General features: G+C 70.3%; 39 protein-coding genes. 25 read left to right on the top strand and 14 right to left on the bottom strand.

Going from position 1 to position 45,001, the window contains the following annotated elements; translation table 11 throughout:
* Window positions 1–37 precede the first annotated feature (37 nt).
* On the top strand, window positions 38–1,324 hold the full coding sequence (locus VF665_RS10670; RefSeq protein ID WP_331053412.1) for an amidohydrolase: 1,287 nt from the start codon (window positions 38–40) through the stop codon (window positions 1,322–1,324).
* A gap of 83 nt (window positions 1,325–1,407) precedes the next feature.
* Here VF665_RS10670 and VF665_RS10665 read toward each other — a convergent pair whose 3' ends face one another.
* The 3 genes from VF665_RS10665 to VF665_RS10655 all read right to left on the bottom strand — a co-directional run bounded on the left by VF665_RS10665 (window position 1,408) and on the right by VF665_RS10655 (window position 4,927).
* A complete protein-coding gene (locus VF665_RS10665) occupies window positions 1,408–2,550 on the bottom strand; it encodes a hypothetical protein (protein WP_331053411.1) in 1,143 nt (380 codons plus the stop codon).
* 133 nt (window positions 2,551–2,683) lie between these two features.
* Window positions 2,684–3,946, bottom strand: coding sequence for a competence/damage-inducible protein A (locus VF665_RS10660; protein ID WP_331053410.1), 1,263 nt, complete (start codon window positions 3,944–3,946; stop codon window positions 2,684–2,686).
* A 138-nt stretch (window positions 3,947–4,084) separates the two neighbouring features.
* Entirely contained in the window at window positions 4,085–4,927 is an 843-nt protein-coding gene (locus tag VF665_RS10655) for an SDR family oxidoreductase (RefSeq protein ID WP_331053409.1), read from the bottom strand.
* 330 nt (window positions 4,928–5,257) lie between these two features.
* On the opposite strand from VF665_RS10655, the gene VF665_RS10650 reads away from it, so the two are divergent.
* From VF665_RS10650 to zapE, 8 genes are all read left to right on the top strand, one after another.
* Window positions 5,258–6,034, top strand: a complete 777-nt coding sequence (locus VF665_RS10650; protein ID WP_331053408.1) for a GAF domain-containing protein — start codon at window positions 5,258–5,260, stop codon at window positions 6,032–6,034.
* Window positions 6,031–6,249: a hypothetical protein gene (locus tag VF665_RS10645; protein WP_331053407.1), complete on the top strand. Its 219-nt coding sequence runs from the start codon at window positions 6,031–6,033 to the stop codon at window positions 6,247–6,249. The genes VF665_RS10650 and VF665_RS10645 overlap by 4 nt, the downstream gene beginning before the upstream one ends.
* A 207-nt stretch (window positions 6,250–6,456) precedes the next feature.
* Window positions 6,457–7,800, top strand: coding sequence for a DUF4105 domain-containing protein (locus VF665_RS10640; RefSeq protein ID WP_331053406.1), 1,344 nt, complete (start codon window positions 6,457–6,459; stop codon window positions 7,798–7,800).
* Between the two features lie 565 nt (window positions 7,801–8,365).
* Window positions 8,366–8,713 (top strand): arsenate reductase family protein, encoded by a 348-nt coding sequence (locus VF665_RS10635; protein WP_331053405.1) that lies wholly within the window; start codon window positions 8,366–8,368, stop codon window positions 8,711–8,713.
* Window positions 8,714–8,720: 7 nt separating this feature from the next.
* On the top strand, window positions 8,721–9,305 hold the full coding sequence (locus VF665_RS10630; RefSeq protein WP_331053404.1) for an RsmD family RNA methyltransferase: 585 nt from the start codon (window positions 8,721–8,723) through the stop codon (window positions 9,303–9,305).
* Window positions 9,302–9,784 carry a GNAT family N-acetyltransferase gene (locus VF665_RS10625; RefSeq protein WP_331053403.1) on the top strand — a complete coding sequence of 161 codons (483 nt, stop codon included), beginning with the start codon at window positions 9,302–9,304 and terminating at the stop codon, window positions 9,782–9,784. The genes VF665_RS10630 and VF665_RS10625 overlap by 4 nt, the downstream gene beginning before the upstream one ends.
* Window positions 9,785–10,070: 286 nt before the next feature.
* A complete protein-coding gene (locus tag VF665_RS10620) occupies window positions 10,071–10,469 on the top strand; it encodes a hypothetical protein (protein ID WP_331053402.1) in 399 nt (132 codons plus the stop codon).
* A gap of 92 nt (window positions 10,470–10,561) precedes the next feature.
* The gene (zapE, locus tag VF665_RS10615) at window positions 10,562–11,626 is read left to right on the top strand and encodes a cell division protein ZapE (protein WP_331053401.1); all 1,065 of its coding nucleotides are present in this window, start codon (window positions 10,562–10,564) and stop codon (window positions 11,624–11,626) included.
* Between the two features lie 568 nt (window positions 11,627–12,194).
* Here zapE and VF665_RS10610 read toward each other — a convergent pair.
* The 4 genes from VF665_RS10610 to VF665_RS10595 form a co-directional block, all read right to left on the bottom strand.
* Complete coding sequence (locus VF665_RS10610) at window positions 12,195–12,812, bottom strand: DUF1802 family protein (RefSeq protein ID WP_331053400.1); 618 nt, start codon at window positions 12,810–12,812, stop codon at window positions 12,195–12,197.
* Complete coding sequence (locus tag VF665_RS10605) at window positions 12,812–13,945, bottom strand: aminomethyltransferase family protein (protein ID WP_331053399.1); 1,134 nt, start codon at window positions 13,943–13,945, stop codon at window positions 12,812–12,814. The genes VF665_RS10610 and VF665_RS10605 overlap by 1 nt, the downstream gene beginning before the upstream one ends.
* Before the next feature lie 40 nt (window positions 13,946–13,985).
* On the bottom strand, window positions 13,986–14,264 hold the full coding sequence (locus VF665_RS10600) for a hypothetical protein (protein ID WP_331053398.1): 279 nt from the start codon (window positions 14,262–14,264) through the stop codon (window positions 13,986–13,988).
* Window positions 14,265–14,861: 597 nt separating this feature from the next.
* Window positions 14,862–16,247, bottom strand: coding sequence for a M28 family peptidase (locus tag VF665_RS10595; protein ID WP_331053397.1), 1,386 nt, complete (start codon window positions 16,245–16,247; stop codon window positions 14,862–14,864).
* A 191-nt stretch (window positions 16,248–16,438) separates the two neighbouring features.
* Between VF665_RS10595 and VF665_RS10590 the strand changes: the two genes are divergently transcribed.
* Window positions 16,439–17,371 (top strand): NAD(P)/FAD-dependent oxidoreductase, encoded by a 933-nt coding sequence (locus VF665_RS10590; protein ID WP_331053396.1) that lies wholly within the window; start codon window positions 16,439–16,441, stop codon window positions 17,369–17,371.
* 355 nt (window positions 17,372–17,726) lie between these two features.
* On the opposite strand, the gene VF665_RS10585 is transcribed toward VF665_RS10590, so the two are convergent.
* Window positions 17,727–18,806 carry a serine/threonine-protein kinase gene (locus VF665_RS10585; protein ID WP_331053395.1) on the bottom strand — a complete coding sequence of 360 codons (1,080 nt, stop codon included), beginning with the start codon at window positions 18,804–18,806 and terminating at the stop codon, window positions 17,727–17,729.
* Window positions 18,807–19,047: 241 nt separating this feature from the next.
* Here VF665_RS10585 and VF665_RS10580 point away from each other — a divergent pair, with 241 nt between their 5' ends.
* From VF665_RS10580 to VF665_RS10545, 8 genes are all read left to right on the top strand, one after another.
* On the top strand, window positions 19,048–19,473 hold the full coding sequence (locus tag VF665_RS10580) for a hypothetical protein (protein WP_331053394.1): 426 nt from the start codon (window positions 19,048–19,050) through the stop codon (window positions 19,471–19,473).
* A 24-nt stretch (window positions 19,474–19,497) separates the two neighbouring features.
* Window positions 19,498–19,938, top strand: a complete 441-nt coding sequence (locus VF665_RS10575) for a DUF3293 domain-containing protein (RefSeq protein WP_331053393.1) — start codon at window positions 19,498–19,500, stop codon at window positions 19,936–19,938.
* Between the two features lie 74 nt (window positions 19,939–20,012).
* Window positions 20,013–20,684, top strand: coding sequence for a CBS and ACT domain-containing protein (locus tag VF665_RS10570; protein WP_331053392.1), 672 nt, complete (start codon window positions 20,013–20,015; stop codon window positions 20,682–20,684).
* Window positions 20,681–21,859: an acetoin utilization protein AcuC gene (locus VF665_RS10565; protein ID WP_331053391.1), complete on the top strand. Its 1,179-nt coding sequence runs from the start codon at window positions 20,681–20,683 to the stop codon at window positions 21,857–21,859. Before VF665_RS10570 ends, VF665_RS10565 begins: the two co-directional genes overlap by 4 nt.
* On the top strand, window positions 21,856–22,413 hold the full coding sequence (locus VF665_RS10560; protein WP_331053390.1) for a GNAT family N-acetyltransferase: 558 nt from the start codon (window positions 21,856–21,858) through the stop codon (window positions 22,411–22,413). The genes VF665_RS10565 and VF665_RS10560 overlap by 4 nt, the downstream gene beginning before the upstream one ends.
* Before the next feature lie 335 nt (window positions 22,414–22,748).
* Window positions 22,749–24,755, top strand: a complete 2,007-nt coding sequence (locus VF665_RS10555; RefSeq protein WP_331053389.1) for a M1 family metallopeptidase — start codon at window positions 22,749–22,751, stop codon at window positions 24,753–24,755.
* 717 nt (window positions 24,756–25,472) lie between these two features.
* Complete coding sequence (locus VF665_RS10550; RefSeq protein WP_331053388.1) at window positions 25,473–26,960, top strand: putative glycoside hydrolase; 1,488 nt, start codon at window positions 25,473–25,475, stop codon at window positions 26,958–26,960.
* A 59-nt stretch (window positions 26,961–27,019) separates the two neighbouring features.
* Entirely contained in the window at window positions 27,020–27,550 is a 531-nt protein-coding gene (locus tag VF665_RS10545) for a dihydrofolate reductase family protein (protein WP_331053387.1), read from the top strand.
* Window positions 27,551–27,675: 125 nt separating this feature from the next.
* On the opposite strand, the gene VF665_RS10540 is transcribed toward VF665_RS10545, so the two are convergent.
* The 3 genes from VF665_RS10540 to lon form a co-directional block, all read right to left on the bottom strand.
* Window positions 27,676–27,906, bottom strand: coding sequence for a hypothetical protein (locus VF665_RS10540; RefSeq protein ID WP_331053386.1), 231 nt, complete (start codon window positions 27,904–27,906; stop codon window positions 27,676–27,678).
* A 111-nt stretch (window positions 27,907–28,017) separates the two neighbouring features.
* Window positions 28,018–29,211, bottom strand: coding sequence for a serine hydrolase domain-containing protein (locus VF665_RS10535; RefSeq protein ID WP_331053385.1), 1,194 nt, complete (start codon window positions 29,209–29,211; stop codon window positions 28,018–28,020).
* A gap of 1,148 nt (window positions 29,212–30,359) precedes the next feature.
* A complete protein-coding gene (gene lon / locus VF665_RS10530; protein WP_331053384.1) occupies window positions 30,360–32,936 on the bottom strand; it encodes an endopeptidase La in 2,577 nt (858 codons plus the stop codon).
* Window positions 32,937–33,728: 792 nt separating this feature from the next.
* On the opposite strand from lon, the gene VF665_RS10525 reads away from it, so the two are divergent.
* From VF665_RS10525 to VF665_RS10510, 4 genes are all read left to right on the top strand, one after another.
* A complete protein-coding gene (locus VF665_RS10525) occupies window positions 33,729–34,262 on the top strand; it encodes a hypothetical protein (protein WP_331053383.1) in 534 nt (177 codons plus the stop codon).
* A 105-nt stretch (window positions 34,263–34,367) separates the two neighbouring features.
* A complete protein-coding gene (locus tag VF665_RS10520; RefSeq protein ID WP_331053382.1) occupies window positions 34,368–35,267 on the top strand; it encodes an NUDIX hydrolase in 900 nt (299 codons plus the stop codon).
* Between the two features lie 124 nt (window positions 35,268–35,391).
* Window positions 35,392–36,864 (top strand): sigma 54-interacting transcriptional regulator, encoded by a 1,473-nt coding sequence (locus VF665_RS10515; protein ID WP_331053381.1) that lies wholly within the window; start codon window positions 35,392–35,394, stop codon window positions 36,862–36,864.
* Window positions 36,865–37,188: 324 nt separating this feature from the next.
* Window positions 37,189–38,043: an EAL domain-containing protein gene (locus tag VF665_RS10510; RefSeq protein ID WP_331053380.1), complete on the top strand. Its 855-nt coding sequence runs from the start codon at window positions 37,189–37,191 to the stop codon at window positions 38,041–38,043.
* A 58-nt stretch (window positions 38,044–38,101) separates the two neighbouring features.
* On the opposite strand, the gene VF665_RS10505 is transcribed toward VF665_RS10510, so the two are convergent.
* The gene (locus tag VF665_RS10505) at window positions 38,102–39,028 is read right to left on the bottom strand and encodes a PIG-L family deacetylase (RefSeq protein ID WP_331053379.1); all 927 of its coding nucleotides are present in this window, start codon (window positions 39,026–39,028) and stop codon (window positions 38,102–38,104) included.
* Between the two features lie 157 nt (window positions 39,029–39,185).
* Between VF665_RS10505 and VF665_RS10500 the strand changes: the two genes are divergently transcribed.
* Entirely contained in the window at window positions 39,186–40,496 is a 1,311-nt protein-coding gene (locus tag VF665_RS10500) for a DUF1343 domain-containing protein (protein ID WP_331053378.1), read from the top strand.
* A 141-nt stretch (window positions 40,497–40,637) separates the two neighbouring features.
* On the opposite strand, the gene VF665_RS10495 is transcribed toward VF665_RS10500, so the two are convergent.
* On the bottom strand, window positions 40,638–41,687 hold the full coding sequence (locus VF665_RS10495) for a hypothetical protein (protein WP_331053377.1): 1,050 nt from the start codon (window positions 41,685–41,687) through the stop codon (window positions 40,638–40,640).
* A 631-nt stretch (window positions 41,688–42,318) separates the two neighbouring features.
* Between VF665_RS10495 and VF665_RS10490 the strand changes: the two genes are divergently transcribed.
* Window positions 42,319–42,693, top strand: coding sequence for a hypothetical protein (locus tag VF665_RS10490; protein ID WP_331053376.1), 375 nt, complete (start codon window positions 42,319–42,321; stop codon window positions 42,691–42,693).
* A gap of 84 nt (window positions 42,694–42,777) precedes the next feature.
* On the opposite strand, the gene VF665_RS10485 is transcribed toward VF665_RS10490, so the two are convergent.
* A complete protein-coding gene (locus VF665_RS10485) occupies window positions 42,778–43,272 on the bottom strand; it encodes a hypothetical protein (protein WP_331053375.1) in 495 nt (164 codons plus the stop codon).
* 216 nt (window positions 43,273–43,488) lie between these two features.
* On the opposite strand from VF665_RS10485, the gene VF665_RS10480 reads away from it, so the two are divergent.
* Window positions 43,489–45,001 (top strand): dynamin family protein (locus tag VF665_RS10480; RefSeq protein ID WP_331053374.1); only part of this gene is annotated, 1,513 nt, incomplete at its 3' end.

Here is a 45,001-nt window from a genome sequence, read left to right as displayed (position 1 = left end):
CCACCCGGCACCGCTGATCTCCATCCATCGAGGACCCATGAGGCATCGCTCGCTGCTCTGGCTGGGCGCGCTCGCCCTGGCGCCCGCCGCGGCCCGCGCGCAGGACGCCGACGCGCGCGTCGCCGCCGAAGTGCAGCGCCTGACCCCGCGCATCACCGAAATCCGCCACGACCTGCACCGCAATCCCGAACTCAGCAACCGCGAGGTGCGCACGGCCGGCCTCGTGGCCGCGCACCTGCGGGCGCTGGGGATGGAGGTGCGCACGGGGATCGCGCACACCGGCGTCGTGGGCGTGCTGCGCGGCGGGCGTCCCGGCCCGGTGATCGCCGTCCGCGCCGACATGGACGCGCTCCCCGTGACGGAGGACACGCCGTACCCGTTCCGCTCCGTCGCCAAAGGGGAGTACCTGGGGCAGCAGGTGGGAGTGGCGCACGCCTGCGGGCACGACGTGCACACCGCTGTGCAGATGGGCGTGGCCACGCTGCTGGCGGGGATGCGCGCGGAGCTTCCCGGCACGGTCATCTTCGTGTTTCAGCCCGCGGAAGAGGGCGCGCCTCCGGGGGAGGAGGGCGGCGCGGCGCTGATGCTCAAGGAGGGACTGTTCGCCGACCTGCGGCCGCAGGCGGTGTTCGGGCTGCACACCCTGGCGCAGATGGAAGTCGGGCGGGTGGGGTACACGCCAGGCCCGGCGATGGCGGCTTCGGACCGGTTCATCGTCACCATCCGCGGCCGGCAGTCGCACGGGGCGTCGCCGCAGCTGGCCATCGACCCGGTGGTCATGGCGGCCGAAGCGGTGACCGCGCTGCAGACCATCCGCTCGCGCACCCTGTCGCCCATGGAGCCGGGGGTGATCACCGTAGGCGTGATTCGGGGCGGCGAGCGCTTCAACATCATCCCCGATTCGGTGGTGCTGATGGGTACGGTGCGCACCTTCAGCCCGGCCGTGCAGGACCGGGTGGAGGAGCGGATGCGGCAGATTCTGGACGGCGTCACGCGCGCGGGCGGCGGCAGCTTTACCCTGCAGTACCAGCGCACCACGCCGGTGACGGTAAACGATTCGGCGCTGGCCGTGCGGATGGAGCCCACGCTCACGCGGCTGCTGGGGGCGGGGAACGTGGTGCGGCTGCAGCCCACTACGGTGGCGGAGGACTTTGCCTATTACGGCCGCACGGCGCCGTCCTTCTTCTACCGCCTGGGCACCACGGCGCCCGGCACCACGTCGGGCGACCATCACACGCCCACCTTCATGGCCGACGACGCCTCCATTCCCATCGGCATGCGGGTGATGACCGGCCTGCTGCTGGACTACCTCCGCGGCGCCTGAGCCGGACGTCCACGGGGGACAGCAGCGAAACAGGACGGGCGCCTCGCGAGAGGCGCCCGTCCTGTTCATCCGTCCCGCAATGGTCAGCGGCGGTTGCGGTCCCGGCCCCGGTCAAAGGAAGCGCCGGCGTTGTGGCGGTCGCCTTCGGGGACGTCGAACTCGCGGCTGGAGGTCTGCCCCAGCACTCCGCCCTCGTTGTAAATGCCGCTGTACATGCTGCGGAGCCCCTGGCCGAACTCGTCCAGGTTGGGGCCCGTGTGCGGGCGCGGACCGGCGTTGTAGCCACGGTCGTAGCGGGCGCGGCCGCCCTGCGGCCCGAACTCGGCGGCGTAGCCCCGGCCCGTCCGCATGCCGCCCCGTGCGCCGCCCTGCCCGAACCCGCCGCCGCGCGGGCCCTCGAATTCGCCACGCGGACCCTCGTACCCGCCCTGGGTCTGAAACCCGCCGCGCGGCCCCTCGAAGCCGTTGCCGCGCAGCCCCATGTCGCGCTCGTAGCGGCCGGCCTGGTACCCGGTGCCGCCCGGGTGGCGGTCCGCGTACGGGCCCTGCCGGCCGCCGCGGTCCATTCGCTGCGACCCGCCGGAGTAGCCGTTGCGGACGTCGTCTTCGTCGCCCCAGCCGCGGTTCTCCACAATCCCGCCCATCCCGCCGGACCCGCTCATCCGCGCCGGATCAAAGCCGCGGTCGCCCAGGTCGTCCCATCCGCGGTCGCGGTAATCCATCCGCCCGCCCTGCCCGCCGCGGCTCATCGCGCCGGAGTGGTTGTCGGACAGCCCGCCGCGATTCATCCCGGCGGAATATCCGTCGGACATGCCGCCGCGGTTCATCCCGCCCGCGTAGCCGTCCGGCGTGCCGCGGTTCATCCCGCCGGAGTAGCCGTCGGACATGGAGCCGCGGATGGGGCCGCTGTGGTACGGCTGAATGTGCTGCGGCGAACTGGTGAAGCCGCCCTGCACGCCGCGGCCCTGCTGCATGCCGCGGTTCTGGCCGCCCTGGTCGCCGAACTCCGTGCGGAAGCTCTGCGTCTGCCGCGCGCCGGGGCCGGCCGGGCCTGTGGCGCCGGCGTTGTGCTGATCGCGGAAGGCCGCCCGGCTGCCGCCGAAGCCGTGGTTCAGAGTGCCGGGTGAATCCTGGTGCTGAATGTAGCCCTGATCGCCGCCGCCGCCCGCGACCCGGTCCCAGAGTCCCCGCGCCCGGTCGATGATTTCGCGTCCGCCACGTGGCATCGTTTCGATCTCCTGCGTACCTGGTCCCCCGCGCCGGGGCCCGTCCCCGAACGAAAATTGGGGGACGGAACAGTCGCAAACGGCGCGCCGTGGCCCACTCACGCGCCGTTGCCGCAGGTCGATGGCGGACTCGTCAGGTCAGCGAGTCCGGATCCAGGAGCCAGCGGCGCAGCGTGTCCAGCGCCATCTGCGCGGTCATTCCCTTGATCCACTCGCGCCCGCGGTCGCCGATGTCGAAGCGCCGCGACCAGGCGCCGCCCTCCCACGCCAGCCCGATGCAGACGGTGCCGACGGGCTTGTCCGGCGTGCCGCCGCCCGGCCCCGCGATCCCCGTGGTAGACAGGCCCAGGTCCGCGCCTGCGAGGCGGCGCGCGCCGACGGCCATTTCCCGCGCGGTCTGCGGACTCACGGCGCCGAACTCCGCCAGCGTCTCCTCATCCACCCCCAGCACGCCGGCCTTGGCCCCGTTGCTGTACGTCGCAACGCCCAGCAGAAAGTAGGCGCTGCTCCCGGGCACGTCCGTCACCCGGTCGCCGATGCGCCCGCCGGTGCACGATTCCGCGAGGGCGAGGGTAAGGCCGCGCTCCCGCAGCATGCGCCCGACCGTTTCCTCCATCCCCTCGTCACCCACGGCGTAGATGGAAGCGCCGAGCCGCTCGCGCACCGTGGCCTCCAGCGCGTCCAGGCGCGATTCCAGATCGTCGTCGGGCGCGCCATCCACGGTCACGCGCACCTGCACGCGGGGGAACGCGGCGCGAAAGGCGAGCCGCGCCTCGGCCGGATCGATGGCGCCCACGAGCAGTTCGTCCAACTTGCTTTCCGCCAGGCCGAAGGTGCTGAAGGTGCGCGAGGCGAAGCGCTTGCCCGGATTCCTCGCCGCCACCCAGGGCAGCAGCGACTCCCGCACCATCCGCTTGGTCTCGCGCGGCACGCCGGGAAAGCACGCCACGTGGCGCGTCTCGCCATCTACCTCTACCGGACATACGAAGCCCGGCGCCGTCCCTGTGGGATTGGGAAACACGGTGGCGCCTTGCGGAAAGTCCGCCTGCTTGAGGTTGTTGGGCGGCATCTCCACGCCGCGGTCGCGAAAGATCTGCTGGATGTGTGCGGCGGACGCCTCGTCGCGCACCATGGGCCGCCCGGCCAGGCGGGCGACGCAGGCCGTCGTCAGGTCGTCCGCGGTGGGCCCCAGGCCGCCGGTGCAGACCACGAGGTCCGCCTCCTCCAGCGCGCGGCGGAGGGTGCGGACGATTGCGTCTTCGTCATCCGGAACGGAGAAGCCGGCCACCGGCTGTACGCCGAGCGCGCGGAGTTCGCCCGCCAAAAAGCCGGAGTTGGTGTCGGTCGTGAGCCCGCCGACGATCTCGTCGCCGATGGCAAGGAAGGCGGATTTCAAGGGCAGGGAATAGGGAATAGGGAATAGGAACAGACACGCCGGGCTCAATCAGCGAATCTGGTATCCGTCGCACTTTCGTACTCTCGTACTCTCGTACTTTCGTACTGCTGTTCCGCACTCCGCACTCACGCACTCCCGTCACTTCCCCCGCATCGCCTTCAACGCCGACTTCACCGCGTCGCGGGGAATGCGCGTCAGCCCGTTGAACTCGCCGCCAGAACCGATCCATTCGCCGCCATCGATGGTCACCACTTCGCCGTTGATGTACGGCGCGCCGTCGGAGATCAGGAACGAGGCCAGGTTGGTCAGTTCGTCGTGCTTGCCGAAGCGGCCCATGGGGATGCGCGCCCTGGCCTCCGCCTCCAGCTCCGGCGTGGGCATCAGCGCGTTCCAGGCGCCCTCCGTGGGGAACGGGCCGGGGGCGATGGCGTTGGTGCGGATGCCGTACGTGGCCCACTCCACCGCCAGCGAGCGCGTCATGGCCAGCACGCCGGCCTTGGCCGCCGCGCTGGGGATGACGAACGCCGAACCCGTCCACGCGTACGTGGTGACGATGTTGAGGATGCAGCCCCCGCTGCCGGACGCGATCATCGCCCGGCCGACGGCGAGAGTGGCGTGAAACGTCCCGTTGAGCACCGTCGACACCACGGCGTTGAAGCCGTTGGGCGACAGGTCTTCGGTGGGCGAAAGGAAGTTGCCGGCGGCGTTGTTCACCAGCACGTCCACCGGGCCCAGGCGCTCGGCGACGGCGGCGGCCATCGCTTCCACCTGGGCGAAGTCGCGCACGTCGCAGGGGTACGTGAACACCCGGTCCGCCGGGCCGACGCCTTCCGCGGCCTTGGCCAGGCGCTCTTCGCTTCGCCCCGTGATGGCGACGCGCGCGCCCAGCGCCGCGAAGGCCTTGGACATGGAAAGCCCCAGGCCGGAGCCCCCGCCGGTCACCAGCACCGTCTTGTTCGCCAGCAGATCGTCCCGGAACACGTTTGCCTCCGTCGCGCGCGATTGGGTGTGATGCCCGTGGTCTGGCGTGACACTACGCGCGCGCGCCCCGCGGCGAAAGGCCGGGGGGAGCAAAATGACCCTCTGCGACGGGGTTCGGGCACTGAAACTCTGGCGCAAACAGCACGCTCCTGCCATAATGCCCGTGTGAGGTCTCGCCTGCCGACCATTCCCCAGCCGCTCATTTTGGCCACCTCGAAGCCAGGTCGCTCCAGTCTGCCTCCCGCTCCCCCAGTATCTTCTCCCGAGTTGCCCGTGTGGAGGCGCGGCCGGTTCGGCCATTGGGCGGGTTATCCCCTGAGCTGGTGGCACATGGGCGTCCGCAGCCGGTTCGCGCGCTGGCTGCCACCTCTCATCACGTTTATCGGCTATGTCTATGCTGCAGCACCGGATTTTGGCGTTCAGAGACTGCAGACGCGGTGGGGCTTGCTCGGCCTTGTGGTGCTCTGGCTACTCGGCCACTACGTGTCGCAACTGGTGACGGGTTCTGAGCTGCTTGCGTACGGGAATGCATTCAAGCAGGTGGGGGACATCATCAGTGGCCTGGCTGCTGATCCGGAAGGCTCAGGCTCGCCGCAGCTGCTGAGCGAACCTTCCCGTGCGATCAACGCCCTGCTTCGCCGAGTCCAGGAGATCGCAACCGCGTCACTCCGTCCTCACGCAGACTGCGAGATCACGGCGCATCTGCTGCTCCCGGAGTGGAAGCATCGTCGCAGCACCAAGGTGATTGTCGGGCTGCGCGCGACGTTCCACGATGACTACCGACCTGACCGGTCACACGCGTTGATTGACCTTGATTCACCCGGTGCCGGGGTCGCGTTCACGACAGGCCAGCCGTCCTACGTCCGCAATACCGACGAGGAAGGGGATCGTATGAGAGGCCGTCCCTACAAATCTATCGGAGCCTTTCCCGTCGTCGTGGGTACACGTGGTGAGGGAGGGCGAGTTCGCGCAGTCCTTACGCTGGACGCGACAGTCCCTTTCGTGTTCAACAAGAAATCCGTACGGGACTTGGCACCGTTTGTGAATCCCATTGCGCAGTTGATTGGGCTGGCGCTGGTCACCCAGGATCGGAGGCCGACTACATGAGCCATACGCTGGATGAATCCGCAGTCACGAACGAGTTGGAAGACGCGTTCGAGATTGACTATGCCCTTCTGCCGGAAGCCAAGAGCGAGCCCAGGCCCAGACGCTCTCTTTGGGAAATCTTCCTCATTGGGTGGGAGGCGTTCACGCCGCGAGTCCCAGTCAGCGCAAGGGTTACGCTCGTTCGTAAGCGCACGATGGACCAGCATTCGGTTTGACCCGTCCTCGGTCCATCCGAAAGTGAGAGAAGGGGCACCTGATCAGGGGTGCCCCTTCTCTCATCTGCAGCTTGTGGCCACCGATCACGCGCATGAGGCGCGACGCGCAGGCACACCCGCCGCCGGGCAGTGGCGCGGGGGCGGAGCGCGGCGCTAACTTGCAGGCGAATCAACCATTTCCGCCGCGTCACAAACGCTCCTCATCGCATGCGCATTCCCTTCCTCCACCGCACGCTCGCGGCCCTCGCGCTGGCCCTGGGGCTGGCCGCCGCGCCGGCGCGCGCGCAGTACGCCGCGCAGCCGGCCGCGGGCCCGCCATCCTCCGCGCCGGACACGACGCTGACCATCGTGCTGCTCACGATGGGGCAGGGCGACATGGTGTGGGAGAAGTTCGGGCACAATGCGGTGTGGATCCACGACCCCGCGGCCGGGACGGACGACGTGTACAACTACGGCGCGTTCGACTTCAAGTCGCCCGGGTACTGGAGCCGCTTCATCGCCGGGAACTGGCTGTACCAGCTGGCGCGCAGCGACATCAACCGTACGCTGTTCGAGTACGACTACTTCAAGCGCGCGGTGTGGGGGCAGGAGCTGAACCTTACGCAGGCCCAGGCGCGGCAGGTGCAGCAGATGCTGCGCATCAACGAGATGCCGCAGAACCGCGAGTACCTGTACGACTACTTTCGCGACAACTGCACCACCCGGGTGCGCGACCTGCTGGACCGCGTGCTGGGCGGCGTCATGCTGGCCCGCACGGGGAGCGTGATGACGAATACGTCGTACCGCTGGCACAGCGAGCGGCTGATTGCGGACGACCGGCTGTCGTACTTCGGGCTGGCGGGGGGATTGGGTCCGTCGGCGGACCGTCGGATCACGGCGTGGGAAGAGATGTTCCTGCCGTTCAAGCTGCAGGAGCAGGTGCGCGCCACCCGCATTCGCGCGGCGGACGGCTCGGAGCAGCCGCTGGTGCGGCGCGAGTGGACGCTGCTGGAGACCCCCGGCCGCGGCCCCGTACGCGACGCGCCCCCGCCCTACACCATCGGCTTCGCCATCGCGGGGCTGCTGATCGCGGGTCTGCTGGCCTTTCTGGGACGCCGGGCGCGGCGTTCCGCGCTGGCGCGGTTCGGCTTTGCGGCGGTGAGCACGCTCTGGCTGCTGGTGGCGGGAATCGGCGGGTTCGTGCTCGTGTACCTGTGGACCAGCACCAACCACCGTATCGCGTACCGCAACGAGAACATTCTGCAGCTTTCGCCGCTGGCGCTGCTGCTGATCGTGCTGGTTCCGTGCGCGGCGTACGGCGCGCGCTGGGCGCTGCGGTCCGCGTGGATGGTGGCGGCCACGGTGGCGGCGCTCTCGGTGCTGGGCGTGGTGATGCAGGTGCTGCCCGGGCTGGACCAGCGCAACGCGCAGATGATCTGCCTGGCGCTGCCGATCAACCTGGCGATCGCGTACGCGGTGCACGGGTTCATGCAGGCCGCGCCGCTCCCGGCGGATGTCGTGGCGCGCGACCGCAAGCGGCGGATGGGGCGCGCGGCCGCACCGGCGCGGTAGGCCGGGACCGGCGCGACAGCGATCCGCTCATATCAGGGCCAGAGACACACGCCGCGCGAGCACGCAGAAAGTCGGGGCGGCTGAGCGAATGAATTCGCCGCAACAACGGCGAAAGTCCCCCCAAACAGACGGGGGGACTTCACCTGCACGGGGGTGGCGGGTTTGATCCGGGTGGGGGATTGTCGTGTTGCTGACGGTTTCCTGAGCGGATGAATCCGCCGCTCAGAAAGCGGTAAGCCCCGACTCGCGGCCGCTGACGCGTCCACGCTCGGGGCTTCAACTGCACGAGCCCGGAGCCCCCGGTGCGAAACCTCCCCTCTCCGTGCGGCTGTTTGCACGGGGAGGGGCCGGGGGAGGGGCGCCGTTGGTGGGCCCCCTCTCCCACATCCGTTCGTGGGAGAGGGGGGACGCGTCTCAGCGCGGCCGGGTGAGGGCCGCGGCCGGGTAAGGGCCACACCGTCCGCGCGGACCGACCCTTCGGAACCGGGCACTTTCGGACTTTCGTACTTTCGTACCGCCGTTCCGCACTCACGCACCCAGCCCTCACGCACTCCTTCTTCCGTCCATGGAAGTCCAGATTTTCGGCACAAAAAGCTGCAACGAGAGCAAGAAGGCGCTGCGCTTCTTCAAGGAGCGGCGCATCAAGACGCACTTCGTGGATCTCAAGGACCGCCCCGCCTCGCCGGGCGAGCTCAAGCGCTTCGCCGACCGGTTCGGCGCCGAGGCGCTGCTGGACCGCAACGGCAAGCAGTTCCGCGAGCGCGGCCTGCACGTGGCGCACGTGCCCGAAGCACGCATTCTGCCCCTGCTGGCGGACGACCCGCTGCTGCTCACCACGCCGCTGGTGCGCTCCGGAAACCATCTCACCATCGGCTGGGACGAAGCCAAGTGGAAAACCTGGATCACGCCGTGAACCGCCGATGAGGATCGTAAAAGGAAAGCTCGCCGGCCGCCACCTCACCTCGCCCAAGCAGGGCCGCGTGCGCCCCACGTCGGAAACCGTGCGCGACGCATGGCTCTCCGCCCTGGAGCCGCGGCTCAAGGGCGCGCGCGTCCTGGACCTGTTCGCCGGCACCGGCGCGCTGGGGCTGGAGGCGCTGTCGCGCGGCGCCCGGTACGCGGACTTCGTGGAAAGCGGGCCCGACAGCCTGCACGCCCTCAAGGCCAACGTCACCGCGCTCCGCGTCCGCGACAAGGCGCGCATCTTCAAGAAGGACGCGCTCCCGTTCGCCGCGGCGCTCCCGGCGCGCAAGTACGACATCGCGTTCGCCGATCCGCCGTACGAGTCGCGCATGCTGGACCGGCTGATCGAGATGTGGATGGAGACGCCGTTCGCGTCGCTGCTGGCCGTGGAGCACGCCGCCTCGCACGAGCTTCCGCCGGGCGGCAAGCGGCGGCAGATGGACGAGACCACCGCCGTCACCTTCTACCTGGCCCCGCCGCCCCCGCCGGAAGAAGCCGCGCCGTCCAGCGAGCAGCCGGGCGCGGCGGAGGAGGAGGGATGAGCGTCGTCATTCGCCCCGCCACCGCGGCGGACGGGGACACCTTTCTGGGCCTGGTGGACGCGCTGGCGGATTACGAGAAGCTGGACCGCCCTTCTCCCGAGGCGCGCGAACGGCTGGTGCGCGACGCGTTCGGCCCGGCGCCGCGCATCAGCGTGTACCTGGGGGAGCGCGACGGGACCGCGGTGGCGTACGCCATCGTCCTGGAAACGTACTCCAGCTTTCTGGCGCTTCCCACGCTGTACCTGGAAGACCTGTTCGTCATCCCCCCTGCGCGGCGCTTCGGGATCGGGAGCGCATTCTTCCGCTTTCTGGCGGGCGAGGCGCTGCGGCGCGGCTGCGGGCGCATGGAATGGGTGGTGCTGGACTGGAACCAGCTCGCCATCGACTTTTACGAAAAGCTCAAGGCCCGCCGCATGAGCGAGTGGTACACCTACCGCCTGACCGCCGACCAGCTTCGCGAGATCTCCGGCGAGGGCTGACCGGCGTGGCGCGATGGGCGGCACGGTCCCGGGGGACGCATCCAGAGATGCCGCCCCCCGGGATTTTTTTCTTTCGATGCGATCCAAGCATCGTCCAACCTCGCCCCCGCCGCGCGGATCGCGAGCGGCGGGGCGGGGCGGATCGGATCCGGCGGCCCGGGCGCCGCGTCAGACGTTTTCGTAAATCCAGCAACGAAGCCCATCTACGGCACGGCCCTTGACAGATGGACATGCAGCCGCACCGAAGTCCGGGGCGGCACCGGGTGTGTTGACTGGGAGGTGGGCCATGGTTGCTGGGCACTCCATCCGCATCGCCGTATCGACGATGCTCCTTGGGCTCGCCGCGTGCGCGCCGGCGGCGGAAAACGGCGGGCCGGCCGAGGGGCCCGCGCCGGAGCAGATCGTGGTGCGCGTGGCGAACAACGGCTGGCAGGACGTGACGGTGTACGTGGTGGACGGCACCATGCGCCGGCGGCTGGGCACGGTGTCGGGAATGAGCACCGGCTCGTTCAGCATGCGCTCCACTCTGCTCTCGTCGTCGCGCCCGCTGCAGCTGGTGGCGGACCCGGTGGGCGGCCTCACTCCCTTTGTAAGCCAGCCGCTGCGCGCGTCGCCCGGGCAGGCGGTCGCCATGCGGGTGGATGCGAGGCTGGCGCTGAGTACGGTGAGCGTGTTTGACCGCTGACGGGAACGGGATGGGGCGTCCTGCTTGTGGCGGGGCGCGCGGGGTGTACCTTCCGCGGCTCTCCTTGACTGCGGAAAGGAACTGACGCCCGCGTGCTCCGTCTTTCATCCCTGCTGGAACGCATTCCCGCGCGCCCCGACGCGGCCGAGCTGGTGGCGGGCTTCGTGCCGCCGCCGCGCTTTGCCGCCAAGCGGTTCGCGGACTACACGCCCGACCCGCGGCACCCGTCGCAGGCGTCCACGGTGGCGCGGCTGCGCGCCGTGAGCGAGGAACTGCAGGCCGCGGAAAGCGGATGGTCGCGCATGCGCGCGGCGTTCGGGCGGGCGCCGCGCGGGGCGGGCGTGTACCTGGATGGCGGATTCGGGGTGGGAAAGACGCACCTGCTGGCGGCGCTCTGGCACGCGTCGCCGCGGCCGAGCGCCTACCTGAGCTTTGACGAGCTCGTCTACACCATCGGGCTGCTGGGGGTGGATGCGGCGCGCGAGGCGTTCCGCGGGCAGCGGCTGGTGGCGGTGGACGAGTGGGAGCTGGACGATCCGGGGAACCTGAAGCTGGCCATCGCCTTTCTGCGCGGCGCGCTGGCGGACGGCGTGCGCGTGGCGACCACGTCCAACACGATTCCCGATGAGCTGGGGCGCGGCCGCTTTGACCAGAAGAGCTTTACCTCGGAGATCGAGGAGCTGGCGACGGCGTTCGAGGTTCTGCGGGTGGAGGGGGAGGACTTTCGCCACCGCCGGTTTCAGGCGGATCCGCGCCGGTCGTACTTTCTGGACGCGAAGGCAATGGAGCGCGCGCGGGCGCAGGCCGGTCCGCGCTCCCTGGTCGTCCCTTTCGCCGAACTGCTGGCGGGGCTGGGGACCGTGCACCCCATCCGCTTTCACGCGCTGGTGGAGGCGGTAGACGAGCTGCTGATCGATGACGTGCAGCCCATGCGCGACCTGTACGACGCGCTGCGGTGGGTGCACTTCGTGGACAAGGTGTACGACGGCGCCGTTCCCCTTGCCGCCACGGCGGAGGCGGACCTGGGCGAGCTGTTCCGCCCCGAGTGGCTGACCGGATCGTACGGAAAGAAGTTTTCCCGCTGCCTGTCGCGCATGGAAGAGATGCTGGGCGAGCGGCGGGCGACGCTGTCCGGGGAGGCGGTGGAGCAGGGGTGAGGCGGGCCGCGACCGAAGACGTTCGGCGCAGGGGACGGTTCGACACGTGCGGCCGGGCTGAGTGACCGGCGGTTGAAACCGCGCCTCGATAAACATGAAGTCCGCCTTCGCGGACTGCGGCGGCGGGAACGGCGTACGCCCGCGAGCCCGGCGCGCGGGTAGGCCGCAACGTGTTGCACGCCCGGCACTTGTCACCCTGAGGAGGCGCCGAACACAGCCTTCCCCGTGCCGACCTCTGGCGCCGACGAAGGATCTACTCTTCGCCGGTTCCAACTTCGCCGGACACACGGGCACCGCGCTCGCATTTCCCCTTGATGCAGTTGAAGCCCCGAAGGGCGCCTGTGGCGCCGTTCGGGGCTTTCCGCTCTCAGAGCGGCGGATTCATCCGCACAGGACGGCCCGGGCGACAAGGAGCCGTGCACCCGGCACCCGCAGCCGACGCCCGGTGCAGGTGAAGTCTCCCCGTCTGTTTGGGGAGACTTTCCGCCGTTGTTGCGGCGACTTCAGTCGCTCAGCCCGCCGGTTCTCCGAAACCCCGCGGCGGCCTCGGCCGCGACCCGCAGGAACTTCAGCCCACCGGGGGCGCGCTCGGCGGGCCGACGTCCAGGCGTACGACGCCGTCATCCCCCATGCGCGCCTCAATCTCCCTGCGCACGGCCGCGAACTCGCTGTCCGCCATCACCGGAAGCAGTTCGTGCGTGGGGAGCGCCTGCTCCAGTTCCACCCACGACACGCATCCCTCGTAGCGGTTCAGGTCCGGCAGCGCGACCGGATCAGCCAGGCGGTACGCACGGACGAGCATGGCGTGCACGAACGGCTTGCCGCGATAGGCGAAACGGGCGTGCGCGGCGGGCGGCGAGAGCGGATGCAGCCCCTGGATGCGGTCCAGCGCGTCCGTGGACTCGATCCGCCACACGTCCTGCACCGCGCAGTACACGCGGAAGGGAATGCTGTCGCGCCGTTCCGGACCGGTTCCCGCCAGCAGCGGATGGAACTCCTGCGCCAAGTCCGCCGGGTTCTGGTGCCATCCGGTGGGAAAAATCCAGAACTCGCGGTGGTCGACGCCGAACTCACCCGTCCGTTCGTGAATGCCGCCTTTGCGGACGAGCAGCGACAGGCGCCCCGTGGCGAGCGCTTCGTCCACCACGGACCACTCCTTGAGCGCCGACCGGTTGCTCGCTTCCATCACGCCCCCGCGAACGGCAGGGCGACGACGCGCGCCTCCGGCCCGTCCGCCGCGCCGATGCGCACCGTGGCGCCCGGCTCCAGCTCGCGGCGCGCGTACCCCATCGCGATCGTCTGCCCCAGCCGGGGCGAGAACGCGGCGCTGGTGATCCACCCCGACTCGCGCCCGTTCTCCGGGTTGATGATCGGCGCGCGAGGGCCCGGCGCGGCCGCGCCTCCCAGCAGCAGGCCGCGCAGGTGGCGGTTCACGTGCCCCCGGTGCGCGATGCGGACGATGACCTCCTGCCCCGTGTAGCACCCCTTGCTGAAGGAGATGGCGCGCTCCATCAGCCCGGCTTCCTGGTACGCCTCGGTGGGGATGGTTTCTTCGGTGATGTCGGCGCCGTAGCGCGGGCGCCCCGCCTCGATGCGCAGCGTTTCCAGCGTTCCGAACCCGACAGCGCGCGCACCAATCGGCGTCCCGTGCTCCACCAGCGCAGCCCACAGCGCCGCAGCCTGCTCCGCGGGGACGAAGAGGTCGAAGCCGGCCTCCAGCCCCGCCTCGCGCGTGGCCGCAACCAGCAGCCGTGCCCCGGCGAACTCCGGCTCCACGAACGCGTCTTCCGCCATCTCCGGGATCTCCGTCCCCAGCACCGCGCTGAGCAGTTCCGCCGCGCGTGGGCCGTAGACGCCGATCTCGCACAGCGCGTCCGTGGCCTCGGCCCACCGGGCGAACATGGGCGGAACGAACTTCTTGAAGTGGTCGCGCGACCCTTCCAGCGCCTCGCGCGCCAGATCCACGATGACCTCCGCGCCGCCCTCCCCCTCGCGGCGGAACGCGCGCAGGTCGGCGAGGGTGCGGCCCTTGGGGGTGAGCATGGCGGCGTAGACGCCCTGGCCGGGGGGCGCCTTGAGCAGATCGTTGGTGATGAGCCCGTGCAGCATGCGTGCGGGGTCCTTGCCCCACAGGCGAAAGCGCGCGCGGTCGGCCCGCTCCGCGAACCCGGCGGACTGCCGCACGGCCTGGTATTCCGCCGCCGCGTCACCGAAGTGGCGGGCCACCTCGCGGCCGGCCACCTCGGCCCAGCGCGCGCCGGCCGCATCCAGAACCGCGCGCAACGGGGAGGCCGGGGCGGGGGTGATCGTATCCGTCATCGTGTGTACCTCGCCTTCGAGTTGCCCGGCGCGGATCCGGTCACGCCTGGCGCGCGCCGTCGCACAGTTCGCGCAGGCGGTCATCGGCGCCCTCGTATTCCGTCACCAGGCGCCGCACGTCGGCGGTGGAGGCCGCGTTGGGCAGATCTACCTTGATCTCCTCGCCGTCCTCGCGGGGGAGGAAGATGATGGTGACCTTCCAGCCTTCCACGCCCGTGGCCTTCCGGGCGACGAGGTCCACGCTGTATTCCGTGCCGTTGCACGCGAGGCGGTTCGCCAGCCGGTGCTCCTTCCACGAGGAGCTGCGGGAGATTGCCATGAGCCGTTCTGTCTGTGCGCGTTGAGCCTGCGGTGCCGAAGGGGAAAAGATAACCCGCGCGGCGAACCCGCAGCAACGAGGAGGGGAGATTGGGGATCTGGGGCAGGGGGTGAGGGATGCGGCTGAAGGTGAGGCGCGTGATCAGGCTGTCCTTTATGCTTGATGCGGGGAGCGACGGTGGCGCGTCTGCCGGCTGTGGCCCTCACCCCGCGTGCTGCGCACGACGACCCTCTCCCACGAACAGATGTGGGAGAGGGGGCACACCCCAGTGCGAAGTGTTTCGGACGGATTGGCGGCGGCGGAGAGAGGCCCCCATCCCCGGCCCTTCCCCCAAAAAACCTGGGGGAAGGGAGACCTCAGCGCGTGTGCGGCATTCGGCGCGAATCCATGGTGCCGCGCTGGAGCAGCCTCACAGCAGTACCGTGAGGCTTTCAGCCGTTGTTGCGGCGGCTTCAGCCGCTCAGCACAACAATGCCGCCGGAGCCCGACGGCCCCGGCGGCTTCCCCTCATCCCTCATCCATCACAAGTGCTGCGGTCCATCGCTGTCGTACTCTCGTACTCTCGTACTCTCGTACTGCAGTTCCGCACTCCGCACTTCATCTCCCCGGCCCCGGAAACACCGCCAGACTCTCATTCCCGTCCCGGTCCACGGCGGCGACGCCGAAGAACCAGTTGTCGATCACGATGTTCTCCAGCGTAGCCTCCGTCACGTTGCCCACAAAGCGCGAGTGCGTCCAGTTGGCGTCCGTAGGGAGGCGCCAGTACACGCGGTAGCCTGCCAGGTCCGGCGCGTTCACCGGGCGCCAGCGCAGCACCGTGTTGGCCGTCACCGCGCCGCGCACCGTCACGCTGTCCGGCGCGGCGGGGGCCCAGGCCAGCGCCGCGAGCGAGGCCGCGTTCAGCGAGGTGATGCGCGCCGCGTACACGTAGTCCACCTCGTCGGGAACGTCGCCGTAGCGGATGCCGTTTTCCGTCCGCAGGTCCTGGTGCTGCCGCGTGTAGTCCTCGTACAGCTCCGTGAGCCGCACGGCGGGGTACCCGGCCAGAAAGAACGGCGTGTGGTCGCCGCCGCGGCCAAAGCGGTCCAGGCGGTACACGACCATCGCGTCCAGGTTGGGGACGTACGTGTCCGCAATGCGGTCCACGTAGCGCGCCAGCTGCCGCGCGGGGACGTCCAGCTCGCCGCCGCTGTACAGGTAGCGGCGCAGCTCCGCCGCCGGCGCGTCGGGCGCGATGCCGGGCGCGAACACGCGGACCACGGTGTTGTCGGTGGCGCCGTTCATTCCCCGCGAGTTGCCGATGATGTCGTTGTTCAGCACGCCCGCGATCTGCCAGTTGTTCGACTTGGCCCATCGCGTCAGGATCTCGCCCCCGTTCAGCCCCTGCTCCTCGCCCGCCAGCGCCGCGAAGACGATGGTTCCGTCAAAGCGGTGCTTGCTCAGCACGCGCGCCGCCTCGATGACCGCCGCGGTGCCGGAGGCGTCGTCGTTGGCGCCCGGCGCGTCGGATGTGACGTTCATCACGTCCGTGACCCGCGAATCGTAGTGCCCCATGATGAGCACGTGGCGGTTGGGATCCGTCTGCCCGCGCAGGGTGGCGACCACGTTCACCACCCGCGTGTCGCGGGGAATGCGCGGGTTGTTGCCGCCGGGAATGTCCTCGCCGATGTACTCCACGTCCAGACAGCCGCCGCACTCGCGCGAAATGCGCTGGAACTCGTCGAAGATCCACCGCCGCGCCGCGCCGATGCCGCGCGTGCGCGAAACGGTGTCGCTGAGCGTGTGCCGCGTGCCGAAGCCCGCCAGCCGGCGCACGTCCCCCTCCATGCGCGCGGGCGACACGTCGCGCACGATCTGCAGAATGCGCGGGTTGTCCGACGCCGGAATCACCGAAGCCGCGGCGGCGGGCGTCTGCGCCGCGGCCGGGGCGGCGGCGAACGCGGCGAGCAGGGCGGCTGACAGGAATTGTGCAGAGCGGGGCACCGCTACCTCCAGGTGAAAACGGGGGCCGGCCTCCCGGGCGGGACGCCGGGCGGGGGATGTCGTAGGACGGCGTGGCTGATGGATTTCAGTATACAGCGCCGCCGCACCGGGGCAAATCGCGCACCGCCCGGCGCGGCGGCGGGCCTGCCCCTTGCACCCTGTACGGACCTTTCGCAAACCAGGGGAGAAACATGGAAGTGGAAGCGAACCCGTACGGCGGGATGTACGACGCGATCGTGATCGGGGGCGGCCCGGCGGGGCTGGCGGGCGGCCTGTGGCTGGCCCGGTACCGCCGCAAGGTGCGCATCTTTGATACGGAAGACCCCCGCAATGCCGCCACGTGGGGCGTGCACGGCTACCTGGGGCTGCAGGACCCGCCCCCCGCGGAACTAAGGCGCATCGGCAGGCTGCAGGCGGTGGACGCCGGCGCGGAGTACGAGCGGGCCACCGTTGTCAGCATCAAGGGGGGCAAGGACGAGTTCAAGCTGGAGATGGAGGACGGGCGCATCTTTGGCGCGCGCCGCATTCTTCTGGCCACGGGGTTGCGCGACATCAAGCCCGAGATCAAGGGGCTGGACGACTTCTACGGCACCAGCATCTGGCACTGCCCGGACTGCGACGGCCTTTCCGTGGTGGACAAGGAAGTCGGCGTGATCGGCTGGGGGCGCCAGATCGCGGCGTTCTGCATGTACATGCTCACGTGGACGGACAAGCTGACCATCCTGACCGACGGCCATCCGCCGGACATCGAGGACGGGGCGCGCCGCGCGCTGGAGCGGTGGAACATCCCCGTGCGCGAGGACGTGATCGACCGGCTGGAGGGCACGGACGGCATCGTGGAGCGGGTGGTGTTCGCCGACGGGAGCACGCAGCCGTTCCAGGCGATGTTCTTTCACATCGCGTCCGGCCCCGGCTCGTCGTTTCCGGCGGACCTGGGGTGCGAGGCGGACCTGGACGGGATCCTGGAGGTGGACAAGGAGCACGAGACCACGGTGGAGGGCGTGTACGCCGCGGGCGACATCACCCCGGGTTCACGGCTGGCGATGCGCGCGGCGGCGGAGGGGATTCGCGCCGCGCTGGGCATCCACAAGTCCCTCATCCCCGACGACCGCCGCCTCAAGTAGCCGCGTATAAGCTCAGGAGAGCATGGGGAGCCACTGCGTCGCGCTGCGCGCGGGCCCCACCCCCGCCCCTCCCCGCGCAAACAGCCGCGCGGAGAGGGGAGAACGGCGGCTCGGTGCGCTTCGGGATGGTGCCGCGCATGCGGAGAGGCCCCCTCTCCCCGGCCCTCTCCCCCGCTGTCGCGGGAGAAAGGGAGACCTCAGCGCGAGCGAGGAGTTCGGCACCGACCTCCTCGCCCGCGCGGCGGCCAGCCTCACAGCAGTACCGTGAGGCTTTCAGCCGGCGTTGCGGCGACTTCAGTCGCTCAGCCCCTCACTTTCGTACTTTCGTACTTTCGTACTCTCGTACTCCCTCCCCTCACCGCGTCACCGTATCCGCCCGCCGCTCCACCGGCGCATTCTCCGGCCAGAGCCGGTTCTTTCCCTTGAGCATGGGCGCCAGCGCGGCGAGCAGGCCGGAAACGGTCTGGTAGCGGGCGGAAGGATCGGGGTCCAGCGCGCGCAGGATCGCGGCCTCGAAGTCGCGCGGCAGCCCCGGCGTGTGGGCGCGCGGCGGCACCACGGGCTGGCACAGCTGCGGATACCGCTGCTCCAGCTCCTTCGTGGTCAGCTCCTGGCTCACCACCGCCGTCCGCTCGCGGATCACCGGTTCCGGCTCGTCCGTGTCCTCGTCCAGCTCGTCCCAGAACTCCTCGTCGTCCTCGTGCACCGGCTCTTCCGTGGGCCACTTTCCCGTCACCAGCTCGTACAGCAGCGCGCCCAGGCCGTACACGTCCGTGGCCGTGGTGAGCACCTCGCGGCGCACCTGCTCCGGCGCCATGTACGGCGCCGTTCCCAGCCGGTCCGCGGGGCGGCGCAGCGGCTCCAGTTCGCGGACGACGTCAAAGTCCAGCAGTACGGGAACGCCCTCGCGCAGGTGCACGTTGGCCGGCTTCATGTCGCGGTACAGGTACCCGCAACGGTGCAGGTAGTGGATGGCGGCGCCCACGTGCATGATGGCGCGGATGGCATCCGGCACGTTGAGCCGGCGGTGCTCCAGCCCTTCCAGTACGTCGAACAGCGAGGGCCCGGCCAGGTACTCCAGCAGAATGAAGGGGCGCCCGTCCGCCTCGCCGCTGCCGAACAGGCGCACGATGTTGGGGTGCTTGAGCTTCTCCAGCACCTCCGCCTCGCGCCGGAATGAAACCGGAGCCTGCCCGTTCACGCAGTATTCAGGGAGGACGAGCTTGCCCGTGAGGGCACACCAGTGGCGGTTGCTCCACACCTGGTACAGCTCCGCGATGCGGCCGCGCGCCACGTGGCCGATCACGGTGAGCTCGCCCACCCGGTCGCCCACGGAAAGGGTGAACTTTTCGCGCGGTCGGGCGGGCTCGTGCTCCCACCTGCGCGCCGCCGCCAGCCCCTGGTAGCGCGCCCGGGCAACGGACGGAGGAGACATGTACTGCCTGGATTGACGGGGACAGCGGGAACGCCGCCGCGGGGCGGCCCCCGGAAAGATGCTTTCTCGATCCACGAACCCTACGCAACGCCCGTACCCCCTGCCCGCCCGCGCGTGGCGAGCGCCCCGCGCCCGGCCGCCCCCACGCCCCCAAAGGCGCGCCCGGGCATGGGCACAAAACGGAACACTGGCGCGGGGGACGTGTAGCGGAGTATCGTATCCGTTCAACCTGAGAGGACACATGCGACGCTCATTCGGGCTGGCGTTGGCCGCGGCGGGGCTCACCCTGCTGGCCGTTTCGCGTCTCCGCGCGCAGGAGTGGACGCCCCCTTCGCGGGAAATGCCGCAAATGCCGGCGTCTTCTGCGCTGGCGGGCGGCTGGCGCAGCGACCTCGGCGCGTGGTTCGCGGGGGCCGGCGACCTGGCGTCCGTGCGCGCCCTGGGCGAGGGCGGCGGCGCCCGCCCGGGGATGGTGCGCTTTACCAGCAGCGCCCGCCCCGTGGCCCAGTGGACCGACCGCAACGGCGACGGCCGGGCCGACATGATCGAGGTGTTCCGCAACGGCGGACTCGCCTTTCAGTACATCGACGCCGACTACGACGGCACGGCCAACGTGATGCGCATCTACGACGCATCCGGCGCCCTTGCCCGCGAACAGCGACTCTGATCCGTGCCAACCCAGACCGATCCCGTGATCCCGAGCCACGCCGAACTGCTGGAGGAGTACCGCCGCACCGAGTGGTCCGTGGAAACCCCCGCGGGAACCCTCTCCGTGCGCCTCGACGGGCCCGCGCCCGACGAGTCGCTGCGGCCGTCCGGCATCATCACGGCGTACAATCCGGCGTCCATGCCCCGCCCCGACGAGGAAAACCGGGCGGCCGACCAGGAATTGATGCGCCACGTCCGCTCGCTGGGCGTCGCGTTCCGCCGCACCGAGGGGCGCGGCTCCGACCCGGCGTGGACGGAGCCGGGCTTTCTGCTGCTGGGCGACGTTCGGCCGCTGCTGGTGGAACTGGGCCTGGTGTTCGGCCAGAACGCCGTGGTGTGGGTCGACAGCGCCGGCGCCGCGTCGCTGGTGTGCACCCGCGCCGGATTCGCGGGACGCCTTCCCGGGCAGAAGATCGACCTCTGAGCCGCTCCGCGGGCGCGCCGCTCTCCGCAGCGGCCGCCGCGCCCGCGCTCCCGCAGCACCTCCCTGAAGCCATCATGCTGGTATCCCAACGGATGACCCGCGCCCCGGTCGCGGTGTCCCCCGTGCAGTCGCTGGCCGACGCCCTGCGCCTCACGCGCGAGCACCGCATCCGGCACCTTCCCGTGGTGCACCAGGGCGAGCTGGTGGGGATCGTGTCGGACCGCGACATCCGCCTGGCCATGCCCTCGCCGCTCACGGAGCCGGACCCCGGGCGCGCGGACTTTCTGCAGTCCACGCCCATCGCCGGCATCATGAGCCGCAACGTGATCACCGTGGGCCCGTCCGACGCGGTGGAAGACGCGGCCAAGCTCATGCAGCGCCACCACATCGGCTCGCTCCCCGTGGTGGACGCGCACGGCGCGCTGCTGGGCATCCTCACGGAGACCGACGTGCTGCACGCCTTTGTGGAGCTGCTGGGGCCCGCAGGGGCCTCGTCGCGGCTGGAGATCGTTCTTCCCGACCGCGCGGGGCAGCTCGCCCGGGCCATGCGCATCATCGGCGAGGAGCGCGGCGTGAACGTGTGCTCGCTCATGGTGCCCCCCGGCGGCCCGGCGGACCGGCGCGTCGCCATCGTGCACGTGGGGACCATCGACCCGCGCGAGGTGATCGCCGCGCTGGAGGGGGCGGGGTTCCAGGTGGGATGGCCCTCGCTGGAGCGCGACCTTCGCGCCGGGGGGCTGGCGTGACGGTTCCCAGCGCGCTCATCTGGGATCCGGCCGTCGCCCGCTACCAGTTTCGCCCCGACCACCCGTTCAACCCCCGCCGGCTGGAGCTTTCCGTTTCGCTGATGGAGTCGCTGGGGCTCATCAACGACACCACGGCGCGTGTCGTGGCGCCGCGGATGGCCACGGAGGCGGAGCTGCTGGCCGTCCACTCCCGCGAGTACGTGGACGCCGTCCGCCGCTTCAGTGCGGGGGGCGGCACGGACGACGCGCCGCGCTACGGGCTGGGGACGGACGACACGCCCGTGTTTCCGGGAATGCACGAGGTCACCTCCCTGGTCGCCGGCGCCACCCTGCGCGCGGCGGAGCTGGTGATGAGCGGCGAGGTGAAGCGCGCCTTCAGCATCTGCGGCGGGCTGCACCACGCGCACCGCGGCCGCGGATCGGGGTTCTGCGTGTACAGCGACCTGGCCGCGGCCATCGCCTGGGTTCGCCGCGAGCACGGCGGGCGGGTGCTGTACCTGGACTACGATGCGCACCACGGCGACGGCGTGCAGGGGATCTTTTACGACGATCCCGAGGTGATGACGCTCTCCCTGCACGAGTCCGGGCGCTACCTGTTCCCCGGCACCGGCTTTGTGGACGAGCTGGGGGAAGGGGAAGGATACGGATACTCGCTGAACGTGCCGCTGGAGCCGTTCACCGAAGATGATTCGTGGCTCGCCATCCACGCGAAGCTCCTTCCCGAGGTGATGGAGGCGTTCCGGCCCGACGTGATCCTGGTGCAGAACGGCTGCGACGGGCACGCGCTGGACCCGCTTACGCACCTGCGCGCCAGCACGCGGCTGTACGAGGAAACGATCCGCCTGGTCTGCGAGCTGGCGGACACGCACTGCAACGGCCGCGTGATCGCCACGGGCGGCGGGGGCTACGCCGTGTGGGAGGTCGTTCCCCGCGCGTGGACGCTCATCTGGGGCGGGCTTTCCGGCCAGCCCGTGCCCGACCGCATTCCGCACGACTGGCTGAACCGGTGGCAGGGCGAGGCCCCCGTGCTGCTTCCCGAGCGCGTGCGCGACGACCCCGCCGCGCACAAGCCGGTGCCCCGGCGCGAGGAGATCGAGGCCACCAACCGCCGTACCCTGGAATCGCTCCGCCGCCAGGCCCTGCCGCTCATCCGCGGCTGGGATCTGGGCTGGTGAGCGCCCCGCCGTCCGTGCCCATGGCGCGCGACCTTCCCTCCGCGCTCGTTCCCGCCACCCTCTTTGACCGGCAGGGCCGCGTGTTTCACGTACGCACCTACACCGACGCCGACCGCGCCGAGCTGGACCGCTTCTACCACGATTTCGAGCCCAAGCGCGCCGCCCAGGGCCTGCCGCCCGAGGGCGAGGGGCGCATCGCGCGCTGGCTGGACGGCATTCTGCCCGGCGGCACGCACCTCATCGTGGAGGTGGAAGGCAAGCTGGCGGGGCACGCGATGCTGATGCCCACGGACCGGCCCGGAGTGCGCGAGTACGCCATCTTTCTGGACCACGGCGTGCGCGGGCGCGGCCTGGGCACGCAGGTGAACCGGCTGTCCGCCGACGTGGCGCGCACGCTGGACCTGGAGCGCCTCTGGCTTTCCGTGGAGCCGCACAACCGTCCCGCGCTGCGCTCGTACCAGAAGGCCGGCTTCCGCTACCGCGGCGCGACCGTGTACTCGCCCGAGGTGGAGATGGAACTCGTCCTGCGCGGCCCCGGCTCATCGTCGCCCTGACCGTCCGCTGAACGGCATCCCACCCGGAGGCCGCGGCGAAGGCATGGGGGAGCTGGAATGGAATCCGCTGCTCCACGCATCCCCATCGAAAACGCATCAAGAAACGGGCGCCACCGCGGCGCCCGTTTTTCGCGCCCGCCCCTCGTCGCCACACCGGCAGCCTCCTATCCCCTATTCCCTATTCCCTATTCCCCATTCCCTGCAGTTCCCGGAACTCCTTGTCCCCCAACACGGTAGCACGACGGCGGGATCCGCGTGCGGAGTGTGGCAAGAGAATTGATCCGCCGGAAGCCGGCACGCAGTCCCGCACACCTGACCGGGAGACCACCTTGTTGATGCACGTACGACGCACGGCCCTGCTGGCCGTGCTGGTCCTGGGCGCGTGCGCGCCCGTTTCGGAGCCCATCATTGCCCCGCTGCCGCAGGGCGCGGCGCTCGACACCGCCGGGCGCCCGTTCCTGCGCCGGGTGGAGCCCACGGCGGAGTATGCCCGGGCCGTGCAGGCGGGAACCCGCAGCGAAACCGGCGCCCCCGGCGCGCGCTACTGGCAGCAGGCGGTGCGCTACCAGATCACCGCCGAGCTGGACCCGCAGACCCGCGTGCTCACCGGCCAGGAGCGGCTCACGTACCGCAACCGCTCGCCCAACGCACTGCCGGAAGTGCGCTTCAACCTGTACCAGAACCTGTTCACCGAGGCGTTCTACGGCCGCGGCAACCCGCTCAACACCGGCGGGCTGAACCTGACGGCGCTGGTGTTCAACGGCGACACGCTGCGCCCCATGACGCAGACGCAGTACGAGGCCAACGTCCGCGAGAACCGGTCTACGGTGGGCTACATCGTCACCGGTACGCTGGCCCGCGTCATTCTGCCGCGGCCCATTGCGCAGGGCGACAGCGCGGTGTTCCAGGCGGCGTGGAACTACACGGTTCCCCCGCAGCAGGCGCCGCGCACGGGGTGGGAAGACGCGCTGGGCGGACGCGTGCTGCAGGTGGCGCAGTGGTATCCGCAGATCGCCGTGTACGACGACGTGGTGGGGACCGACGTGACGCCGTACCGCGAGCAGGGCGAGTTCTACCTGGAGTACGGCGACTTCGACGTGACGCTCACCCTCCCGGCTGGCTGGCTGGTGGGCGGGACGGGAACGCTGCAGAACCCGCAGGACGTGCTGCCCACCATCGTGCGGCAGCGGCTGGAGGCGGCCGCGCGGTCGGACTCCACCACCAGCATCGTGGGGCGCGACCTGCTGGGCAACGGCACCGCGCTGGGCAACAACGGCCGCGTGACCTGGCGCTTCGCCGCGCAGAACGTACGCGACTTCGCCTGGGCCACCAGCAACCGCTACCTGTGGGACGCGCGCCGGGCCCGCATTCCCAACGCGGGCGGCGGCGGCACGCGCGACATCCTGGTGCACACGCTCTACCGCCCCGGCGCGCCCGGGTGGGAGGAGTCGGCGCGCTACGGCGAGCACTCCATCGAGTTCCACAGCCAGCAGATGGTGCCGTACGCCTATCCGCAGATCACCATTACCGAAGGCCCCATCTACGGGATGGAGTACCCGATGATCGTCTTCATCGGGCGGCCCACGGAGCGCATGGGGCTGTACGAGGTGATCACGCACGAGCTGGGGCACGAGTGGTTCCCCATGATGGTGGGGCAGGACGAGGCCGCGTTCGCGTGGATGGACGAGGGCTTCACCACGTACATCGAGAACCGGGCGACCAAGGACCTGTTCCCCGCCAGCGACCCGTTCGGCACCACGCAGCAGGCGTATCTGCAGATCGCGGGAGAGAAGGCCGAGGCGCCGCTGATGCAGCACATCGACCTGGTGTTCGGCCCCGCGTTCGGCGTGTCGGCGTACATGAAGCCGGGAACGCTGCTTCGTGCCCTGCAGCGCACGCTGGGCGACGAGGTGTTCTTTCGCGGGATGCAGACGTACTCGCGCGAGTGGCAGTTCAAGCACCCGTATCCGTGGGACTTCTTCAACACGATGGAGCGGGTGGCGGGGCAGGACCTGGACTGGTTCTGGTATCCGTTCTGGTACCGCACCGTCACGCTGGACCAGGGGATCGCCAACGTGACGCCGGGCGCGGGAAACGTGACGGTGACGGTGCGCGACTTCGGGCAGGCGCCCGCGCCGGCGGAGATCGTGGTGACCAACACCGCGGGGCAGTCGGTGACGCAGACCATTCCCATTCAGCAGTGGCTCAATCCGTCTACCCGTGCGGTGACGGTGACCATTCCGGTGACGGGAACGGTGGCGCGCGTGGAACTGGATCCGGGGCGCTACTTCCCCGACGTGAACCGCCGCAACAACAGCTGGACCGCTCCCGGCGGGCGCTGACCCGCACGGCAGGTAAGGTGGAGGGATGACGATCGGGGCGGCTCCGGAGCGGAGCCGCCCCGAGATTGTTCCCCAAAACGGAATGGGGGAGGGTTGGGAGCGGCGGAGGCTTCAGCGAGGGTTGCGCAGGCTCGCGCGGCCGGATGGTCTCCTGAGCGGATGAATCCGCCGCAACAACGGCGGAAAGTCCCCCAAACAGCCGGGGGACTTCACCTGCACGTGGCGGATGCTGCCGGGCGACCTGCGATCATTCGAGTCGCGGCTGGTGTCCTGAGCGGATGAATCCGCCGCTCCAACAGCGGTAAGCCCCGACTCATGGCCGCTGCCGCGTCCACGATCGAGGCTTCAACTGCTTCGGGCCACGGTCATTTGCTGTTCTCCCCTCTCCGTGCGCAGTTTGCACGGGGAGGGGCGGGGGTGGGGCCTCCAGAGGCCGCCGCACACACCGAACCATCACCCGCGCCGAACGGCTCCCCCTCTCCCGCGGAGAGGGTGGAGGGGGTTGGGGGGAGGGGGCCTCCTTCCGCCGCATCGGCCCCATCCGATCCACGCCCATCCCACCCCGCCGCCATTCACCCGCCGCCATCCGCCCGCCGCCGGTAACACGCTCCGGGGGACGAACTTTCGTGCCCACGGCCCTTGCCCCGCGCGGGGCGATGCGGCACGTTGGGCCGTGGGGGCAAAGACGACAATTCACTGCAAGAACGACGGAGCGGGATGATGGGGAAAGTTGCCGTGCGGCGCCTGATGGCGGTGCCGATCACCGTGCTGCTGGCCGCGTGCGGCGGGGGAGCCAACCAGGGCGCGGACAAGTCCGCGGCCGCGGACAGCGGCAAGGCCGCGGGGGGCGACACCGCCGCCGCCGTTGCCGCCGCGCCGTCCGGCCCGTCGCCGCGCGAAAAGGCCCCGCCCATCATCCGCGGCATCTACCTGAACGCGTACAAGGCCGGCTCGGCCATGCACCGCAAGCGGTTCATCGAGATCGCCGACCAGACGGAGGTCAACGCCTTCGTCATCGACGTCAAGGACGAGCGCGGCATCCACTACCGCAGCCAGCTTCCCCTTCCCGTGCAGCTCACGCCCCCCGCGGAAATCACCCTTCGCGACATCAAGGGGCTGGCCGACACGCTGCGCGCGCACCGCATCCGCTCCATCGCGCGCATCGTCGTCTTCAAGGACCCCATTCTGTCCAAGGCCAGGCCGGACTGGTCGGTGCAGCGCCCCGGCGGCGGGCTCTGGGTAGACAAGGCGGGCAACACCTGGGTGAGCACCTGGGACGAGAACGTGTGGGACTACAACCTCGACATTGCCGAGGAGGTGGCGCGCGCCGGGTTCGACGAGATTCAGTTCGACTACATCCGCTTCGCCGAGCCGTACAAGAGCCTGCCGCCGCAGGTGCATCCCAAGGCCCGCGGCGACCGCGCCGACGCGATCGCCGCGTTCCTGAACGAGGCCAAGCGCCGGCTGCACCCGCTGGGCGTCACGGTGACGGCCGACGTGTTCGGCCTGTCGCCCAACGAGGCGGGGGACGTGAACATCGGGCAGCAGTGGGAAACCATCAGCGCCATCGCCGACGGCGTGCTCCCCATGATGTACCCGTCGCACTACTTTCCCACGCACCTTCCCGGCGTGCGCCGGCCGGACCTGCAGCCGTACGACGTGCTGTTCAAGAGCGCGGGAATGGCGCGCTGGCGCACCGACCAGCTGCAGAGCGTGGGGGTGCGCCCCGCCCGCATCATGCCCTGGCTGCAGGCGTTCTCGGCGCCGTGGCTGGGCCGCAACCACCAGACGTACGGGCCGGAGCAGATCCGCCAGCAGAAGCAGGGCGTGTACGACGTGGGGCTGGAGGACTGGATCCTGTGGCACCCGGGGAGCAACTACGAGCCGTTCGTGGCGGGATTGGAGCGTGGCGAGGCGCAGAGCCGGGCCAAGGCGAACTACACGCCCCCGGCGGACGTGATGAGCTGGCTGCAGCGCTTTGAGCGCGAGGGCGTGCGCGCCGCGCGCGAGCGGGCTGCGCAGCAGGCGCGCGGCCAAGTGTCGGACCCCGCCGCCGCGGCCGCGGCGCGCACCGGGCGCACCCAGCCGGGCGCCGATTCCGGCGCGGCCAGGCCCGGCCGCAACGCCCCGGCCGAGGCGGCGCCCACCGCCACCGGTGTTCCAGCCGCCGGCGGCCAGACCACCCCCGCCCAGCGCACGCCCTGAGCGGCCCGACATATCAGCCGATCACAACGACGCCGATTTCCAACGAGGAAAGGACGAGGATGGCCAGGCTCGTATTCGGGATGAACCAGTCCCTGGACGGCTACGTGGACCACACGGAGTTTGCGCCGGGGCCCACGCTCTTTCGCCACTTCGTCGAGCAGGCCCGCGAGCAGGCGGGGAGCGTGTACGGCCGCAAGATCTACGAACTGATGCGGTACTGGGAGAACGATCAGCCTGAGTGGAGCGAGGATGAACGGGCCTTTGCCGCGGCGTGGCGCAACCAGCCCAAGTGGGTCGTTTCGCGCACGCTCACGTCCGTGGGCCCCAACGCCACCCTGGTGGGAGATGACCTCGAGGGCGCGATCCGCGCCATCAAGGCCGAGCGCCAAGGGGAAATCGAGGTCGCCGGTCCGGACCTGGCGGGCACGCTGACGGAGCTGGGCCTGATCGACGAATACCGCATCTACCTGCACCCCGTCGTGCTGGGCAAGGGCACGCCGTACTTCTCCGGTCCGCGGCCCCGGCTGCGCCTCGTGGCGCACGAGCCGATGGATGACGACGTGATCCGGCTCACCTACGTTCCCGTCTGACCCTCCCGCAAAACGAACGCGGCGGCCGGCCCCCGAGGCCGCCCGCCGCTCCCTCCATCCGTATCTCCGCGTCCTTCGCGTAGGACGCGATTGCCGCTCGTCCCCTTCCGCGGAAAGCAGCTGAACTAGCTCTCGCCGTGGCCGCCGCCCGGTGCGGACTCATGATCCTCCGCGCGGCGCCCCGTGCCGGGGATGATGCCGCCCGAGGGATCCGCCGGGTCCGTGCGGTCGTCCGGCGAGCCGGGCGCGGGGGTGTCCGCGCCGGGGCCCAGCAGCTCACGCAGGGCGTCCGCTTTCTCCTGGTCCTGGTCGGTGGAGAGCCGTGCCGGCGAAAACGGGAGGGTGGCGCTGTGCATCGTGTGGTCTCCGGGTGTTGGGTCCGCGCCGACAGGGACGGCCCAAAAAGCAAACACCGCGCCGGAAGGTCCGGCGCGGTGTCGCAGCGTGCGTGGCGGGAACGGGATGGGTCAGCCGCCCACGTTGCCCGTTGACTCCGGCCGCACCGCGTCGGCCACGCGGTCGTGCACCGTGCGCCGCAGCGTCTGCATCCGGTTGGGGCCGTCCTCGTACGTGCGGTTGGCCAGCAGCACCACCCAGGTGCCGCGCTCCGCGTCAATCCAGATGGACGTTCCCGTAAAGCCCGTGTGCCCGAACGAGTTGGGCGACACGTGCGCGCCCGCCGCTCCGGTGCCCGGCGCGCTGGGCGTGTCCCACCCCAGGGCGCGCGTCCCCGTCCCGGGCTGCCGCGCGGTGAACATCCGCACGGTGGATTCTCGGAAGATGCGTACACCGTCCAGCTCGCCGCCGTTGGCCATCATGGAAGCGAAGCGGGCCAGGTCGTGCCCGGTGCTGAACAGCCCGGCGTTCCCCGCCAGCCCGCCTAGGCGCCGCGCGATGGGGTCGTGCACCTTGCCGCGGTAGCCCATCCCCAGGGCGCGCGAGGTGGCCGCGCAGTTCCAGCACCCTTCGCCGTACACGTAGCTGGTGTGGTTCATTCCCAGCGGCGCAAAGACGCGGCGGTCCAGCAGGCGGTACAGCGGCTCGCCCGCGGCGCGCTCGGCGGCGGCGAACAGCACCACGAAGCCCACGTCCGAATACTCCACGCGCATGCCAGGCGTGGAGCGCAGCGGCGTGCGCAGAACGCGGCGCAGCCCCTCTTCCGGCGTGCTCCCGCTCACGTCCACGCCGTCGGGCAGGCCGGAGGTGTGGGTGAGCAGGTGGCGGATGGTGACCTGCTCCTTGCCGCCTCCGGTGAACTCCGGCAGGTACGACGACACGGGCTCGTCCAGCATCATGCGGCCGTCCTGCACCAGCAGCATCACCGCCGTGGTGGTGCCCACCACCTTCGTGAGCGAGGCCAGGTCGTACACGGTCGCGTCCGGGTCCACCTCCCCGTCGCCGGCGCCCAGGCGGCCGAAGCCTTCTTCCAGCACCACGCGGTCCCAGCGGCCCACCGACAGCGCGGCGCCGGGAAAGGAGCCGCGGCGGATCTCGTCCAGCACCGCGTCTTCGGCGCGGGCCAGCGCGGTGGGGCTGAAGCCGGCGGCGGCCGCGGACGAAAGCTCGTGGCGGGCGCGGGTGGGCGGATCGGGGAGCCGGAGGGTGTCGGCGCGCGCGGCGGTGAGCGCCGCCGCCAGCGTGAGCAGAGCGGGGAACGGCATGGGAGGCCTGCGATTCCGGTTGAAACTGCGGGTGAGTCTGCGAGTGGGACATCCACGGTAGTGCCGTGTTGGATCGATGTCAAGAAACTCGACTTAGAGGTGTCATGTGCGGCGGGGCAAAGGGGGCGTTCACTCAGGCGCCGCGCTGGAAACAACTGCTACATGACCCCCCGTCATACCAGCCGGATCAATGTGCGCACATTGCGCGTTGATGCCTGGTAAGCTGAAATGCCGCAACAGGATGCGTCGTCGGAACGTTCGTTCGGAGGCATCCGCATCTGGTACGCGGATCCGCGCGATCCGGGAACAAACAACGGTTCCCATCCGAACCCGTTGCCAGCGGCCGGGCAAGCGCGGCATGGGGCCGCGATCTCTCTCCCGCGGGCTCTCGTGTCGGCGATGCGGGTGAGCGGGGACGGTGCCGTCGCGCGGTCTGCTGGGCGTGCGTTCGGCCGGCCCCGGGGCGGGGCAGGCTTTTCGGGACGCGCGGCAGGTAGATGGGGCCGCGGACTCTGTGCGTGGGTGCGGAGTGTCGTACCGCGACGAGGCCGCGTTGGGTCCATCCCGGCCATACGCCTGTCCGGCACAGGCGCGCCGCTCTCCGGCTGGCCGATTCGGGGAGACAGGAGGGCGTTGGGGGCTCCTCCAAAAAATGCGGAAAACTCAGCGCGGGTGCAGCCGGCGGTACCGTCCGCCGCCTCTCGCGGCGGCGCGCCTGCCGCCCGAGGTGCGGACCCGCCGCCCTCGCGTGAGGGATGCGCGCTCGCAGGGGCGAGACGGCCCCGCGCCGCGCATCGGATTGGCTGGCCACATCGGCACCGTGGCGCGGGGCTGGCTCGCCGCCGTTGGGCACAGTTGTACCGTGCCCTACGGCGCGCGCAGCCCGGCCCGGAGCGCAGCGGAGGGACACGCCCACAACAGCAGTACGAAAGTACGGAAGTACGAAAGTGAGAGCGGAACAGAAGTGCTCCGTGCCCTGTGCCCAGTGCCGCGGACATCCCGATCGCGAGCATCCTGCCCGGCTGAACGGAGAACGGCCCCCGGAGACGAATCCCCGGAGGCCGTGGTTGCGGGTAGGAAGCCCGCCTCGCAGCGGACCCCCTATTCCCTATTCCCTATTCCCTATTCCCTATTCCCTGCAGTCCCCCTCAAACCGGCCGGTGCAGCCGCACCTCGCCCTCCAGGCCGCGGCCCGCGGGCGGCAGGGGCAGCTCCGGGAACCGCAGCTTGCCCTCCGTCATCTGCGCGCCGCGAAGCGCGATGCTCAGCGCCTCGTCGATGGTGGCCACGCCGTGCACCTCCATCTGGCTCAGCACGTCCGCCGGCAGGTCGTCCAGGTCCGCCTCGTTCTCCTTGGGCAGAAGGATGGTGCGGATGCCGGAGCGGTGCGCGCCCAGCAGCTTCTCCTTCACGCCGCCGATGGGGAGCACCCGGCCCGTCAGCGTCACCTCGCCGGTCATCGCCACGTCGTTGCGGACGGGGGTGCCCGACAGGGCGGAAACCAGCGCCGTCGTCATGGCCACGCCCGCGGACGGGCCGTCCTTGGGAATGGCGCCCGCCGGCACGTGGATGTGCAGCTCCGAGCCCCACGCCTTGCGCGGGTCGATGCCGTACCGCGCCGCGTTGGCGCGGGCGTACGTGAGCGCCGCCCGGGCGGACTCCTTCATTACGTCGCCCAGCTGGCCCGTGAGCACCAGGTTGCCGAAGCCGGGCTGCGCCTGCTCCGCGCCCTCGGCCGCCGGGGCCTGCGACCGCTGCTGCGCCGAAACCTCGATGAACATGATGTCGCCGCCCACCGGGGTGTAGTACATCCCCGTCGACACGCCCACCACGTCCTCGCGGCCGGCCCGCTCCGGGTGCACGCGGGTGCGCCCCAGGAAGTCCTTGACCGCCTCGCCGTCCACCTCCACCCCCGTCGTTCCGCCGGTGGCGATGCGGCGCGCGGCCTTGCGGGCCACCTTGCCCAGCTCGCGCTCCAGCTGCCGCACGCCCGCTTCGCGGGTGTACTCGCTGATCACCCGCTCCAGCGCGTCGGGCGTAAGCTGCAGCTCGCCCTCGTGCAGCCCGGCCTGCTCCATCTGCCGGGGGAGCAGGTAGCGCTCGGCGATGTTCTTCTTCTCCGCCTCCGTATACCCGCGGAACTCCACGGCCTCCATGCGGTCGTACAGCGGCGCCGGAATGTTCTGCGTGTAGTTGGCCGTGGCGATGAACAGCACCTCGCTCAGGTCAAACGGCACGCCCAGGTAGTGGTCGGTGAACTCGTGGTTCTGCGCCGGATCCAGCACCTCCAGGAGCGCGCTGGACGGGTCGCCCTGGTAGCTCACCCCCAGCTTGTCCACCTCGTCCAGCAGGATGACCGGGTTGCGGCTCTTGGCCTGCTTGAGCGCCTGGGCAATGCGGCCCGGCATCGCGCCCACGTAGGTACGGCGGTGGCCGCGGATGTCGGCCTCGTCACGCACGCCGCCCAGCGCGATGCGCACGTACTTGCGCCCCAGCGCGCGGGCGATGGACTTGGCGATGCTCGTCTTGCCCACCCCCGGAGGGCCGGCAAAGAGCAGGATGGGACCCTTGGCGGTCGCCTTGGCCTTGGCCACCACGATCTCCTTTTCCAGCGCCTCGGGCGTCTGCTCGGCCTCGGTGCCTTCCAGCGCCTCGGCCTCTACCGACGCTTCTTCCTTGGCCTCGGCTTCGGCGCGGCGGGCGGCCAGCTGGCGCACGGCCAGGAACTCCAGCACGCGGTCCTTGACGTCTTCCAGCCCGTAGTGGTCCTCGTTCAGGATCTCTTCGGCGGCGCCCAGGGCCAGCTTGTCTTCCGTGCGCGTGTTCCACGGAAGGTCCGTCATCCACTCCAGGTACGTGCGGATGACCTGGTATTCCGCGCTCTGCGGGTTGGTGCGCTCCAGGCGGCTGAGCTCGCGCTCCACCTCTTCGGCCACGCCCTCGGGAAGGGCGAGCGCCTCGATCTTTTCGCGCAGCTCCTCCAGCTCGCGGCCCTCGTCCTCCTCGCCCAGCTCGCGCTGAATGGCCTTCATCTGCTCGCGCAGCAGCATTTCGCGCTGGCGCTCACCCAGCTCCTCCTGCACCTGGGCCTGGATCTCTTCCTGGGCCTCCAGCAGGGCCAGCTGGCGCTGCACGATGAGCAGCAGGGAGCGCAGGCGCTCCTCCACGGACAGGATCTCCAGCAGCTTCTGCTTGGCCTCCGGAGCCATCTCCACGTAGAACGACACCAGGTCGGCGAACGCGCCGGGCTCGGTGACTCCCTCCATGAACTGCTGCAGCATTTCCGCGGGAATGCCGCGGCGGCGGCCCAGCTCGGCGGCGCGGTCGCGCACCTCGCGGTGCAGCGCCAGGAACGCGGGGTCTTCGGCGTTCACCGGGGCCAGGTCCGTCATTTCGCGCACGTGCGCGCTCAACCCGGTGCCCGGGGTCTGCGCGTAGTGCAGGGCCAGGGCACGGTGCTCGCCCTGGATCAGGAGCTGCACCCCGCCCGCGCCCTTCTGCACCTGGGCAATGCGAACGATGGTGCCGACGTTGTAGAGGTTTTCCGGCTCCACCTCGTCGCGGTTTTCGCGCTGGGCCACCGCGAGCATGCGGCGGTCGCCGGCGAGCGCGGCCTCGATGGCCTGCAGCGTGCCCGGGCGCCCGGCCGAGATCGGCACGGCGGTCCCGGGGAAGATGACCGTTTCCCGCAGCGGGAGAACGGGCAGCATCAGCTTTTCACTCATGGCGTGTTGCCTCTTGTATCGGTTGCGGCCGCTGAGAGCGGCCGCCTGCTGTGTTCGGTGTTTCGCATCTTTTCGGCCACGCTCGTATACCCCCGCAGACCATGCGTTGTGCCGCGTAACTGCTTGGATAATGCAACGTTAACCCGTGTTTGCCGCCGACTGCCAAAGCGGCCTGGTTTCCGGAACCCGGGTGCCGGTTCGGCGGCGTAACTGCCGGGGAGGCATGGGGTAACGGATTTGGGGCGATCGGCTGTCTTCTTCTGGTACCCCGGAACGGGAGGAACGGCGGTTCACGCGGAGGACGCGGGGATTGCACGCGGGTACGCGGGGGAACCTCAGGATCGGATTGGGCTCCCACGGAGGCACAGGATCACAGAGGAGGACTGCGGAGGACCCGCCCCTGCGCGAGCCATCGCCACGCGCGCACGATGGCCGGCGCTCGCGCTGAGTTCATCCGCATTTTTTGGAGGGGGCATATTCGGTCGATGCGGCTGCGCGCGCGCCGGAATGTGTGGCGCGGCGACGGATTGGGCCAACTACGCGATCAGGTGGTATGGAGAGGGCGCGACTGTCGTTCGGGGCGCACGCTGAGTTGAATCCGCGTTTTCGGGGGAAAGGAGTCGTTGGGATCGCCGCCGAATCAGCCCCTGCACCTGTCTGCCGCGCGTCTGTTGACGGCGCATGGGTCCGCACGTGAGTGTGGGATGGCACGGATGATCTGTCCGCGCGGCGCGGGATGGACGATCGTGTATGTGCGCCTGCCGGTTCGGAACCATCACAGGATTGTGGTTGATGCGTGAGATGCCCTCGTCGCGCGGAGCGGGCTGGAGAAGCGTGGCCGCACTGCTCGCGGTTCTGCAGCTGGTTTCCTGCGACGCGCTTTCGTCTTCGACGTCGGTGGTGATCCGCCCCGAGAACAGCGTGATCATGCCGTTCGCGGACGGCCCCGAACTCGTGAAGCCGTGCCGAACGCCACCCGCGCACGTGGCGGGGTTCTGGGAACCCACGCGGGAGCAGATCGCGCGGATGGAGGCGGGACTGCCCGCGGCGGTGAACCCTCTTCTGCGCCGGGAGAAGAAGGACGGCGGAAAGATCAGCTACCACCGCCAGTACATCGGCCTGGTGCGCCCGGACGGGCGAAGGGCGATCTACGTGAACGCGTTCGCGACCGACCTCATCCGAAGGGGCGGCGGGCTTCCCGCGGACACCGTGAGGTGGAGATCGAGCCCCGTGAACTCCTGCGATGGCTGGCTCGGGTTCTGGTCCATCGAATTCGACGTGGAGACCGGCACGTTCTCCGGCTTCGACCTGAATGGCAGGGCATGAACCGCCTGTGCGGGGCGCATCGTCCCGCGGCGGGATTCGTGCAGTGGGCCGCGCGCGCAGGCGCGGGCAGATCGCCGCGCATCACCAAAGCCTGACCAGACCTCCGTGACCGACCCGTCCAACACCAGCCAGTCCGCCGCCTCCGCCGCGCGCCGCGCCACGGGCGACCCCGGCGTGTTCCTGATTCCGGAAGAACATCTGCCCGCGGGCTTTGCGGACAAGGTGGCCGAGGGCGGGTTCGTGCCCGCGCCGCCGCGCCCGGCCTCCACCATCGTGCTGGTGCGCGACGGCGACGACGGCCCGGAAGTGCTGCTGCTGCGCCGCCACGGCCGCAGCGGGTTTGCGGCGGGCGCCTGGGTGTTCCCCGGCGGCACGGTGGACAAGGAGGACCGCGAGCCGCTGATCGCGGACCGGCTGGACGGCCCGTCGCCGGAGGAGTGGGCCGCGCGCATGGAACTGGACGACCCCGCGGAGGCGCTGGGGTTCGTGGTGGCCGCCATCCGCGAGGCATTCGAAGAAACCGGCATCCTTCTCTCCAGTGATGCCGGGGTGGCGGCGGACGCGGAGTCGCTGGACGTGGCGCGCCGCGCGCTGCTTTCGGAGGTTGTGGGGATGCGGCAGGTGGCGGTGACGCGCAACGTGCGCCTGGCCGCGGACCGCATGGTGTACCTGGCGCACTGGGTGACGCCGGAGCCGGAGCCGCGCCGCTACGACACGCGCTTCTTTCTGGCGCCCGTGGGCGCGGACGCGCTCTGCGTTCCGCACGAGGCGGAGATGACGGAATCCATCTGGCTCACGCCCGCCGTGGCGGTGGAGCACTTCCGCTCCGAATCGCTCAAGATGCTGCCGCCCACCGTCCACACGCTGCGCCGGCTGGCGCGCTACGGTTCAGTAGACGAGATGCTGTCGGCCCTGGGCAGCGCGCCGGTTCCCATGATCCTTCCCGTGATGCGCAGGCAGGGCGACGGCGTGGCCATCGTGCTCCCGCCGGAAGACGAGGCGTAGCCATCGGGCAAGCTTAGACGTACGTTGGACTACGCTTGGGGCGGCGGGTGATGGCGCCGCCCCGTTCACGGTTCTTGCGGCCCCGCACGCGGCCGACCCTGATCCCCAGATCCAATCCGGAGTCATGACGCAGCGCCCCACGACGCTCGGCGCCCTGCGCGCCGCCGGCTACCAGCCGCGTTCCGTAAAAGCGGAGATCCGTGACAACCTGGTGGCCCGCCTCAAGGCGGGCGGGCCGCTCTTTCCGGGCATCGTGGGCTACGAGGACAGCGTGGTCCCGTCGCTCGTGAACGCCGTGCTGTCGCGCCACAACTTCATTCTGCTCGGGCTGCGCGGGCAGGCCAAGAGCCGCATTCTTCGCCAGCTGGCCACTCTGCTGGACCCGGAAATCCCGGTGCTGGCGGGGAGCGAGGTGAACGACGACCCGTTTGCCCCCATCAGCAAGCACGGCCGGCAGCTGATTCAGGAAGCGGGCGACGACGCGCCCCTGGAGTGGATCGGGCCGGACCGGCGCTACGTGGAAAAGCTGGCCACGCCCGACGTGACGGTGGCGGACCTGATCGGCGACATGGACCCCATCCGCGCCGCGCGGGGCGGGCACCTGCTGAGCGACGAGCTGACCATCAACTTCGGTCTGCTGCCGCGCGCCAACCGCGGCATCTTTGCCATCAACGAGCTGCCGGACCTGTCGGGCAAGGTGCAGGTGGGCCTGTTCAACGTGCTGCAGGAAGGCGACATCCAGATCAAGGGATTTCCCGTCCGCCTGCCGCTGGACGTGATGCTCGTCTTCAGCGCCAACCCCGAGGACTACACGGCGCGCGGCAAGATCATCACCCCGCTCAAGGACCGCATCGGCGCCGAGATCCTGACGCACTACCCGCGCTCGGCGGAGGAGGGGATGGAGATCACGGCGCAGGAGGCGTGGGTGGAGCGCGCGGGCTCGTCGCCCGTCACGGTGCCGCCGTTCATCTCCGAACTGGTGGAGCGCGTGGCGTTTCTGGCGCGCGGCGACAAGCGCATCGACCGGCGCAGCGGGGTGAGCCAGCGCATGCCCATCACCGTGTTGGAAACGGCGGTGAGCAACGCGGAGCGGCGCGCGCTGCTGGCGGGAGAAGACCGCATTCTGCCGCGCGTGGCGGACGTGTACGCGGCCATGCCCAGCATTACGGGCAAGATGGAGCTGGAGTACGAGGGCGAGCTGCAGGGCTCGGAGGTGATTGCCCGCGACCTGATCGCGGCGGCCGCGCGCGAGGTGTTCGACCGGGTGTGGGAGGTCGACATGCTGGACACGGTGATCGAGCATTTTGACCGCGGGGGCGTCCTGCAGATCAGCGACGGCGCCAGCGCCGAGGCGTGCATGAAGGGGGTGCGCGGCGTGCCCGGGCTGGCGGAGGCGCTGGAGGAAGCGGGGATGATGCAGCCCGACGACGTGCCGATGACCGTGGCCGCGGCGGAGCTGCTGCTGGAGGGGCTGGCCGCCCACCGCCGCATCAGCCGCGCGGAAAGCGGGGCGTACGGGCGCGCCAAGCCGGAAAAGCCGGGCAAGGGAAAGGGCAAGGGCGGCGGCTTTACCTTCGGCGACGAGATGTTCAGCTGAGCGGGACACAGCACGGCGGGGTGCGGCTGTGAATGCGCCTTGTGCCTGAAGCACGCCCGTTCTCGTGGGCGGGGAAGAAAAGCGCAGGGTACAGAGGAACAGAGAAGGGCCAGAGGAACAGAGGAAACCCGTGCGGTCCTCTGTTCCTCTGGCTTTTCTCTGTTCCTCTGCAATTTCGCTGTTCGGGGTTGAACGCCCCTGAACCGGTTCGAAAGGGTTCAGTTGGGTAGTACGACCCATTCGCGATTCGGGCTTCGCGACGAGATTCCATCCACGGCGCGGGAATGGCGGCGGTTCAGGGCACCTTTCTGAGGGGATCTCCTCATGTTCGATATTGAGCAGCTTTGGGATTCGAGTGATGCTTCGGCCACGGCGACCATCGCCGCCGCGCCCCCGGCCCCCGTTCAGGCAGCGACCGAAGCCCGGTTCTTCTGCACGGTCACCCCTTTCTACCAGCCGATCGTCCGCGCCGCGGACCTCGGCGTGATGGCATATGAAGCGCTGGCCCGCGGCCCGGCGGATTCGCCGCTGCACCCGGCGCGCACCCTGTTCGCCACGGCGAGCGGGCTGGGCGAGCTGCCCGCGCTGGAGCGGGTGTGCTGGACGGCGTCGCTGCTGCACGCCGGCCGCCAGGGACTGTTCCGCCGCCCCGGGACGCGCCTGTTTCTGAACCTGTCGCCCGACCGCATCGCCGAGCCCACCTTTTTTGACTTCGCGCGCCGCACGGTGCAGGAGATCGGGGTGGACCCCAGCCGCGTGGTGGTGGAGGTGACGGAGGAATCGCGCATTCGCAGCAACCCGGAGTTCATCCGCGCGCTGATGCGCTACCGCGACCTGGGCTTCGGCATCGCGCTGGACGACGTTGGCACGGGGTTCTCGGACCTGCGGGTGCTGGCGGAGGTGCGGCCGGACTACCTGAAGGTGGCGCTGGAGCTGGTGCGCGGGGTGGACGCGCACACCGGGCGCCGGCACGTGGTGGGCTCGCTGATCGCCCTGGGCCACGCGATGGGCGCCACGGTGGTGGTGGAAGGGGTGGAGACGGACGAGGAGCTGGAGGCGGTGCGCGGGCTGGGCGTGGACTGCGTGCAGGGCCACCTGGTGGGCCGCCCCGCCGCGCAGCTGCTGGAGCCGCGGATCATGGGCGCGGTTGCGCCCCCCGCGCTCCGGCGCGCCGCCTGATTCCCGGGGGAGCGGGACGGGCGAAGGAAAACGGCCGGCGCGCGAGCGCCGGCCGTTTTCACATTCGGGGAACCAGCGGGGCCCGCGGCGGGTCTGCATCCCGCGGGAGGCCCAGCGCGGCGAGCGCCTCCGCCGCCATGCGCCGCCACTGCGCGCCGCGGATGCCCAGCGGGTAGCGCTCGTACCGAAGCCGCCCCGCGTGCGGCGCGGCGGTGAAGTCGTAGCGCGGCGCCGGCCGGAACCGCTCGACGCGGATGGGCATGTCGCGCAGCGCGTTGCCCTGCGAGGGAAAGCAGTCGTACATCCGCCGCTTGCGCGCTTTTTCCTCCGCCGTCAGCACGATCTCCGTTTCCGGCGCGCCGTCAAAGGGAAGAAAGCGGTTCACCACCTTTTCGCCGCCCAGGTTGTGGTACGAGGTGAACTCGGCGATGGCGGGCGCCGGCCCCCCCGCGCGGGCCAGCAGGGTTCGCGCGGCGCGGGTGCAGAAGGCGACGGCGTCGTGGTCCGTGTGCCCGCCCTCGTACGGATGCGTAAGGATCACGTCGGGGCGCAGCTCCTCCACCAGCTCGCGCAGGCGATGGGTGAGCGCCACGAGGTTGTGCGACACCTCGTTGTCCATCACTCCCAGCGCGCGGCACGACTCGGCGGGAACGCCGGCCACTTCCAGCGCGCGCAGCACCTCGCGGCGGCGCTGCCCCGCGTAGCCGTCCCAGTCCGCGAACTCGTTGCGGCCCCACTGCCGCCGGTGACGCGGCGCGCCGTCGGTCACGTGCACCACCTGCACGCTTTCGGCCAGGCGCGGCAGCATGCCACCGGCCCCGATGCTCTCGTCGTCGGGGTGCGCGGCCAGCAGCAGCACGCGCGGAACCGCCACCGTCCCCGCCGGCTGCTGAAAGCAGCGGATCAGGGCGGCGTATGCCGGGTCCGTTTCGTGCCGGGGCTGAACGACGTACTCCGACGCGACTCTCGGGGCAATGACAGGCATGTTCGTTTGTGCAAGCCAGTTGCGCGACAACACCTGACGTCGCGGGGAGTGCCTCGCATGCAGGATCGGGACCGCCGCTGGTCCCCGCAGAGGTAGCAGAAATCCGTCAACGCGCCCATCTGAACCCGGGTGCCCTGTTCGACAAGGAAGTGCACGCATGACGTTGTCCGCCGTTCTTCGTACGGCCGCCGTGCTGGGCGCCGCGGGCGGGGCCCTGCTGGCCCCGCGCCTTTCGCGCGATCACGACCGTCCCACCGCTCCGCCCTCGGCCGCCCCCGTCGCCGCCACGGCGGTGGAGGCGCAGCAGCGGCCGGTGGTGCCGGGCATCGAGGTGCTGCTGCGGGATTCGCTGCACCTGGTGCGCGGCAAGCGGGTGGGGCTCATCACCAACCACACGGCGGTCACGCGCGACGGGCGCACCTCCATCGACGTGCTGCACCGGCATCCGGAGGTGCGGCTGGTGGCGCTCTTTGGGCCGGAGCACGGCATCCGCGGCAACGTGGACGGTGGCGAGGCCATCGCCAGCGGGCGCGACCCGCGTACGGGGGTGATCGTGCATTCGCTGTACGGGCGCACGCAGCGGCCCACGGCGGCCATGCTGCGCGGCATCGACGTGCTGCTGTTCGACATGCAGGACATCGGCGCGCGGCCGTACACCTACGTGTGGACCATGACGATGGCCATGGAGGAGGCGGCCCGGCACAACATTCCCTTCATCGTGCTGGACCGGCCCAACCCGGTCACGTCGCGGGCGGAGGGGCCGCTGATGCAGTTCGAGATGCGCAACCGGGGCCCGCTGATCACCGGCCACTATCCCGTCCCCCTGCGCCACGGGATGACGGCGGGCGAGCTGGCGCGCTACGTGAACGGCGAGTACCGGCTGGGAACGCGGCTCAAGGTGGTTCCGGTGGATGGGTGGCGCGGCAACCAGTGGTTCGACCAGACGGGGCTGCGGTGGATCAACCCGTCGCCCAACATCCGCGACCTGAACGCGGCGCTGGCGTTCAGCGGGCTGGTGATGCTGGAGACGACCAACCTGTCGGTAGGGCGGGGGACGCCGACGCCGTTCAGCTACGTGGGCGCGCCCTACATCGACAACCAGGAGCTGCTGCGGCGGGTGCGGCGCTACAACCTGCCGGGCGTGACGTTCGAGCTGGCGGAGTTCACCCCGCGGGGCAGCGACTGGATGCAGTTCCCCAACCAGCGCTGCCGCGGCGTGCGCCTGCGCATCACCGACCGCGACGCGTTCAAGCCGGTGCTCACGGGGCTCGTGTTTCTGTCGGAGATCCAGAAGATGAACCCGCGGCAGCTGGGCATGGGACCCATGCTGCAGATGCTGGGCAGCCGCTGGGCGCCCGCCGCCGTGCGCGCCGGCCAGGACCCGCGCGAGATCAACGCGCGATGGGAGCGGGAAAACGCGGAGTGGAACACCGTCCGTGCGCGGTATTCCCTGTATCCGCGCCAGTAGCGCAGAGCCGGGGTCTCGCGGACGCGGGGAGGAAAACCGCCTCTCACGGAGTTCACGGCCGCTGCACGGAGGTTCACGGTGGATCTGTACCGTGAACCTCCGTGTTTTTCTCCGCGTGTTCCGTGAGAGGGGGTTGTTGTTTCAGTCCGCGGGGCGGCCGAGAAGGATGGCGCGCTCGCCGGCGATGGCGGCGTCCAGGCCCCAGCGGGCGCGGGCGGCGCGCTGCACGTTGCGCACGCGGTAGAGCACCTGCACGTAGGCCACGTCCTCGGGCGTGAGCTCGTCGCTTCCCATGTCCGGACAGCGGAGCAGGTCGGCGCTCACCGACCGCCATGCGCAGGTGTGGCCCACCCCGAGCGCGTGCATCAACTCGTGCGTAACCACGCGCGGCCCTTCGTGGCCCAGCACCAGGGCGCGGTTGCGCAGGCGCAGGGTGCCGTACGTGACGCGCCCGCCGCGGCTCAGCAGCGTCGTGAGGCCGGAGATGGGGAGCGTGGCGTCAGCCAGAAGGAGGATGACGTTGTTGGGGTCGATGTCGTCGTCCTGCGGATCGGCGTCGGCGAAGCGGACGGGGCGGAACAGGTCGGCGCCGTAGTCGTCTTCCATGCGCCGCGCGATGCGCCAGAACGCCGAGGAGTCCGGAACGGCGCCGCGGGGCACGCCGTTCTCGCGGTCCAGGGCGATGCGCAGGGGGAACGACGCGGCGTCCCAGCTCTGGAACCACGACGGGCCGCGGAATCCCTCCACCCGCAGCCAGAAGGCGACGCACCCCTCGCACACCGGCCGCCGCGCCCGGTCCGCGCTGATGGGGACGGTCTGCCCCGCGAACCTGCCCGCGGGGATGGTCCACCGCCGCGGGACGAGCACGAACGCCTGCTCGGCCGCTGATTCCGCCGCGGTGATGCGCGCCAGCGCGGGATGGTAGTTCCGCACGGATCCGCGGGTGTCCACGACGATCTCCATCGGCGCGGCGGCGGGGACGGGGATGGCGAACCGGCCGTCCGCCCCGACCCGCGCCGAATCAGTCCGGGTGATCGTGTCGCCCGGCGCGCGCCACCGGGCGAAGGCGTACAGCGAGTCCGCGCCCGCCGTGTCCGCCAGCAGCACGCGGCCGCGCACCGCCGTCTGCGCGGGCGCCGGCGCGGCCGCGAGGGCGAGAAGCAGGACGAGGGTGGCGCGGATCGGGAACATCGGCCAGTCGAGAGTGCGAGGGTCCGTCCCCGCGTCGCATCCCCCGTACCCGGCGCCGCGCAGGCATTCAGGACGCGATCGGATGAACGGCGCGGGGCGGGCCTTCGCTATCACGGCACGCATCGGCGCGGACGGCGGACGCGGGAGGCGGCGGGCCGGTGCCGATCGCAGCGCCCGCGCTGAGTTTTCCGCATTTTTTGGAGAGCACATCCGCCGGCCTGACGACGACGAGGCCGCCGCGTGCACCCCCTGATCGCGTCCGTTGACGGACCCGGCGACCGAGCGGCCGGTGGCTGGATCCGTTCAGGGCGGCGGCCGGCGGAGGGGAAACTATCGGTGGTGGACGACAGCCAAGCCGCCGAACACACCACCTGATCGCGTCCGTTGACGGATTCCGGGGACAGAGCGACCGGTGGCTGCACTCGTTCAGGGCGGCGGCCGCGTGGTGGCGGGGGAAGCTTTCGCGGGGCGACGACAACCAAGCCGCCCAACACACCGCCTGATCGCGTCCGTTGACGGAGCCGCCGCCGCACGGAGGATGGCGGGGGCGCGAAGCGTCTGGACGCGCGGGCGACGGACGTTTACCATCCGATGAGTCCGCATCCCCTTTTCCCGCCATGATGGAGTCCCCATGCGCGCACGTCTGCTTCTGGGTTCGCTGGTGGCGCTGGCGGCGTGCGCGCCGTCGGTGCAGTCCGCCCGCTTCGGTGCCGGGGAGACGGCGCCGCGCCCGGCGGAGGCGCAGGTACGGGTGTATCAGCAGAACCGCCCGACCTGCGCGTTTACGGAGGTGGGATGGGTGAGCGGCAGCAGGCGGCTCCCCACGCAGTCGCCGGACGCCGTGCTGGCGGCCATGCGGGAACGGGCGAAGCAGATGGGCGGCGACGCCATCGTGGGGCTCGTGTCGGGCGGGTCGGCCCGTTCCGGAACGGAGGCCGCGGGCGCCTCGGACCCGCTGTTCTCGGGGACGGTCGTACGCTTCAACGATCCCGGCTGCACCGCGTAGCCGGACGGCCGCCGCTGTCGGGAAAAGCAACGGGGCGCCTCCGCGATGGGAGGCGCCCCGTTCTTGATCATCATCCACCCGCCCTCAGTCGATGGGCCGGGTGCGCTGCAGGACCAGCGTGGTTTCAATCGGCTCGTCCGCGGGGGCGGTGGTAAAGCGCAGCGTCATGAACTCGCCCTGAAAGGTGACGCGGTACTGGTCGCCGGACCACACGGGGTTCTGCACCGGGGTGCGCTCCACCACCGTCCACGCGGGGCCGGACGCGCTCTCGGTCGCTTCGGTGCGGATCTCCAGGATCTCGCCCCGGAGACGGTACTGGCCGAAGCGCGCGTAGCGGTGCATGGGAAGGTCCGGATGCCCCGCGCCGTCGCCGTACAGCGTCTCGGTCCAGACGAACCGGCCGTCGCCGCCCAGCACAAGGTGAGTGGATTGCGTGCGGGCCCCGCCGCCGGAGCCGGACGAGACCTGCCCCATCCAGGCACCGGGAATCTGTTCCACGATGGGGAGCAGGTCGTTGCCACCGCAGCCGGCGGCCACAAGGAGCAGGGAGAACAGGGCGGCGATGCGGAGTCGGAGCATGGGTCGGCGCGGAGCGTGGGGTGGATCGCGAATCGGTGGATGCGAAAGGTGGCGGCGCGGAGCACGGGACCCCGGCCCGTCCGCCCTTGCACCCCAGAAACGCGGAAGTGTTCGCGTTCGTGACGCCCCGCCGCGGCCCCGGCTTTGCGAGTCCATGCGGGTATGGGGCCGGTGCACGCCGGCGCGGGACACCCGGGGTCAGGGGGCGGGGACGGAATGGTGATCGGCAAACTGTTGCGGCGCAACCGCATCCTCGGCGAGCGCGAGGCGGAGTTCCGCACCCGCGAGCGCGAGATGCTGGACCGGCTGGCCGCGGCGCTGGACCGGTTCGGCGGGGACGTGGACCCCGTGGACCGCAAGCACTTCGACCAGGCGCGGGAGCAGCTTTCCGGGCTGTTTCTGCTCGTGATCGCGGGCGAGTTCAACAGCGGCAAGAGCAGCTTCATCAACGCGCTCATTGGCGAACGCGTGCTTCCGGAAGGCGTTACGCCCACCACGGACCGCATCAACGTGCTCAAGTGGGGCGAGGAGGTGACCGAGGAACTGGTGGAGGCGTACCTGCTGGAGCGCACCCACCCCGCCGCCCTGCTGCGTGACCTGAGCATCGTGGACACGCCGGGCACCAACGCCGTGCTGCGCGAGCACGAGGAGCTTACCCGCGACTTCGTGCCGCGCTCGGACCTGGTGCTGTTCGTGACCTCCGCCGACCGCCCGTTCACGGAAAGCGAGCGCGGCTTTCTGCAGCAGATCCGCGCCTGGGGAAAGAAGATCGTCTTCATCGTCAACAAGATCGACATCCTGTCGGCCGAGTCGGACCGGGCGCAGGTGCTGGCGTTCGTGTCGGAGAACGGCGCGGCGCTGCTGGGCGAGGCGCCGCTGGTGCTGCCCGTGTCGGCAAAGTTGGCGATGAACGCGCGCGCGTCCGGCAACGAGGCGGAGTTCGCGGCCAGCGGCTTTCCCGCCGTGGACGACTACCTGCTCAACACGCTGGACCAGCAGGAGCGCATTCGCCTCAAGCTGCTGAACCCGCTGAACGTGGGGCTCACGCTCGCCTCCAAGTACAAGGAAACGGCGTTCGAGCGGCTCAAGGTGCTGGCGGAAGACGTGGCCACGCTGCAGAACATCGACACGCAGCTCGGGGCGTTCCACCAGGAGATGCTGCGCGACTTTGCGCCGCGGCTGGGCCGGCTGGACGCGCTGCTGAGCGAGATGGAGGTGCGCGGACTCAACTTCTTTGACGAGACCATCCGCATCGGCAACGTGCGGGCGCTCATGCGCAGCGACGAGATCCGCCGCGAGTTCGAGCGCCAGGTGGTGGGCGACACGCCGCAGAAGATCGACGACGAGGTGGGGCGCATCATCGACTGGATCGTGGAGCGCAACCTGAAGCTGTGGCAGGACATCACCGCGTACATCGAGCGGCGGCAGATCAGCCGGCACCGCGACGGGATGATCGGCGAGGTGGGGGCCGGGTTCAACTACAACCGGCAGGCGCTGCTGGGCTCGATCGGCAGCGCGGCGCGGGAGGTGGTTTTGGGATACAACCGCGAGGCGGAGGCCCGCAAGCTGGCGGAAGAGGTGCGCGGCGGCGCGGGAACCACGGTGATCGCCGGGGTGGGGGCGATTGGCCTGGGCACGCTGGTGGCCACGGTGATCACCGGTGCGGCGGCGGACATCACCGGCATTCTGATGGCGACGGCGCTGGCGGTTACGGGGCTGTACATCATCC

The organism is Longimicrobium sp., from assembly GCF_036387355.1.
Taxonomy (GTDB): Bacteria; Gemmatimonadota; Gemmatimonadetes; order Longimicrobiales; family Longimicrobiaceae; genus Longimicrobium.
The sequence above is the reverse complement of the archived record's forward strand: the minus strand, read 5'-3'. Positions and strand labels throughout refer to the sequence as shown.

Coding starts and splice junctions, on each gene's coding strand:
- VF665_RS10490 (WP_331053376.1), top strand. CDS start 42,319: ATGCGCGCACGTCTGCTTCTGGGTTCGCTGGTGGCGCTGGCGGCGTGC.
- VF665_RS10515 (WP_331053381.1), top strand. CDS start 35,392: ATGACGCAGCGCCCCACGACGCTCGGCGCCCTGCGCGCCGCCGGCTAC.
- VF665_RS10550 (WP_331053388.1), top strand. CDS start 25,473: ATGATGGGGAAAGTTGCCGTGCGGCGCCTGATGGCGGTGCCGATCACC.
- VF665_RS10510 (WP_331053380.1), top strand. CDS start 37,189: ATGTTCGATATTGAGCAGCTTTGGGATTCGAGTGATGCTTCGGCCACG.
- VF665_RS10600 (WP_331053398.1), bottom strand. CDS start 14,264: ATGGCAATCTCCCGCAGCTCCTCGTGGAAGGAGCACCGGCTGGCGAAC.
- VF665_RS10605 (WP_331053399.1), bottom strand. CDS start 13,945: ATGACGGATACGATCACCCCCGCCCCGGCCTCCCCGTTGCGCGCGGTT.
- VF665_RS10540 (WP_331053386.1), bottom strand. CDS start 27,906: ATGCACAGCGCCACCCTCCCGTTTTCGCCGGCACGGCTCTCCACCGAC.
- VF665_RS10570 (WP_331053392.1), top strand. CDS start 20,013: ATGCTGGTATCCCAACGGATGACCCGCGCCCCGGTCGCGGTGTCCCCC.
- VF665_RS10545 (WP_331053387.1), top strand. CDS start 27,020: ATGGCCAGGCTCGTATTCGGGATGAACCAGTCCCTGGACGGCTACGTG.
- VF665_RS10640 (WP_331053406.1), top strand. CDS start 6,457: ATGCGCATTCCCTTCCTCCACCGCACGCTCGCGGCCCTCGCGCTGGCC.
- VF665_RS10525 (WP_331053383.1), top strand. CDS start 33,729: ATGCGTGAGATGCCCTCGTCGCGCGGAGCGGGCTGGAGAAGCGTGGCC.
- VF665_RS10500 (WP_331053378.1), top strand. CDS start 39,186: ATGACGTTGTCCGCCGTTCTTCGTACGGCCGCCGTGCTGGGCGCCGCG.
- VF665_RS10585 (WP_331053395.1), bottom strand. CDS start 18,806: ATGTCTCCTCCGTCCGTTGCCCGGGCGCGCTACCAGGGGCTGGCGGCG.
- VF665_RS10485 (WP_331053375.1), bottom strand. CDS start 43,272: ATGCTCCGACTCCGCATCGCCGCCCTGTTCTCCCTGCTCCTTGTGGCC.
- VF665_RS10610 (WP_331053400.1), bottom strand. CDS start 12,812: ATGGAAGCGAGCAACCGGTCGGCGCTCAAGGAGTGGTCCGTGGTGGAC.
- VF665_RS10630 (WP_331053404.1), top strand. CDS start 8,721: ATGAGGATCGTAAAAGGAAAGCTCGCCGGCCGCCACCTCACCTCGCCC.
- VF665_RS10635 (WP_331053405.1), top strand. CDS start 8,366: ATGGAAGTCCAGATTTTCGGCACAAAAAGCTGCAACGAGAGCAAGAAG.
- VF665_RS10590 (WP_331053396.1), top strand. CDS start 16,439: ATGGAAGTGGAAGCGAACCCGTACGGCGGGATGTACGACGCGATCGTG.
- lon (WP_331053384.1), bottom strand. CDS start 32,936: ATGAGTGAAAAGCTGATGCTGCCCGTTCTCCCGCTGCGGGAAACGGTC.
- VF665_RS10645 (WP_331053407.1), top strand. CDS start 6,031: ATGAGCCATACGCTGGATGAATCCGCAGTCACGAACGAGTTGGAAGAC.
- VF665_RS10670 (WP_331053412.1), top strand. CDS start 38: ATGAGGCATCGCTCGCTGCTCTGGCTGGGCGCGCTCGCCCTGGCGCCC.
- VF665_RS10580 (WP_331053394.1), top strand. CDS start 19,048: ATGCGACGCTCATTCGGGCTGGCGTTGGCCGCGGCGGGGCTCACCCTG.
- VF665_RS10650 (WP_331053408.1), top strand. CDS start 5,258: ATGGGCGTCCGCAGCCGGTTCGCGCGCTGGCTGCCACCTCTCATCACG.
- VF665_RS10625 (WP_331053403.1), top strand. CDS start 9,302: ATGAGCGTCGTCATTCGCCCCGCCACCGCGGCGGACGGGGACACCTTT.
- VF665_RS10505 (WP_331053379.1), bottom strand. CDS start 39,028: ATGCCTGTCATTGCCCCGAGAGTCGCGTCGGAGTACGTCGTTCAGCCC.
- VF665_RS10665 (WP_331053411.1), bottom strand. CDS start 2,550: ATGCCACGTGGCGGACGCGAAATCATCGACCGGGCGCGGGGACTCTGG.
- VF665_RS10620 (WP_331053402.1), top strand. CDS start 10,071: ATGGTTGCTGGGCACTCCATCCGCATCGCCGTATCGACGATGCTCCTT.
- VF665_RS10535 (WP_331053385.1), bottom strand. CDS start 29,211: ATGCCGTTCCCCGCTCTGCTCACGCTGGCGGCGGCGCTCACCGCCGCG.
- VF665_RS10495 (WP_331053377.1), bottom strand. CDS start 41,687: ATGTTCCCGATCCGCGCCACCCTCGTCCTGCTTCTCGCCCTCGCGGCC.
- VF665_RS10555 (WP_331053389.1), top strand. CDS start 22,749: ATGCACGTACGACGCACGGCCCTGCTGGCCGTGCTGGTCCTGGGCGCG.